The 56,162-nt window shown below is 66.8% G+C and carries 50 protein-coding genes (2 of these 50 cut by a window edge); 20 read left to right on the forward strand and 30 right to left on the reverse strand.

Going from position 1 to position 56,162, the window contains the following annotated elements:
• On the forward strand, positions 1-1,596 hold the 3' portion of the coding sequence (recG, locus tag ACFPU0_RS02515) for an ATP-dependent DNA helicase RecG (protein WP_377691205.1). Its footprint begins 480 nt before the window's first position; 1,596 of the gene's 2,076 nt are visible here — the last part of the coding sequence; its start codon lies beyond the left edge, outside the window; it ends in the stop codon at positions 1,594-1,596.
• A 90-nt stretch (positions 1,597-1,686) separates the two neighbouring features.
• Entirely contained in the window at positions 1,687-3,093 is a 1,407-nt protein-coding gene (locus ACFPU0_RS02520; protein WP_377691206.1) for an HDOD domain-containing protein, read from the forward strand.
• 189 nt (positions 3,094-3,282) lie between these two features.
• Here the strand turns inward: ACFPU0_RS02520 and ACFPU0_RS02525 are convergent, their stop codons facing one another.
• The 5 genes from ACFPU0_RS02525 to ACFPU0_RS02545 form a co-directional block, all read right to left on the reverse strand.
• Positions 3,283-3,675: a helicase gene (locus ACFPU0_RS02525; RefSeq protein WP_377691207.1), complete on the reverse strand. Its 393-nt coding sequence runs from the start codon at positions 3,673-3,675 to the stop codon at positions 3,283-3,285.
• Between the two features lie 134 nt (positions 3,676-3,809).
• Positions 3,810-4,082, reverse strand: coding sequence for an HU family DNA-binding protein (locus ACFPU0_RS02530; protein ID WP_016495401.1), 273 nt, complete (start codon positions 4,080-4,082; stop codon positions 3,810-3,812).
• Positions 4,083-4,270: 188 nt separating this feature from the next.
• Positions 4,271-5,419, reverse strand: a complete 1,149-nt coding sequence (locus ACFPU0_RS02535; RefSeq protein WP_377691208.1) for an NAD(P)/FAD-dependent oxidoreductase — start codon at positions 5,417-5,419, stop codon at positions 4,271-4,273.
• A gap of 73 nt (positions 5,420-5,492) precedes the next feature.
• Entirely contained in the window at positions 5,493-5,660 is a 168-nt protein-coding gene (locus ACFPU0_RS02540) for a rubredoxin (RefSeq protein WP_028626916.1), read from the reverse strand.
• Positions 5,661-5,802: 142 nt separating this feature from the next.
• Positions 5,803-5,970, reverse strand: a complete 168-nt coding sequence (locus tag ACFPU0_RS02545; RefSeq protein WP_028626917.1) for a rubredoxin — start codon at positions 5,968-5,970, stop codon at positions 5,803-5,805.
• Positions 5,971-6,143: 173 nt separating this feature from the next.
• Here ACFPU0_RS02545 and ACFPU0_RS02550 point away from each other — a divergent pair, with 173 nt between their 5' ends.
• On the forward strand, positions 6,144-6,698 hold the full coding sequence (locus ACFPU0_RS02550) for a chorismate--pyruvate lyase family protein (RefSeq protein ID WP_377691209.1): 555 nt from the start codon (positions 6,144-6,146) through the stop codon (positions 6,696-6,698).
• Positions 6,699-6,723: 25 nt separating this feature from the next.
• Complete coding sequence (gene ubiA / locus ACFPU0_RS02555) at positions 6,724-7,614, forward strand: 4-hydroxybenzoate octaprenyltransferase (protein WP_377691210.1); 891 nt, start codon at positions 6,724-6,726, stop codon at positions 7,612-7,614.
• A 62-nt stretch (positions 7,615-7,676) separates the two neighbouring features.
• On the opposite strand, the gene ACFPU0_RS02560 is transcribed toward ubiA, so the two are convergent.
• Positions 7,677-8,063, reverse strand: coding sequence for a hypothetical protein (locus ACFPU0_RS02560; RefSeq protein WP_377691211.1), 387 nt, complete (start codon positions 8,061-8,063; stop codon positions 7,677-7,679).
• A 329-nt stretch (positions 8,064-8,392) separates the two neighbouring features.
• Here ACFPU0_RS02560 and phoB point away from each other — a divergent pair, with 329 nt between their 5' ends.
• From phoB to ACFPU0_RS02575, 3 genes are all read left to right on the forward strand, one after another.
• Positions 8,393-9,082 (forward strand): phosphate regulon transcriptional regulator PhoB, encoded by a 690-nt coding sequence (phoB, locus tag ACFPU0_RS02565; RefSeq protein ID WP_377691212.1) that lies wholly within the window; start codon positions 8,393-8,395, stop codon positions 9,080-9,082.
• A gap of 36 nt (positions 9,083-9,118) precedes the next feature.
• Positions 9,119-10,423, forward strand: a complete 1,305-nt coding sequence (gene phoR, locus ACFPU0_RS02570) for a phosphate regulon sensor histidine kinase PhoR (RefSeq protein ID WP_377691213.1) — start codon at positions 9,119-9,121, stop codon at positions 10,421-10,423.
• A gap of 76 nt (positions 10,424-10,499) precedes the next feature.
• Positions 10,500-11,840, forward strand: a complete 1,341-nt coding sequence (locus ACFPU0_RS02575) for a hemolysin family protein (protein WP_377691214.1) — start codon at positions 10,500-10,502, stop codon at positions 11,838-11,840.
• A 115-nt stretch (positions 11,841-11,955) separates the two neighbouring features.
• Here the strand turns inward: ACFPU0_RS02575 and ACFPU0_RS02580 are convergent, their stop codons facing one another.
• The 7 genes from ACFPU0_RS02580 to ACFPU0_RS02610 all read right to left on the reverse strand — a co-directional run bounded on the left by ACFPU0_RS02580 (position 11,956) and on the right by ACFPU0_RS02610 (position 21,188).
• Positions 11,956-12,852, reverse strand: a complete 897-nt coding sequence (locus ACFPU0_RS02580; protein WP_377691215.1) for a peptidoglycan DD-metalloendopeptidase family protein — start codon at positions 12,850-12,852, stop codon at positions 11,956-11,958.
• Between the two features lie 104 nt (positions 12,853-12,956).
• Positions 12,957-13,865, reverse strand: a complete 909-nt coding sequence (locus ACFPU0_RS02585) for a response regulator (protein WP_377691216.1) — start codon at positions 13,863-13,865, stop codon at positions 12,957-12,959.
• Between the two features lie 200 nt (positions 13,866-14,065).
• Positions 14,066-14,806, reverse strand: a complete 741-nt coding sequence (phoU, locus tag ACFPU0_RS02590; RefSeq protein WP_377691217.1) for a phosphate signaling complex protein PhoU — start codon at positions 14,804-14,806, stop codon at positions 14,066-14,068.
• A 120-nt stretch (positions 14,807-14,926) separates the two neighbouring features.
• Positions 14,927-15,760, reverse strand: a complete 834-nt coding sequence (gene pstB / locus ACFPU0_RS02595; protein ID WP_377691218.1) for a phosphate ABC transporter ATP-binding protein PstB — start codon at positions 15,758-15,760, stop codon at positions 14,927-14,929.
• A gap of 85 nt (positions 15,761-15,845) precedes the next feature.
• Complete coding sequence (gene pstA, locus ACFPU0_RS02600; protein WP_377691219.1) at positions 15,846-17,516, reverse strand: phosphate ABC transporter permease PstA; 1,671 nt, start codon at positions 17,514-17,516, stop codon at positions 15,846-15,848.
• 197 nt (positions 17,517-17,713) lie between these two features.
• A complete protein-coding gene (locus tag ACFPU0_RS02605; protein ID WP_377691342.1) occupies positions 17,714-19,699 on the reverse strand; it encodes an ABC transporter permease subunit in 1,986 nt (661 codons plus the stop codon).
• A 517-nt stretch (positions 19,700-20,216) separates the two neighbouring features.
• A complete protein-coding gene (locus tag ACFPU0_RS02610; protein WP_377691220.1) occupies positions 20,217-21,188 on the reverse strand; it encodes a phosphate ABC transporter substrate-binding protein PstS family protein in 972 nt (323 codons plus the stop codon).
• Positions 21,189-21,347: 159 nt separating this feature from the next.
• Between ACFPU0_RS02610 and ACFPU0_RS02615 the strand changes: the two genes are divergently transcribed.
• Positions 21,348-22,652 (forward strand): PQQ-dependent sugar dehydrogenase, encoded by a 1,305-nt coding sequence (locus ACFPU0_RS02615; RefSeq protein ID WP_377691221.1) that lies wholly within the window; start codon positions 21,348-21,350, stop codon positions 22,650-22,652.
• 169 nt (positions 22,653-22,821) lie between these two features.
• Here ACFPU0_RS02615 and ACFPU0_RS02620 read toward each other — a convergent pair whose 3' ends face one another.
• Entirely contained in the window at positions 22,822-24,111 is a 1,290-nt protein-coding gene (locus tag ACFPU0_RS02620) for an MFS transporter (protein WP_377691222.1), read from the reverse strand.
• 273 nt (positions 24,112-24,384) lie between these two features.
• Between ACFPU0_RS02620 and ACFPU0_RS02625 the strand changes: the two genes are divergently transcribed.
• Positions 24,385-24,792, forward strand: coding sequence for an acyl-CoA thioesterase (locus tag ACFPU0_RS02625; protein ID WP_003457836.1), 408 nt, complete (start codon positions 24,385-24,387; stop codon positions 24,790-24,792).
• Positions 24,793-25,000: 208 nt separating this feature from the next.
• Here the strand turns inward: ACFPU0_RS02625 and ACFPU0_RS02630 are convergent, their stop codons facing one another.
• Genes ACFPU0_RS02630 through ACFPU0_RS02645 form a run of 4 tightly spaced genes read right to left on the reverse strand, consistent with a single transcriptional unit; the run spans position 25,001 to position 29,242 of the window.
• Positions 25,001-26,194 (reverse strand): ABC transporter permease, encoded by a 1,194-nt coding sequence (locus ACFPU0_RS02630; protein WP_377691223.1) that lies wholly within the window; start codon positions 26,192-26,194, stop codon positions 25,001-25,003.
• A complete protein-coding gene (locus ACFPU0_RS02635) occupies positions 26,194-27,405 on the reverse strand; it encodes an ABC transporter permease (protein WP_377691224.1) in 1,212 nt (403 codons plus the stop codon). Before ACFPU0_RS02635 ends, ACFPU0_RS02630 begins: the two co-directional genes overlap by 1 nt.
• Positions 27,405-28,082 carry an ABC transporter ATP-binding protein gene (locus ACFPU0_RS02640; protein ID WP_377691343.1) on the reverse strand — a complete coding sequence of 226 codons (678 nt, stop codon included), beginning with the start codon at positions 28,080-28,082 and terminating at the stop codon, positions 27,405-27,407. Before ACFPU0_RS02640 ends, ACFPU0_RS02635 begins: the two co-directional genes overlap by 1 nt.
• A gap of 5 nt (positions 28,083-28,087) precedes the next feature.
• A complete protein-coding gene (locus tag ACFPU0_RS02645) occupies positions 28,088-29,242 on the reverse strand; it encodes an efflux RND transporter periplasmic adaptor subunit (protein WP_377691225.1) in 1,155 nt (384 codons plus the stop codon).
• A 359-nt stretch (positions 29,243-29,601) separates the two neighbouring features.
• Here ACFPU0_RS02645 and ACFPU0_RS02650 point away from each other — a divergent pair, with 359 nt between their 5' ends.
• Complete coding sequence (locus ACFPU0_RS02650; protein ID WP_377691226.1) at positions 29,602-30,510, forward strand: D-hexose-6-phosphate mutarotase; 909 nt, start codon at positions 29,602-29,604, stop codon at positions 30,508-30,510.
• Positions 30,511-30,631: 121 nt separating this feature from the next.
• Here the strand turns inward: ACFPU0_RS02650 and ACFPU0_RS02655 are convergent, their stop codons facing one another.
• From ACFPU0_RS02655 to purE, 4 genes are all read right to left on the reverse strand, one after another.
• Positions 30,632-31,165: a DUF3299 domain-containing protein gene (locus tag ACFPU0_RS02655; protein WP_377691227.1), complete on the reverse strand. Its 534-nt coding sequence runs from the start codon at positions 31,163-31,165 to the stop codon at positions 30,632-30,634.
• A 90-nt stretch (positions 31,166-31,255) separates the two neighbouring features.
• A complete protein-coding gene (locus tag ACFPU0_RS02660; RefSeq protein WP_377691228.1) occupies positions 31,256-31,501 on the reverse strand; it encodes a GlsB/YeaQ/YmgE family stress response membrane protein in 246 nt (81 codons plus the stop codon).
• A 96-nt stretch (positions 31,502-31,597) separates the two neighbouring features.
• Positions 31,598-32,683, reverse strand: a complete 1,086-nt coding sequence (locus ACFPU0_RS02665; RefSeq protein WP_377691229.1) for a 5-(carboxyamino)imidazole ribonucleotide synthase — start codon at positions 32,681-32,683, stop codon at positions 31,598-31,600.
• Between the two features lie 3 nt (positions 32,684-32,686).
• Positions 32,687-33,178, reverse strand: a complete 492-nt coding sequence (gene purE, locus ACFPU0_RS02670) for a 5-(carboxyamino)imidazole ribonucleotide mutase (RefSeq protein WP_377691230.1) — start codon at positions 33,176-33,178, stop codon at positions 32,687-32,689.
• Positions 33,179-33,440: 262 nt separating this feature from the next.
• Here purE and adhP point away from each other — a divergent pair, with 262 nt between their 5' ends.
• On the forward strand, positions 33,441-34,463 hold the full coding sequence (adhP, locus tag ACFPU0_RS02675) for an alcohol dehydrogenase AdhP (RefSeq protein WP_377691231.1): 1,023 nt from the start codon (positions 33,441-33,443) through the stop codon (positions 34,461-34,463).
• Between the two features lie 79 nt (positions 34,464-34,542).
• Here adhP and ACFPU0_RS02680 read toward each other — a convergent pair whose 3' ends face one another.
• Entirely contained in the window at positions 34,543-35,451 is a 909-nt protein-coding gene (locus ACFPU0_RS02680; protein WP_377691232.1) for a LysR substrate-binding domain-containing protein, read from the reverse strand.
• 179 nt (positions 35,452-35,630) lie between these two features.
• Between ACFPU0_RS02680 and ACFPU0_RS02685 the strand changes: the two genes are divergently transcribed.
• A complete protein-coding gene (locus ACFPU0_RS02685) occupies positions 35,631-37,055 on the forward strand; it encodes an aspartate ammonia-lyase (RefSeq protein ID WP_377691233.1) in 1,425 nt (474 codons plus the stop codon).
• Between the two features lie 351 nt (positions 37,056-37,406).
• Here the strand turns inward: ACFPU0_RS02685 and ACFPU0_RS02690 are convergent, their stop codons facing one another.
• Positions 37,407-38,873, reverse strand: a complete 1,467-nt coding sequence (locus ACFPU0_RS02690) for a PLP-dependent aminotransferase family protein (protein WP_377691234.1) — start codon at positions 38,871-38,873, stop codon at positions 37,407-37,409.
• Between the two features lie 100 nt (positions 38,874-38,973).
• Between ACFPU0_RS02690 and ACFPU0_RS02695 the strand changes: the two genes are divergently transcribed.
• The 3 genes from ACFPU0_RS02695 to ACFPU0_RS02705 are packed head-to-tail and all read left to right on the forward strand — an operon-like array spanning position 38,974 to position 40,766.
• Entirely contained in the window at positions 38,974-39,606 is a 633-nt protein-coding gene (locus tag ACFPU0_RS02695; protein WP_377691235.1) for an FMN-binding negative transcriptional regulator, read from the forward strand.
• A 20-nt stretch (positions 39,607-39,626) separates the two neighbouring features.
• The gene (locus ACFPU0_RS02700; protein WP_377691236.1) at positions 39,627-40,079 is read left to right on the forward strand and encodes a GNAT family N-acetyltransferase; all 453 of its coding nucleotides are present in this window, start codon (positions 39,627-39,629) and stop codon (positions 40,077-40,079) included.
• A gap of 12 nt (positions 40,080-40,091) precedes the next feature.
• On the forward strand, positions 40,092-40,766 hold the full coding sequence (locus ACFPU0_RS02705; protein ID WP_377691237.1) for a GNAT family N-acetyltransferase: 675 nt from the start codon (positions 40,092-40,094) through the stop codon (positions 40,764-40,766).
• 111 nt (positions 40,767-40,877) lie between these two features.
• Here the strand turns inward: ACFPU0_RS02705 and ACFPU0_RS02710 are convergent, their stop codons facing one another.
• Complete coding sequence (locus tag ACFPU0_RS02710; RefSeq protein WP_377691238.1) at positions 40,878-41,693, reverse strand: helix-turn-helix domain-containing protein; 816 nt, start codon at positions 41,691-41,693, stop codon at positions 40,878-40,880.
• A 176-nt stretch (positions 41,694-41,869) separates the two neighbouring features.
• On the opposite strand from ACFPU0_RS02710, the gene ACFPU0_RS02715 reads away from it, so the two are divergent.
• A complete protein-coding gene (locus ACFPU0_RS02715) occupies positions 41,870-43,318 on the forward strand; it encodes an alanine/glycine:cation symporter family protein (RefSeq protein ID WP_377691239.1) in 1,449 nt (482 codons plus the stop codon).
• Positions 43,319-43,413: 95 nt separating this feature from the next.
• On the forward strand, positions 43,414-44,397 hold the full coding sequence (locus tag ACFPU0_RS02720; RefSeq protein ID WP_377691240.1) for an asparaginase: 984 nt from the start codon (positions 43,414-43,416) through the stop codon (positions 44,395-44,397).
• 203 nt (positions 44,398-44,600) lie between these two features.
• Here the strand turns inward: ACFPU0_RS02720 and oadA are convergent, their stop codons facing one another.
• Positions 44,601-46,406, reverse strand: a complete 1,806-nt coding sequence (gene oadA, locus ACFPU0_RS02725) for a sodium-extruding oxaloacetate decarboxylase subunit alpha (RefSeq protein ID WP_377691241.1) — start codon at positions 46,404-46,406, stop codon at positions 44,601-44,603.
• Between the two features lie 16 nt (positions 46,407-46,422).
• Positions 46,423-47,838, reverse strand: coding sequence for an acetyl-CoA carboxylase biotin carboxylase subunit (locus tag ACFPU0_RS02730; protein ID WP_377691242.1), 1,416 nt, complete (start codon positions 47,836-47,838; stop codon positions 46,423-46,425).
• A 201-nt stretch (positions 47,839-48,039) separates the two neighbouring features.
• Between ACFPU0_RS02730 and ACFPU0_RS02735 the strand changes: the two genes are divergently transcribed.
• On the forward strand, positions 48,040-48,987 hold the full coding sequence (locus tag ACFPU0_RS02735) for a LysR family transcriptional regulator (RefSeq protein WP_377691344.1): 948 nt from the start codon (positions 48,040-48,042) through the stop codon (positions 48,985-48,987).
• Here the strand turns inward: ACFPU0_RS02735 and ACFPU0_RS02740 are convergent.
• On the reverse strand, positions 48,929-49,150 hold the full coding sequence (locus ACFPU0_RS02740) for a PA3496 family putative envelope integrity protein (RefSeq protein ID WP_377691243.1): 222 nt from the start codon (positions 49,148-49,150) through the stop codon (positions 48,929-48,931). The genes ACFPU0_RS02735 and ACFPU0_RS02740 overlap by 59 nt on opposite strands.
• A 164-nt stretch (positions 49,151-49,314) precedes the next feature.
• Complete coding sequence (gene hexR / locus ACFPU0_RS02745; protein ID WP_377691244.1) at positions 49,315-50,181, reverse strand: transcriptional regulator HexR; 867 nt, start codon at positions 50,179-50,181, stop codon at positions 49,315-49,317.
• A 197-nt stretch (positions 50,182-50,378) separates the two neighbouring features.
• Here hexR and zwf point away from each other — a divergent pair, with 197 nt between their 5' ends.
• On the forward strand, positions 50,379-51,803 hold the full coding sequence (gene zwf, locus ACFPU0_RS02750; protein WP_377691345.1) for a glucose-6-phosphate dehydrogenase: 1,425 nt from the start codon (positions 50,379-50,381) through the stop codon (positions 51,801-51,803).
• Between the two features lie 158 nt (positions 51,804-51,961).
• Positions 51,962-53,311, forward strand: coding sequence for a tRNA 5-hydroxyuridine modification protein YegQ (yegQ, locus tag ACFPU0_RS02755; RefSeq protein WP_377691346.1), 1,350 nt, complete (start codon positions 51,962-51,964; stop codon positions 53,309-53,311).
• A 151-nt stretch (positions 53,312-53,462) separates the two neighbouring features.
• On the opposite strand, the gene ACFPU0_RS02760 is transcribed toward yegQ, so the two are convergent.
• On the reverse strand, positions 53,463-56,162 hold the 3' portion of the coding sequence (locus tag ACFPU0_RS02760; protein WP_377691245.1) for an EAL domain-containing protein. The gene runs 186 nt beyond the window's last position; the window shows 2,700 of its 2,886 coding nt (coding positions 187-2,886); its start codon lies beyond the right edge, outside the window — the gene reads right to left on this strand; the stop codon is at positions 53,463-53,465.

Below are 56,162 nucleotides of genomic sequence, written 5' to 3' on the forward strand. Positions count from 1 at the left end.
CTGCGCAGTCTCAGCCAGCTCGCCCTGGCGCGCCTCGGCCCCCACAGCCTGCCGGACTGGCTACCGAAGGAGCTGGCCCGCGACTACCACCTGGGCTCCCTCGACGAAGCCATCCGCTACCTGCACCGCCCCCCGCCGGACGCCGACCTGGAAGAGCTCGCCGAGGGCCAGCACTGGGCCCAGCAACGCCTGGCCTTCGAGGAGCTGCTGACCCACCAGCTGTCGCTGCAGCGCCTGCGCGAGCAGGTACGCGCCCAGCAGGCGCCGCCGCTGCCACCGGCACGCAAGCTGCCGGCGCAATACCTGGCCAACCTCGGCTTCAAGCCCACCGGCGCCCAGCAGCGGGTTGGCGCCGAGATCGCCTACGACCTGGCCCAGCAGGAACCCATGCTGCGCCTGGTACAGGGCGATGTCGGCGCCGGCAAGACGGTGGTCGCCGCCCTCGCTGCGCTCCAGGCCCTGGAGGCCGGCTATCAGGTGGCGTTGATGGCGCCCACGGAAATCCTCGCCGAGCAGCACCACCTCAACTTCAGCAAGTGGCTGCAACCGCTCGGCATCGAAGTCGCCTGGCTGGCCGGCAAGCTCAAAGGCAAGGCCCGCGCCGCCGCCCTGGAGCAGATCGCCGCCGGCGTGCCCATGGTGGTCGGCACCCATGCGCTGTTCCAGGACGAGGTGCGCTTCAGGCGACTGGCCCTGGTGATCATCGACGAGCAGCACCGCTTCGGCGTCCAGCAGCGCCTGGCCCTGCGCCAGAAGGGCGTGGACGGCCGGCTCTGCCCGCACCAGCTGATCATGACCGCCACGCCCATCCCGCGGACCCTGGCCATGAGCGCCTATGCCGACCTGGACACCTCCATCCTCGACGAGCTGCCCCCCGGCCGGACCCCGGTGAACACCGTGCTGGTGGCCGACAGCCGCCGCATCGAAGTGATAGAGCGGGTCCGCGCCGCCTGCCGTGAAGGCCGCCAGGCCTACTGGGTCTGCACCCTGATCGAGGAATCCGAAGAACTGACCTGCCAGGCCGCGGAAACCACCTTCGAGGAACTCTCCTCGGCCCTCGGCGAGCTGCGCGTGGGCCTGATCCACGGGCGCATGAAGCCCGCCGAGAAAGCCGCGGTGATGGCCGAATTCAAGCAAGGCGCCCTGCAACTGCTGGTGGCCACCACTGTGATCGAAGTCGGTGTGGACGTGCCCAATGCCAGCCTGATGATCATCGAGAACCCAGAACGCCTGGGCCTGGCCCAGCTGCACCAGCTGCGCGGCCGCGTCGGCCGGGGCAGCGCCGCCAGCCACTGTGTCCTGCTCTACCACGCCCCCCTGTCGCAACTCGGCCGCGAGCGCCTGGCCATCATGCGCGAAACCTGCGACGGCTTCGTCATCGCGGAGAAGGACCTGGAATTGCGCGGCCCCGGCGAAATGCTCGGCACCCGCCAGACCGGCCTGCTGCAGTTCAAGGTGGCCGACCTGATGCGCGACGCCGACCTGCTGCCTGCCGTCCGCGATGCCGCCCAGGCCCTGCTGGCCCACTGGCCGCAGCACGTCAGCCCGCTGCTGGAGCGCTGGTTGCGCCACGGCCAGCAGTACGGCCAAGTGTGATGGGTTTCACGCTCAACCGTCGCCTCGCACCAATCCCCTTCGACCTGCTCGTTATACTCCGGGCAGAAAAATACAAAGCTGGAAGCTGCCATGACCGATGTCGCCCTCGCCCCGGATTCCTCGCCACAACCGCCTGAAGTGATAGTGCAGCTGCTCGAGAAGCTCGGCCTGGCCTTCCAGGTTCGCCTGGAGCATCCCGGCCTGCCTGCTGCGCAGCGGATCCAGGCCGTGCTGCTGGAGGACGCCGTCGGCGCCCTGCTGGTGCTTTACCCGCGCAGCCAGCTGCTGGACCTGAACCGCCTCGCCGAACTCACCGGCCGCAAACTGGTGGCGGTCAAGCCGGAACGCCTGGAACGCATGCTCGGCAAGCACCAGCTGGGTGCCCTGCCCGGCCTGCCGCCGCTGACCAGCTCGCCCTGCCTGTATGACGAGCGCCTGCTGCAGGAGCCCCGCCTGCTGGTGGAATCCGGCCAGCCCGGCGTGCTGCTGGAACTGGCCAGCGAGGACTACCGCGGCCTGCTCGGCAAGGCCAGCGCGGCACGCTTCGGCGAGCCGCTGTCGACCATCCGCCCCAACCTCGACCGCCCGGCCGACGACCGCGCCGAAATCACCCAGGCCGTGCAGGCCTTCACCGCGCGGCGCATCCAGCAGCGTCTGGAAGAGACCATCGAGATCCCGCCGCTGGCCGAGTCGGCGCAGAAGATCATCAAGCTGCGGGTCGACCCCAACGCCACGGTGGAAGACATCACCGGCGTGGTGGAAACCGACCCGGCCCTGGCCGCCCAGGTGGTGAGCTGGGCCGCTTCGCCCTACTACGCCGCGCCCGGCAAGATCCGCTCGGTGGAGGACGCCATCGTCCGCGTGCTGGGCTTCGACCTGGTGATCAACCTCGCCCTGGGCCTGGCCCTGGGCAAATCCCTGAGCCTGCCCAAGGACCAGCCACAGCAGGCCACGCCCTACTGGCAGCAGGCGATCTACACCGCCGCGGTGATCGAGGGCCTGACCCGCGCCATGCCGCGCGCCCAGCGCCCGGAAACCGGACTGACCTACCTCGCCGGGCTGCTGCACAATTTCGGCTACCTGGTGCTGGCCCACGTCTTCCCGCCGCATTTCTCGCTGATCTGCCGGCACCTGGAGGTCAATCCGCACCTGTCCCACAGCTATATCGAGCAACACCTGCTGGGCATCACCCGCGAACAGATCGGCAGCTGGCTGATGCGTTTCTGGGACATGCCGGAGGAGCTCTACACGGCCCTGCGCTTCCAGCACGACCCCGACTACCAGGGCGACAACGCCGCCTACCCCAACCTGGTGTGCCTGGCGGTCAGCCTGCTGCGCAACCGCGGCATCGGCTCCGGCCCGGAAGTGGCGATTCCGGACGATCTGTTCGAGGCCCTGGGGCTCACTCGGGAAAAGGCCGAGGATGCGGTGAACAAGGTGCTCCAGGCGGAAGCGGCGCTGCGCGAGCTGGCCTTGCAGTTCAATGCGCCGCACTGATCGGCAAGCATGAAAAAGGGGCGCCAGCGGCGCCCCTTTTCATTGGCTCTGTAGGGTGGATGACGCTTCTCCATCCACCAACGGCGCGATGCCGGCCCTCGAATGGTGGACCGGTAAAGCGTGGTCCACCCTATGGCTGAAACCAGCTCCTGTGGAGCGTTCATTCGCGATTGAAATCGCTCGCGACCCTCAGGCCGCCTTCTTCTCGACGGCCTTCTTCTTCGGCACCAGGTGCTTGGTCAGGCCCTGGAACCAGATCACCAGCCCGGGGTTGCCCTGGATCTGGATGTCCTTGTTCTGGATGCCCTGCATGAAGGCCAGCTGCTTGTTCTTCGCGCTCATGGTGGCGAAGCCGTAGGCGCCGTCCTTGAAGCCGATGGCGAAGGCCGGCGCGCTGGCGGTACCACGCTTGCTGACCACGCGCAGGTCTCGGACGATGAAGTGACGGGCGATCTTGCCGTCCAGGGTGTGCAGCTGAAACACCAGCTCCTTGCCCGCCAGCTGCTGCTGGAACTCGGCGTTGTCACGGCTGGCCTTGGCCATCAGGCGACCCAGCATCCAGAGAAGAAAGCGGAATTTCATGCGCGCACGGCCTCGAAGGGATGAGAAAGCGGCGCATTGTAGCGGTTTGCCGGCCGGACTACAGCCAGCCAAAGGTGGGGGCGGCGATGCGGAGTGAACTGCCCGGAACCTCCCCGGTTCCGGGCAGAAGAAGCTCAGTTCACGGCTTCTTTCAGGGATTTGCCCGGTTTGAAGGCAACGGTGTTGCTGGCCTTGATCTTTACCGGCTGGCCGGTTTGCGGGTTCTTGCCGGTGCGGGCACCACGATGACGTTGCAGGAAGGTGCCGAAGCCCACCAGGGTCACGCTGTCCTTGCGGTTCAGCGCATTGGTGATTTCTTCGAGCACCGCATTGAGTACGCGATTGGCCTGATCCTTGGTGAGATCGGCTTTCTCGGCGATGGCGGCGGCGAGTTCCGGTTTACGCATAGATGCCTCTTTGACGGTTTGTTGTTTTTGTGTCCGTGCTGTTCGTCCAGAACAGCGCCCAAGGCGCCGCAACGGCTCTGCGCTGCGGCAGACCAGAGGGAGGATGGCACGCCAATGGGCACTACGCCAGCGTCGTCGGAAGTATTTCCGAAGGAACCGAAGGATTAATCCGACAGAAGGGCCGACATTTACGCCAGAAGTGGAGGCAGTTCACGGTTCAGCGCCAGTTTCTCCTGCACGGCGGCCCCCGTCAGGGCATAGCCGAGCAGGCGGCCGGCCGCATCGCGGCACAGCGCCTTGATGTCACTGCCGGCGCCCTCCACCGTCCAGCTGCCGTCCAGGCCACGGGGCGGCGGCGACACCACCAGCGGGCAGACCGGGGTCTTCACCGTGACCGGCATGGCGCCGTAGGCCACCGCAGTGGGCTTGCCCGCCAGGGTCTGCGCCAGGGCGCGGGCACAAGCCATCAGCGGCATCACGTAGAGCAGGTTGAGGCCATCCACCTCGGCGCAGTCGCCCAGGGCGTAGATGTTGGCATGGGAGGTACGCAGCTGGCGGTCCACCGCGACGCCGCGATTCACCGCCAGGCCGGCGGCTGCGGCCAGTTCGGTACGCGGGCGCAGGCCCACGGCGGACACCACCAGATCGCAGTGGATGCGTGTGCCGTCGGAGAGGTGCGCCAGCAGGCCGTCTTCCCCATGGTCCAGGCGCGCCAGCACCGGGCCCAGGTGGAAGCGCGCGCCCAGGCTCTCCAGCCCGGCCTGCACGGCGGCGGCCGGGGCCGCGTGCAGCAGGCCCGGCATCACCTGCTCGCAAGGCGCCACCAGTTCTACCTGGAGCCCGCCCAGGCTGAGATCGTTGGCGAACTCGCAGCCGATCAGGCCGGCGCCGAGGATCAGTACACGACGCTTGCCGGCGGCGGCGGCGCGGAAGCGGGCGTAGTCCTCCAGATCGTTGATCGGGAAGATCGCCTCCTGGGCGTCGCCTTCCACCGGCACGCGGATGGTGTCCGCGCCCCAGGCCAGCACCAGGTCGCGGTAGGGCACGCTTTCCTCACCGATCCACAGGCGCTTGTGCCCCGGGTCGATGCCGGTGATGCGGGTGTGGGTGCGGATTTCCGCCTTGAGTTGCTCGGCCATGGCGCCGGCTTCGGCCATGGTCAGGCCGTCGGCGTCCTTGTTCTTGCCGAAACCGGTGGACAGCATGGGCTTGGAGTAGGAGCGGCCATCGTCGGCGCTGATCAGCAGCAGCGGGGTTTCGCCGTCCAGCTTGCGAAACTCCTTGGCCAGGTTGTAACCGGCCAGGCCGGTGCCGACTATCACCACGGGTGCACTCATTCTTCACTCCTGCTCGCGAAACGACGCGACGGCCCATGGGCCGTCGCTTGAATGGGGTTGGATGGCAGCCGGATCAGGCGATCTCGATCATCTCGAAATCGATCTTGCCGACTCCGCAGTCGGGGCATACCCAATCCGGCGGAATGTCTTCCCAACGCGTGCCGGGCGCTATGCCCTCCTCGGGCAGCCCTTCGGCCTCGTCGTAGATGAAACCGCAGACGATGCATTGCCACTTGCGCATGACCACCTCCGCCAGAGCGGAAATCCGTATTGAACCTACTCCAATCGACTGGCGGCCGCCAAGGGCCCCCGCGCCAGTCCAGACAGAGGATAGGCCCATACGAAAAAGCCGGCGCGGGGCCGGCTCTATCGATGGGGCGGGATCAGTTGATCTCGATCATCTCGAAATCCAGCTTGCCCACGCCGCAGTCGGGGCAGATCCAGTCCGCCGGGACATCTTCCCAGCGGGTGCCGGCGGCGATGCCGTCATCCGGCCAGCCCTGGGACTCGTCATAGACCAGGCCACACACCACGCATTGCCACTTCTTCATCACTCAGCTCTCCACGATAGGGCACTCTCGACCTGTTGCCTCGCTCGGGCGCTTGCGGTCGGTTCAGGGACTCAGGGCCGCTTTGTACTGGTTCACCCGTCGGCGGGCAAGAGGCAGCCGACAGGCATCGGCCGTGCTAATCTGCGCCGTCTTCCTCCGCCCAAGCCCTGCCCGTGCCCCACGCCGCCCTTGCCCATCCACCCCGCTGGCTGACCGCCACCCAGCTGCATCCCGCTCCCGCCGCCGGCGTCCGCGACTGGCTCTTCGACCAGGGCTCCCTGACCCGCCGGCTCACCGCGCTTTCGGACAACGCCTTCAGCGTCACCCCGCTGGAAGAAGGCTGGCAGACCCTGCGTGCCGACGAGTGCGCGGCCCTCGGCATCCCCGCCGGCAGCCAGGGCTGGGTGCGCGAGGTTTACCTGCGCGGCCACGGCGAGATCTGGGTATTCGCCCGCAGCGTCGCCGCACGCTCTGCCCTGGAAGGCTCGGGGCTGGACCTGCACCAGCTCGGCAGCCGTTCCCTCGGCGAGCTGCTGTTCAGCGACCGCGCCTTCGACCGCGGTGCCATCGAGGTGACCCGCTATCCCGCGCCCCTGCTGCCGGCAGCGGTGCGCGAGGAACGCCTCTGGGGCCGCCGTTCCTGTTTCTCCCGGGGGGAGCTGGGTGTGCTGGTGGCGGAGATCTTCCTGCCCGCGCTGTGGCGCGAGGCCGACGTCGAGGCCGTATAATCCGCTCTCCCAAGGAGAGCTGCCGATGTACCTCACGCTGCTGCAATCGCTGAATCGCCTGCATCCCCGCGCCATGGACTTCATCCAGCTGACCCGGCTGGACAAGCCCATCGGCATCTACCTGCTGCTCTGGCCCACGCTCTGGGCCCTGTGGATAGCCGGTGAAGGCAGCCCCAGCCTGGCCAACCTGGTGATCTTCGTTCTCGGGGTGAACCTGATGCGCGCCGCCGGTTGCGTGATCAACGACTACGCCGACCGCAACTTCGACGGCCACGTCAGCCGTACCCGCACCCGCCCCCTGGCCAGCGGGCGAATCACACCGCGCGAGGCGCTGGTGTTCTTCGCCATTCTGGTGGCCATCAGCTTCGTCCTGGTGCTCTTCACCAACGCCACCACCATCTGGCTGTCCTTCGGCGGCCTGGCGCTGGCGGCCTGCTACCCCTTCATGAAGCGCTACACCTACTACCCGCAGGTGGTGCTGGGGGCGGCCTTCTCCTGGGGCATGCCCATGGCCTTCACCGCCGAGACCGGCGAACTGCCGGCGGCGGCCTGGCTGCTGTACATCGCCAACCTGCTGTGGACGGTGGCCTACGACACCTACTACGCGATGACCGACCGCGAGGACGACCTGAAGATAGGGGTGAAGTCCACCGCCATCCTCTTCGGCGACGCCGACCGCCTGATCATCGCCGTCCTCCAGGGCTCGGCGCTGTTCTGCCTGCTGCTGGCGGGAAACCGTTTCGAACTGGGGCTGTATTTCCACCTGGGCCTGCTGGCGGCGGCGGCCTGCTTCGCCTGGGAGTTCCATAGCACCCGCACCCGCGACCCCCAGGCCTGCTTCAAGGCCTTCCTGCACAACCACTGGGCAGGCCTGGCGATCCTCGCCGGCATAGTCGCCGACTACGCGCTGCGCTGAGGCACAGCGCGCAACCAGCCACGGCCGTCTTCAACGCAGTATCGGCAACGCAGGTAGCTTTCCTAGTAGGCTTCGGGTTTGGCGACGTGCCAGACCCCCATCTTGCCGTCGCCGGTGACATCACCGGCCTTCTTGTCCATGACGAAGGTGTACAAGGGCTTGCCGTCGTAGGCCCACTGCATGGAGCCGTCGTCGCGCTTGACCACGCTCCATTCGCCTTCGGCCTTGGCGTTCGCGTCGGCCATCAGCGGCGGCCAGTTCTGCGCGCACTGGCCGTTGCAGGCGGACTTGCCGTCGGAATCCTTGTCATAGGTGTAGAGCGTCATGCCGTTGGCATCCACCAGCATGCCGTTCTTCTCCATCGCCGGCTCGGCCGCCAAGCCCAGCAGGGGCCAGCTCAGCAAGGCACCGGCAAGCAGCGGAACGAATCGGGGGGAAATTCTTCTCATTTTTCTAGCCTCTCCTCGGATTGGACAGCGACAGCCTGGCGGCAGCTGGATCACGGCTTGAGGTCGCAGCGGTACAGGACCGAAGGAGCCACGAACGCCCATCGGTACCGATAGGGTCCTGTGCCAGGCTCCAGGCCGCCCCGGGTTGGCGGCGGCCTCATAGAGGATAGACGAGGCCTGTTCCTTCGAGTTCCCTGGCCGATGACGCAGCAACGCGGCGCGCGACGAAACCTCGGCGGCGCCAACATCCGCGTGTCACATGCCTGCAATAATTCCGTTATCTAATGCGGCGCAATCAGACAAACACGCGACCTATTTGAGGCTTGAACATGGTTGGCAAGAACATCCTGATAGTCGACGACGAAGCGCCGATCCGCGAGATGATCGCCGTCGCCCTCGAGATGGCCGGCTACGACTGCCTGGAAGCAGAGAACACCCAGCAGGCCCATGCCATCATCGTCGACCGCAAACCCGATCTGATCCTCCTCGACTGGATGCTGCCCGGCACCTCGGGCATCGAGCTGGCCCGCCGCCTGAAGCGCGACGACCTGACCAGCGATATCCCGATCATCATGCTCACCGCCAAGGGCGAAGAGGACAACAAGATCCAGGGCCTGGAAGTGGGCGCCGACGACTACATCACCAAGCCCTTCTCGCCGCGCGAGCTGGTTGCCCGCTTGAAGGCCGTGCTGCGCCGCGCCGGCCCGAGCGACAACGAAGCGCCCATCGCCATCGGCGGCCTGCTGCTGGACCCCATCAGCCACCGCGTGACCATCGACGGCAAACCGGCCGAGATGGGCCCTACCGAATACCGCCTGCTGCAGTTCTTCATGACCCACCAGGAGCGCGCCTACACCCGCGGCCAGCTGCTGGACCAGGTCTGGGGCGGCAACGTCTACGTCGAGGAACGCACCGTGGATGTGCATATCCGCCGCCTGCGCAAGGCCCTCGGCGAGGTATACGAAAATCTGGTTCAGACCGTGCGCGGCACCGGCTATCGTTTCTCCACCAAAAGCTGAACCGGGCCCAGAGGGCCGAGCACAAGGACGCGATAGGTGAATCAAGACTGGCGCGGCGTAGTCATCCGCCGCCTGCTGCTGCTGATCGGTGCCTGCCTGCTGGTAGGCCTGGCCACCGGCCAATATGCCTGGGCCCTGGTAATCGGCCTGGGCGCCTACCTGGGCTGGACCCTGGCGCAACTGCTGCGCCTGTACAAATGGCTCAAGGAACACCAGCCCGACGAGCCGCCGCCCGACGGCTACGGTCTCTGGGGCGAGGTGTTCGACAGCATCTACCACCTGCAGCGCCGCGACCAGCGCGTGCGCGGCCGCCTGCAGGCGGTGATCGACCGGGTGCAGGAATCCACCGCCGCCCTGAAGGATGCCGTGGTGATGCTCGACAGCGACGGCAACCTGGACTGGTGGAACCGCGCCGCGGAAACCCTGCTGGGCCTGAAGACGCCCCAGGACAGCGGCCAGCCGGTAACCAACCTGATCCGTCACCCGCGCTTCAAGGAATACTTCGAGCAGGGCAACTACCAGGAACCGCTGGACTTGCCCTCGCCGGTCAATGACCGCCTGCGCCTGCAGTTCCATATCACCCAGTACGGCAACAGAGAACACCTGATGCTGGTGCGCGACGTCACCCGTCTCCATCAGCTGGAGCAGATGCGCAAGGACTTCGTCGCCAACGTCTCCCACGAGCTGCGCACCCCGCTGACGGTGATCGCCGGCTACCTGGAGACCCTGCTGGACAATGTCGAAGACGTGAACCCGCGCTGGACCCGCGCGCTGCAGCAGATGAGCCAGCAGGGCAGGCGCATGCAGAACCTGCTCAACGACCTGCTGCTGCTGGCCAAGCTCGAAGCCACCGACTACCCCTCGGACAACCAGCCGGTGGCGGTGGACCTCATGCTGTTGCAGATCAAGGCCGACGCCATCGCCCTGTCCGGCAACCGCCACCACCGCATCAGCCTGGAAGCCGACCACAACTACAAGCTGCGCGGCAGCGAGGCGGAACTGCGCAGCGCCTTCTCCAACCTGGTGTTCAACGCCGTGAAGTACACCCCGGACGAAGGCGAGATCCGCATCCGCTGGTGGGGCGATGACAACGGCGCGCACCTCGCGGTGCAGGACAGCGGCATCGGCATCGAGACCAAGCACCTGCCGCGCCTGACCGAGCGCTTCTACCGGGTCGACTCCAGCCGCAACAGCAGCACCGGCGGCACGGGCCTGGGCCTGGCCATCGTCAAGCACGTGCTGATCCGCCATCGCGGACGCCTCGACATCAGCTCGGTGCTCAACCACGGCAGCACCTTCACCTGCCATTTCCCGGCCAACCAGGTGGCCCGGCGCAACTGATAGCTGGCGCACCCCGACTTGCAAACTCGAGGTGCAGCCTTCACCCTTAGCCGGTCATTTCTCAGCAAAAACCTCCATGGACCCTTCCCCCAGTTCCAGCTTCCTCACCTATTTCGCCGATTTCGGCCTGATTCTCTTCGCCCTCTTCCTCGTGCTGCTCAACGGCTTCTTCGTGGCCGCCGAGTTCGCCATGGTCAAGCTGCGCTCGACCCGCGTCGAAGCCATCGCCGACAAGCACGGCTGGCGCGGGCGCATCCTGCGCACGGTGCACAACCAGCTGGACGCCTATCTTTCGGCCTGCCAGCTGGGCATCACCCTGGCCTCCCTGGGCCTGGGCTGGGTCGGCGAGCCGGCCTTCGCCCACCTGCTGCAACCCGTGCTGGAATACATCGGCATCGATTCGGAGAAGCTGGTCCACGGCATCGCCTTCTTCACCGCCTTCTTCATCATTTCCTACCTGCACATCGTGGTCGGCGAGCTGGCGCCCAAGTCCTGGGCCATCCGCAAGCCGGAACTGCTGTCCCTGTGGACCGCCGTGCCGCTCTACCTCTTCTACTGGCTGATGTACCCGGCCATCTGGCTGCTCAACGCCAGCGCCAACACCATCCTGCGCATCGCCGGGCAAGGCGAGCCCGGCCCGCACCACGAGCACCACTACAGCCGCGATGAGCTGAAACTGATCCTCCACTCCAGCCGCGCCCGCGACCCCAGCGACCAGGGCATGCGCGTGCTGGCCTCGGCGGTGGAAATGGGCGAACTGGAAGTGGTGGACTGGGCCAACTCACGGGAAGACCTGATCTTCCTCGAGCATGACGCGCCGCTGGCCGACATCCTCAGCGTGATCCGCCGCCACAAGTACAGCCGCTACCCGGTGCATGACGACCAGAAGGGCGAGTTCATCGGCGTGCTGCACATCAAGGACCTGCTGCTGGCCCTCTCGGCCCTGGACAGCCTGCCGGAGACCTTCGACCTGGCCGAGCTCACCCATCCGCTGGAACGGGTCACCAAGCACATGCCGCTCTCGCGCCTACTGGAACAGTTCCGCCAGGGCGGCGCGCACTTCGCCGTGGTCGAGGAGGCCGACGGCAAGGTGGTGGGCTTCCTGACCATGGAGGACGTGCTGGAAGTGCTGGTGGGCGATATCCAGGACGAGCACCGCAAGACCGAACGCGGCGTCCTCGCCTACCAGCCGGGCAAACTGCTGGTGCGCGGCGATACCCCCCTGTTCAAGGTGGAACGCCTGCTCGGCATCGACCTCGACCATGTGGAAGCCGACACCCTCGCCGGCCTGATCTACGAAACCCTCAACCGCGTGCCGGAAGAAGAGGAAGTGCTGGAAACCGACGGCCTGCGCATCATCGTGAAGAAGATGAAGGGCCCGAAGATCGTCCTGGCCAAGGTGCTCAAGCTGGACTAGCTGGCTAGAAGCTAGAAGCTAGAAGCTAGAAGCTAGAAGCTAGAAGCTAGAAGCTAGAAGCGGGGCAGGATGCACTTTTCACTTCCAGCTTCACGCTTCCAGCTTCCAGCTTTTTTCATTCCCCTCCCACCGCGAAGTTCGGCAGGCTGTCCACCGGCTGGGCGAAGTCGAAGGGGATGGACTCCAGCGCCAGGCCGACGTTGCGCTGGATGACGAAGTGCAGATGCGGGCCGGTGCTGTTGCCGGTGTTGCCGGAGCGGGCGATGCGTTCGCCGATGGCCACCTGCTGGCCCTCGCGCACCTGCACCGAGCCGCGCATCAGGTGCAGGTAGACACCCATGGTGCCGTCGTCGTGGAGGATGCGCACGAAGTTGCCGGAGGGGTTGTTGCCGCGGCCGCTCTGCCCGTTCTCGATCTTCACCACCACCCCGGCCCGCGCCGCCACTATGGGCGTGCCTTCGGGCATGGCGATATCCAGGGCGTAGCGGCCCTTGGGGGTGAAATGGCTGTAGCGGCCGTTGGCGCCCTGGGTCAGGCGGAAGGGACCGCCCTGCCAGGGCAAGGGGTAGCGGTAGAGCATCGGCTGCTGACGCGGGTCGCCCATGGCGTAGCGCAGCTTGGGCTTGTAACGCATGGGCCGGCTACTGTCGGCCGGCGCCAGGGTGGCCATGCGCATGCTGCTGCGCGGCGCCAGCACCCAGCGGATCGGTCGGTCCGGCGCCCCGGAAACGTTCTCCGCCTGGTCGATGCGCAACTCCACTTCCACCGGCGCGAACAATTCATTGCGCAGCAGCAGGGTTTCCCCGGCCGCATGCTTCCTGGTTTCCAGCTTCACCGACAGGTCCAGGCGCTCCACCATGCGGTCGCGGAACACGAACACCTTGGCGCCGGCCACGGCCTGGTCGGTATAGGTCACCACACCGTTGGCGTCGGTGTACTTGTAGATGGTCAGTGCCGCCGCCGGCAGGCTCGCGCCGAGCAGCAGCAACAGAGAAAGGAATCGCCCCAGCATGTACAACCCGTTGTTCTTCTGTGCTCCGTGGTGCGAAGACTAGCAGCGTGCCGGGCCGCGGGCGAGGCATCGCCCGTCGGGCTGTGACGGGGTTGGCTGGCCGCTCAGGCGCCGGGGACGAAATGCTTTTGCGCCGTACCGCGGGCGATCAGTCGCGACAGGTAGTCGAGCTTCTGCGGGTCGCGGTCGACGAAGCGGAAGGTCAGCTGCAGCCACTCGCTGTCGGGCCTGGGTTCCAGGGCGGCGATCCCGTGCAGGTAGCCGTTGAGCCGCGCCACTTCGCCACCCTCGCCCTGCTCCAGATCGAGCACCGCGCTTTCCAGCACCTGCGGCAGTGGCTCGCCGCGGCGCACCACCAGCTGCGCGTCCTTCAGGCTCAGGGCCTTGATCACACAGCTCAGCATGCCGGCCGGCAGGCGCAGCTGGGCCTGGCCCCGGCCACCCGGGGCCTGGGCGGCTGATCTGGCCGACAGTGCGGGGTTGGCGGGCCTGGCCACGGGCTCCGCCGGGGCCGGCGCGGCGCCGGCCGGACGCACCGCCTCGGCCCTGCCACCGGTGAGGGCCGCCAGGGAGTCATTGGCGAAGCCGCCGGACAGGCGTACCGGCGCGCTGGCCATCAGGGCTTCGAGCCGGCCCGTGCGGGCCAGGGCCTTCTTCACCTTGGTGACCAGCTGATCGTTGGAAAAGGGTTTGCCGATGTAGTCGGAAACGCCGGCCTGGATGGCCTGGATGACGTTCTCCTTGTCGCCGCGGCTGGTGACCATGATGAAGGGCGTGGCCTTCAGGCTGTCCTGCTCCCGGCACCAGGTGAGCAGCTCCAGTCCCGACATCTCGGGCATTTCCCAGTCGCAGAGGATCAGGTCGACGCCGGCGCGGGCGAGCAGCTGCTGGGCCTTGCGCCCATTGATCGCCTCTTCGATCTGGATACCGGGGAAATGGTCGCGCAGCCCCTTCTTCACCAGGTCGCGAATAAAGGATGCGTCGTCCACCACCAGCACATTGACCTTGCCCATCGGCTGCTCCTTCGGAAACGGGGCTAAGCATAGCCCCGGCCAATGGCCATTTGCCAAGCCTGTTTCGACTCGTCTTGCAAGATGGAGCCTGCGGCAAGGTCCGCTGCGCGGACTGGCTGGTGCGCATGGCGCACCCTACAGCGATCCCGGAAGCAGAACGCCCGGCACGGGGCCGGGCGTTCGGAGGGAAACGTCCGGGGTCAGCCTTGCGAGGCGTCCTTGCCGTTGCCCTTGACCTCTTCGGTCATGCGCGCCAGGCCCATGTGGCGGACGTCGGTGCCGCGCACCAGGTAGATCACCAGCTCGGAGATGTTGCGCGCGTGGTCGCCGATGCGCTCCAGGGAACGCAGGGCCCAGATGACGTTGAGCACGCGGCTGATGGCGCGCGGATCTTCCATCATGTAGGTGACCAGCTCGCGCAGGGCGGTCTTGTACTCGCGGTCGATGTTCTTGTCGTACTGGGCCACCGACAGGGCCAGGTCGGCGTCGAAGCGGGCGAAGGCGTCCAGGGCCTCCTGGACCATCTTGCGCACCTGGTCGCCGATGTGGCGCACCTCGACGTAGCCGCGTGGCGCCACGCCCTCCTCGCAGAGCTGGATGGCGCGGCGGGCGATCTTCGAGGCTTCGTCGCCGATGCGCTCCAGGTCGATCACCGACTTGGAAATGCTGATGATCAGGCGCAGGTCGGAAGCGGCGGGCTGGCGACGGGCCAGGATGCGCACGCACTCTTCGTCGATGTTGCGCTCCATCTGGTTGATCTGGTCATCGATCTCGCGCACCTGCTGGGCAAGGCCCGAGTCGGCGTCGATCAGCGCGGTGACCGCGTCGTTTACCTGCTTCTCGACCAGGCCGCCCATCGCCAGGAGGTGGCTGCGCACTTCCTCCAGTTCGGCGTTGAACTGCTGGGAGATGTGATGGGTGAGGCTGTCTTTGTCGATCATTCGTTTTCGCTCCGCGAAAGCTGGAAGCTTGAAGCCAGAAGCTTGAAGCCCGTTAGTCGATATCCCGTACCACTGCTACCAGCTTCAAGCCCTCCGCTTCAAGCTGGCGCGCTCGCGCGCTTAACCGTAGCGACCGGTGATGTAGTCCTCGGTCTGCTTCTTGGCCGGGTTGGTGAACAGGGTGTCGGTGTCGCCGAACTCGATCAGCTTGCCCATGTACATGAAGGCGGTGTAGTCGGACACCCGCGCCGCCTGCTGCATGTTGTGGGTCACGATGACGATGGTGTACTTGTTCTTGAGCTCGTAGATCAGCTCTTCCACCTTCAGGGTGGAGATCGGGTCCAGGGCCGAGCAGGGTTCGTCGAGCAGCAGCACTTCCGGCTCCACCGCGATGGTGCGGGCGATCACCAGACGCTGTTGCTGGCCGCCGGAGAGACCCAGGGCGGATTCGTGCAGGCGGTCCTTCACCTCGTCCCACAGCGCGGCGCCCTTCAGCGCCCACTCCACAGCCTCGTCCAGCACGCGCTTCTTGTTGATGCCCTGGATGCGCAGGCCGTAGACCACGTTCTCGTAGATGCTCTTGGGGAAGGGGTTCGGCTTCTGGAACACCATGCCCACGCGGCGGCGCAGTTCGGCCACGTCTTCGCCCTTGCGGTAGATGTTGTTGCCGTCCAGGCGGATCTCGCCGTCGACGCGGCAGCCGTCCACCAGGTCGTTCATGCGGTTGAAGCAGCGCAGCAGGGTGGACTTGCCGCAGCCGCTCGGGCCGATGAAGGCGGTCACGCGCTGCTTCGGGATGTTCATGCTGACGTTGTGCAGTGCCTGCTTCTCGCCATAGAACAGGGAGAGGCCAGGCACTTCGAGGGCAACGGTCTCCTCGGCCAGGCGCAGGTTCTGCTTGTCGCGGCCGAGGGCGGAAATGTTGACGCCGTGGCTGTGGGTTTCGTGTTGCATGCGGTTCACTCCGTTCAAGCTTGAAGCTTGAAGCTTGAAGCTCGAAGCGACTTCCAGCTTCCAGCTTCCAGCTTCCAGCTGAGAGTCAGTTGTCCAGCGCCTTGTATTTCTCGCGCAGGTGGTTACGGATGGCGACGGCCGAGAAGTTCAGCAGGGCGATCACCAGCACCAGCAGCAGCGCGGTGGCGTACACCAGCGGGCGCGCGGCCTCGACGTTCGGGCTCTGGAAACCGACGTCATAGATGTGGAAGCCCAGGTGCATGATCTTCTGGTCCAGGTGCAGGTAGGGGTAGTTGCCATCCACCGGCAGGCTCGGCGCCAGCTTCACCACGCCCACCAGCATCAGCGGCGCCACTTCGCCGGCGGCGCGGGCCACGGCGAGGATCAGGCCGGTCATCATCGCCGGGCTGGCCATGGGCAGGACCACCTTCCACAGGGTCTCGGCCTTGGTCGCGCCGAGGGCCAGGGAGCCTTCGCGCACCGCACGGGGAATCCGTGCCAGGCCTTCCTCGGTGGCGACGATCACCACCGGCACGGCGAGGATCGCCAGGGTCAGGGATGCCCAGAGCAGGCCCGGGGTGCCGAAGGTCGGCGCGGGGGCGGACTCGGGGAAGAACAGGCGATCCAGGGAACCGCCCAGCACGTAGACGAAGAAGCCCAGGCCGAACACGCCGTAGACGATGGCCGGCACACCCGCCAGGTTGTTCACCGCGATGCGGATCACCCGGGTCAGCGGGCCCTGTTTGGCATATTCGCGCAGGTAGATGGCGGCGATCACACCGAAGGGGGTGACGATCACGGCCATGATCAGGGTCATCATCACGGTGCCGAAGATGGCCGGGAAGATACCGCCTTCGGTGTTGGCCTCGCGCGGGTCGTCGGCGAGGAATTCCCAGAGCTTGGCGAAGTAGAAGCCGAGCTTGTCGAACAGGCCCATGGCGTTCGGCTGGTAGGCGTGGACCACCTTGCCGAGGCTGATTTCCTGCTCCTTGCCACCGGCCTCGCGGACCACCACGCTGTCGCGGTTGAACTCCTGGTGCAGGCCCATCAGGCGCTCTTCCAGGCCCTTGTAGCGCTGCTCCAGCTCGGCGCGCTCGGCGGCGATGTCGGCCTGGGCCTCGGCGCTCAGGGCGTCATTGAGCTCCAGCTTGCGGGTCTGCAGGCGCAGGCGCTCGAGGCCATGGTTGATGGCGCCGATGTCCTTCTTCTCCAGCTGGTAGAGCTGGTCGTAGAGGGCGTTGACGCGCTCCAGGCGTTTCTGCAGCTCGGCCATGGCGGCCTCGCCTTCGGCCACCACCTGGCCGTTTTCCTTGACCGAGACCAGGCGGCCGTAGAAGTTGCCCCACTCGCGGCGCTCCAGCGCCACCAGTTCGACCGGGTACTTCTGCTCCTGCAGCCAGTCGCCCACCACCCAGGTGAAGTCGCTGCCGTAGACGTCACGGTTGCCCACCTTGAGCAATTCGCGGGTCATGAACTCCGGACCCTCTTCCGGCACCGGCAGACCGGCGCCCTTCAGGCGCGCACGGGACACTTCCTCGATCTGCACCGCCTCGCCGACCACCGGCTTGGCGGCCTGGCCGGGCACCACGTACTGCGCCTCCACCAGGTCCGCCGGCCAGAAGTGGGCCAGGCCGCGCACGGCGATCACCGAGAGCAGGCCTATGGTCATGATGACCGCGATGGACACCGCGCCGCCGCTTATCCAGACGCCCGGTGCGCCGCTCTTGAACCAGTTTTTCAGGGAAACCTTTTTCACGGATTTCTCCACCGCTTGAGTCTTCCAGTTCCTCCCGCATCACTGCCGGAGGTTTCGTGTTGTTCACCCCTCTCCGATCAGGGAGGGGCTGGGGAAAGAGCGTCGGCGCGTGGCCAGACATCCCTCTCCCGGTCCTGCGGACCACCCTCTCCCTGAAGGGAGAGGGTCATCGGATGCGCCTCTGTCGAGGCGCGCTTTTAAAGAGAGGCGTACTTCTTGCGCAGGCGCTGACGGATCAGCTCGGCCAGGGTGTTCATGATGAAGGTGAAGGTCAGCAGCACCAGGGCCGAGAGGAACAGCACCCGGTAGTGGCTGCCGCCGACTTCCGATTCCGGCATTTCCACCGCCACGTTGGCGGCCAGGGTACGCATGCCTTCGAAGATGTTCACTTCCATCACCGGGGTGTTGCCGGTGGCCATCAGCACGATCATGGTCTCGCCCACGGCGCGGCCGAGGCCGATCATCAGCGCCGAGAAGATGCCCGGGCTGGCGGTCAGCAGGACCACGCGGGTCATGGTCTGCCAGGGCGTGGCGCCCAGGGCCAGGGAACCGTAGGTCAGGCTGCGGGGCACGCTGAACACGGCGTCTTCGGCGATGGAGAAGATGTTCGGGATCACCGCGAAGCCCATGGCCAGGCCGACGATCAGGGCGTTGCGCTGGTCGTAGGTGATGCCCAGGTCGTTGCTGATCCACAGGCGCATGTCGCCGCCGAAGAACCAGCTTTCCAGCAGCGGGCTCATGCCCAGCGCGAACCAGGCGGTGAAGCCCACCACCGGGATCAGGATGGCCGCTTCCCAGCCGTCCGGCACGCGCAGGCGGATGGACTCCGGCAGGCGGCTCCAGATGAAGCCGGCCAGCAGGATACCGATGGGCGTAAGCAGCAACAGACTGAAGATGCCGGGCAGGTGGCCTTCCACATAGGGCGCCAGGAACAGGCCGGCGAAGAAGCCCAGGATCACGGTGGGCAGGGCTTCCATCAGCTCGATGACCGGCTTGACCTTGCGGCGCATGGCCGGCGCCATGAAATAGGCGGTGTAGATGGCCGCGGCAATGGCCAGCGGAGCGGCCAGCAGCATGGCGTAGAAGGCCGCCTTGAGGGTGCCGAAGGTCAGCGGCGCCAGGCTCAGCTTGGGCTCGAAGTCGGTGTTGGCGGCCGTGGACTGCCAGACGTACTTGGGCTCGTCATAGCTCTCGTACCAGACCTTGCCCCACAACGCGCTCCAGGAGACCTCCGGGTGCGGGTTGCTCAGGCGGAAGGGCATCAGCTGACCGCCCTCTTCGACCAGGACACGATTGGCACGCGGCGACAGGGCCAGCAGGCCGGATGCGTCGGTCACCGGTTCCACCAGCAGGGTGCGGTTGGCGGTGCTGTGGAACACGCCGAGGTGGCCGGTGGCGTCCAGGGCGACGAAGCCCTTGCGGCGCTCTTCCGGGGTGATCTGCACCACCGGGGCGCTGCCCAGCTGGAAGTCGCGGATGTGCTTGAGGCGCGAGGAACCATCCGGATCGCGAGCCATGAACCACTGGCTGATGCCGCCCTTGGAGTCGCCCACCATCAGGGAGATGCCACCGAGCAGCATGGTGCTGGCGGTGATCTCGCGCTCGCCATCTTCCAGCAGCTTGTAGCGGCCGTTCAGGGCGTTTTCGCGCAGGCTGAAGACGTCGGCCTGGGCACGGCCGTTGAGGACGTAGAGCCACTGGTGGCGCGGGTCGATGTAGATGGCCTTGATCGGTTCGACCATCTGCGGCAGCTCGACGCGGGACTGCTCCTGGGTGGTCTCGCCGGTCAGCATGTTCTCTTCGCTGACCACCTGCTGCACGTGCAGCTGGTTGCCGGTGGAACCGGCCAGCATCAGGGTCTCGTCATTGATGCTGAGGGCGACATGCTCCAGGGCGCGACCCTGGGCGTCCAGCACCATGGGCGTCTCGCCATAGGGGAAGCTGACCTGGGGCTCGATGGTCTTCTTGTTGTCCGGGTAGGTGACCTTGTAGCTGTGCTTGAAGATCAGCGCCTGGCCGTTGGACAGGCCCAGCACCACCAGCGGGCTGCCGGGCTGGTCCTGGCCGATGGAAACCACACTGGCGCCCGCCGGCAGTGGCAGTTGCTGGCGTTGCAGCAGGTTGCCGTCCTTCACCGCGAAGAACTGCACCTCGCCCTTGTCGGCGACGCGCAGGCCCACCATGTTCTGTTCTTCCAGGGCCAGCAGCAGCGGCTTGCCGGCGTCCTGTTGCAGCCAGGCCGGGCTCTGCACCTTTTTCGCGGTCAGTTCGGCGCCCTGGAACAGCGGCAGGACCACATAGGCCAGGTAGAAGAAGATCAGGGTGATGGCGCCGAGAACGGCAAGGCCGCCCACCAGCACGTACCAGCGGGTCAGGCGGTCCTTCAGGGCGCGCATCTTGCGCTTGCGCACCAGCGCAGGCGTATTGAAGTCGATGCGGGCGGGTGGGTTCTTCGGTGTTGTCAGGGAGTTGGCCAGGTCAGTCATGGATTCGGGCTCTTGCCACAGTCGGCGCGCACAGGCTTTTACGATGGGGGCACAGCCTACGGTCTTCGTGTGACAGAAAAATTACAGCGAGTTGACGTGGCGAAGCCCACCCGGAGGAGGCCTCGGGTGGGCTTCTGCGGCGGGGGTCTCCCGTCGCCCTTGCGTCCTTGCGGGGCGGCGTGCACAAGGCCGCCGCCCCCTTATCCGGCCTGGATTACAGGCCCAGTTCCTTCAGGGTCTTCTCAGCAACTTTAGCCGGAACCGGGATGTAGCCGTCCTTGACGACCACTTCCTGACCCTGCTTGGACAGCACCATCTTCACGAACTCGGCTTCCAGGGGAGCCAGCGGCTTGTTCGGCGCCTTGTTCACGTAGACGTAGAGGAAGCGGGACAGCGGGTAGCTGCCGTTCAGGGCGTTCTGCTCGTTGTCTTCAACGAACTCGCCGCCTTCCTTCTTGGCCAGGGGCACGGTCTTCACGCTGGAAGTCTTGTAGCCGATGCCGGAGTAGCCGATGCCGTTGACGGACTGGCTGATGGACTGAACGACGGAAGCGGAACCCGGCTGCTCGTTCACGTTGGCCTTGAAGTCGCCTTTGCACAGGGCTTCTTCCTTGAAGTAGCCGTAGGTGCCGGATACCGAGTTACGACCGAACAGCTGGATCGGCTTGGAAGCCAGGTCGCCGGCCACGCCCAGGTCGCCCCAGGTCTTGACGTCGCTCTTGCCACCGCACAGGCGGTTGGCGGAGAAGATCGCGTCGACCTGCTGCATGGTCAGGCCTTTGATGGGGTTGTCCTTGTGCACGAAGATCGCCAGGGCGTCGACGGCCACCGGTACGGCGGTCGGCTTGTAGCCATACTTCTCTTCGAAGGCCTGCAGCTCGACATCCTTCATCTTGCGGCTCATCGGGCCCAGGTTGGCGGTGCCTTCGGTCAGAGCCGGCGGCGCGGTGGAAGAACCGGCGGCCTGGATCTGGATGTTCACGTTCGGGTATTCGCGCTTGTACGCCTCGGCCCACAGGGTCATCAGGTTGGCCAGGGTGTCGGAACCTACGCTGGAGAGGTTGCCGGAAACACCAGTGGTCTTCTGGTAGGCCGGGATGGCCGGGTCGACGGCGGCAACCGCACTGGCGGTGGCGACACCGGCGGCGACGAAGGTCAGGGCCGCCATCAAACGCTTCAGTTTCATGCCTTGCTCCTAAGCAGGACGAGGGGGTTGAATGCAACGGGGGCCAGTATCGAGAGGCCGTATGACCACTCTATGAATTGATTGTGACAATTGGATGAATGGCCACTATCGCTTGTCCAATCGCGGTCAAAGCACGGATAACCACCCGGAGAGCGCCCCATGAAGCGTCACCCCCTGCTGCCCCTCGCCCTGCTCGCCCTGTGCACGGCGTGCGGTGAAATGGCCACCTTGAAGGTCGAGGACGGCATCGGCCCCAACCCCCAGTTGCCGCCGCCGAAACGCACCCTGATCCCCACCGTCAACATCGCGCCGGCAGTCGGCTGGGCGCCGGGCGCCAAGCCTGTGGCTGCCGAGGGCACCCGTGTCGAGGCTTTCGCCGAAGGCCTGCAGCATCCGCGCTGGCTCCACGTGCTGCCCAACGGCGACGTGCTGGTGGCGGAAAGCGCCGCACCGGGGACCGACAGGCCGGCAGGGGTGAAGAGCTGGGCTGCCGGCCTGTTCATGAAACGCGCCGGTGCCCAGGTGCAGAGTGCCAACCGCATCTCCCTGTTGCGCGACATCAATGGCGATGGCGTGGCCGACCTGCGCAGCACCTTCATCAAGGGACTCAACTCGCCCTTCGGCATGGTCCTGGTGGGCAAGGACCTCTACGTCGCCAACGCCGACGCACTGATGCGCTTCCCCTACGTCAAGGGCGCCACCGAGATCGTCGAGCCGGGCACCAAGGTCACCGACCTGCCCGCCGGCCTCAACCACCACTGGACCAAGAACGTCATCGCCAGCCGCGACGGCCGCAAGCTCTATATAACGGTGGGCTCCAACAGCAATGTCGGCGAGAACGGCATGGAGGCCGAAGAAGGCCGCGCCGCCATCTGGGAACTGGACCGCGCCAGCGGCAACAAGCGCCTTTACGCCACCGGCCTGCGCAACCCCAACGGGCTGGCCTGGGAACCGCAGACCGGCAAGCTGTGGACGGCGGTGAACGAGCGCGACGAACTCGGCAGCGACCTGGTACCGGACTACATCACCTCGGTGAAGGACGGCGGCTTCTATGGCTGGCCCTACAGCTATTTCGGCCAGCATGTGGACGAGCGGGTCCAGCCGCAGCGGCCGGACCTGGTGGCCAAGGCCATAGTCCCCGATTACGCCCTGGGCCCGCACACCGCATCCCTGGGCATCGCCTTCGCCAAGGGCAGCAAATTGCCGAAGTTCCAGAACGGCCTGTTCGTCGGCCAGCACGGCTCCTGGAACCGCAACCCCCACAGTGGCTACAAGGTGATCTACGTACCCTTCAAGGGCGGCAAGCCCAGCGGCCAGCCGGTGGACCTGCTGACCGGCTTCCTCGACGAGCAGGGCAACGCCCAGGGCCGCCCGGTGGACGTGAAGCTCGACGGCAAGGGCGCCCTGCTGGTGACCGACGATGTGGGCAACAAGGTCTGGCGGGTGAGTGCGGCGAAGAAGTGAGGCCCGAGAGGATGCCGGCTTCCCTCACCCCAACCCTCTCCCAGTCCATGCAGGATGGGTAGAGCGAAACCCATCACCGTCGAGGGGTTTCGCAGTTCGGGTGGATGGCGCTTTTCCATCCACCATCCCGGTGGAAATCCAACACGCGGATTTCCACCGGGCAACACGGTCAGCGCTTCTTCGCGATCAGGAACAACCCGATCAGCACCGCCACGCCGCAGAGCGTCCCCACATAGTAGGCCGGCCCCAGGCTGTCCCACTTCATCAGCAGCGACACCACCATCGGGGTCAGGCCGCCGAAGATGGCGTAGGCCAGGTTGTAGGAGAAGGACAGGCCGGAGAAACGCACCACCGCCGGGAAGGCCTTGACCATCACATAGGGCACCGCACCGATGGTGCCGACGAACAGGCCGGTCAGCGCGTAGAGCGGGAACAGCCAGTCCGGATGGGCCTTGAGGCTGGTGTAGAAGGTCCAGGAGCTGATCGCCAGCAGCAGGCCGCCCACCAGGAAGGTGCGCCCGGCGCCGAAGCGGTCGGCCAGGACACCGGCCACGACGCAGCCGATGGACAGCAGGACGATGGCCAGGCTGTTGGCCTTCAGCGCGGTGGCGGCTTCGAAGCCGTAGACAGTCTGCAGCAGGGTCGGGGTCATCAGGATGACCACGACTATGGCGGCGGACAGCACCCAGGTCAGCAGCATGGACAGCACGATGGCGCCACGATGCTCGCGCAACACGGTCTTCAGCGGCACCTCGTCGGCCAGCGCCTTGCGCTGCTGCATCTCGGCGAACACCGGGGTTTCGTGCAGCCATTGCCGCAGGTAGACGGCGAACAGGCCGAACACGCCGCCCACCAGGAACGGCAGGCGCCAGGCCCAGTCCAGCACCTCGGCCGGGGAATAGAGGCTGTTGATCAGGGTCGCCATCAGCGAACCCAGCAGGATGCCGGCGGTCAGCCCCGAGGTCAGGGTGCCGCAGGCGTAACCGATATACCGCGACGGCACGTGCTCGGCGACGAAGACCCAGGCCCCCGGCACTTCGCCGCCGATGGCCGCGCCCTGGATCACCCGCATCAGGAGCAGCGCCAGCGGCGCCCAGATGCCGATCTGTTCATAGGTGGGCAACAGGCCCATGGTCAGGGTGGGCACCGCCATCAGGAAGATGCTCAGGGTGAACATGCGCTTGCGCCCCAGCAGATCGCCGAAGTGCGCCATGACGATACCGCCCAGGGGCCGCGCCAGGTAGCCGGCGGCGAAGATGCCGAAGGTCTGCAGCTGGCGCAGCCAGTCGGGCATCTCGGCGGGGAAGAACAGCTTGCCCACCACCGCGGCGAAGAACACGAAGATGATGAAGTCGTAGAACTCCAGGGCGCCGCCGAGGGCGGAGAGCGACAGGGTCTTGTAGTCGCTGCGGGTCAGCGGGCGCGAGGCGGGCGCCTCGGAGGCAAGCACGGAAGACATTGTTGGGATTCTCGTCTGGGGGTGCAGGGCGTTTCCCGCTACTTGGGCGGAAAAATCGCCTGGCAACATATCAAAAAGCGTCAAATGTACACAGTCTCAGCCACAAAACCGCTGCCAGCGCGCTACAGCGGTCGTCTGGCGGTGCCCCATGGCGATATACTGCCCGCTGTTCAGCGCAGGTCGGCATGCAGTGGGTCGGCGGCGCACAGGGAAGGAAGGGCAGCGCCCCTCTCCAGGCATTGGCGCCACACACACGAAACAGGCAGTCCCGGCATGATCGAAATCGAAGAAGAAGAGAACCTCACCCCGCAAGGCGACCTCGCCCTGCAGATCACCGCGCTCCCGCGGGAAACCAACGGCTTCGGCGATATCTACGGCGGCTGGCTGGTTTCCCAGATGGACCTGGCCGGCACCGCCATGGCCAGCAAGGTGGCCGCGGGCCGCGTGGCCACGGTGGCCATCGACCGCATGGCGTTCCTGGTGCCGGTGGCCGTGGGCGCCCAGCTCTCCTTCTACACCCAGACCCTGGAGATCGGCCGCAGCTCCATCCAGATGCTGGTGGAAGTCTGGAGCGACGACCCTCTGTCCAGCGAGTGGCGCAAGGTCACCGAGGCCGTGTTCGTCTTCGTTGCCATCGACGGCAGCGGCCGCACCCGCCCGGTCCCGCCGCGCCGGGGCTGAGCCGCAACGCAGAACCTGTAGGGGCGATTTCAATCGCCAAGGGCGGCGCAGCTGCCCCCATCAGCCGTGTAGGGTGGAGAGCGCCTTTCTATCCACCAGCGAGGCCAATCAAGGACACCGATGGTGGAAATCCCCAAAGGGATTTCCACCCTACGCCTCGATTGATACGGAATCTCCCACGGACCAGCCCAACGCCGCCCGACCCGACCTAGAGGCGAAGCGCGTCCACCGGATGCAGCTTCGCCGCACGCCGGGCCGGCGCCAGCCCGGCGCTCATGCCCACCAGGGCCGAGAGCAGCAACGCCAGCAGCACCAGGGACAGGTCCAGGCGCAGGGGCAGCTCCGGCACCAGCAGGCGCAGGCCGCCCACCAGGACGAAGACCATTACCAGCCCGAGCAGCCCGCCCAGCACCGACAGCAGCGTCGCCTCGGTCAGGAACAGCAGCAGCACCTGGCGCGGTGCGGCGCCCACCGCGCGGAGCAGGCCGATCTCGGCGGTGCGCTCGCCCACTGTGGTGGTCATGATGGTGAGGATGCCCACCGCCCCCACCAGCAGGGAGATTCCTCCCAGGGCGGCGATGCCCAGGGTGATGGCGGCGAGGATGCGGTCGAGGCTGCCCAGCAGGTCGCCCTGGGAGGTCATGCGGAAGTCCTCGCGGCCGTGACGCTCCACCAGCAGCCGCCGCACGGTCGCGGCGAAGTCCTCGGCCGCTACGCTGTCGTCGAACAGCACATGGATCTTCACCAGGCCTTCGCGGTTGAACAGGTGCCCCGCCCAGTCCACCGGTATGTAGGCGATATCGTCCAGGTCGAAACCCAGCAGGTTGCCCTTGCTCGCCATCACCCCGATCACCCGGAAGCTCATGCCCCCCACCCGCACCCGCTGGCCGACCGGATTGGCGCCGCCGAACAGCTCCACGCCCAACTTCGCCCCCAGCACCACATAGGGTGGCGTACGGCCATCCCGCGACGGCGGCAGGAACTGCCCCTGGGCCATTTGCACGCGCCAGGCGGCCGCCAGCTGGGAGCCGCTGCCGAGGATATCCACCCGCCGCTGGCGCCCAGCGGCCTGGATATCGCCATTACCCTGGATGATCGGCACCACCGCCTCCGCATGGGACAGGCGCCCCAGGGCGTCTGCGTCGGCGATGGTCAACGGCCGCGCGCTGGCGAGAATCCCGCCGATACCACCCGTCGGCAGAGTGCCGGGACGCACCGTGACCACCCGGGTGCCGAACTGGGCGAAGCTGTCCAGCACCCGGGTACGCAGCCCTTCGCCCATGGCGGTGAGCAGCGCCACGGCGGCGATGCCGATGGCCACCCCGAGCAAGGTCAGCAGACTGCGCATGGGCTGGCTGGAAAGGGCCGAGCCACACAGGCCGAGACCATCGCGCCAGCGCATCACTGGCTGCCCTGCGGACGCAGTGCCTGGACCGGCGCCTGGGCGGCGGCATGGCTGGCCGGCAGCCAGGCGAACAACAGCGCGGCGCCGAGGGCCAGGGCCGGCGCGCCGAGCCGCGCCCACCAGGGCGCCTGCAACGGCAGGTCGCTGGCCAGCCGGCCGATCCAGAGCAGCAGCTCGCCGAGGGCCAGCCCGGAACCGGCGCCGAGCAGCGCCAGCAGGGCCGCCTCACCGAGAAACAGCAGGCGCACCTGGTTCGAGCTGGCCCCCACGGCCTTGAGCAGGCCGATCTCGGCGGTGCGCTGCAGCACGGAGATCCAGGTCACGTTCATGATCAGGATGCCCGCCACCAGCAGGCTGATGGCCGCGATGCCGGCCAGCGCCAGGGTCAGGCCGCCAAGGATGTCGTCGAAGGCGGCGAGCATGGAGTCCTGGCTGAGCAGGGTGACATCCTCCTCGCCCTGGTGGCGCTCCTTGAGGACCGCCAGCACCTGGCGCCCGGCACTGTCCAGGTAGCTGCGGCCACGGGCCTCGACGAAGATCCGGAACAGCCCTTCGCGATCGAACAACGCCTCGGCACTGGCCACCGGGACGATCAGCGCCTCGGAAAAGTCCATCCCCAGGGATTCGCCACGCTCGTCCAGCACCCCGATCACCCGGAAGCGCCGGTCACCGGCGCGTAGCCACTGACCCAGGGCCGGGGCGCTGCCGAACAGCTCGCGGCGCAGGCGGCTTCCGATCACGCAGACCTGCTCCGCCTCTCCCGGCTCCAGTTCCGGCAGCGCCTGGCCCTGGGCAAGACGCAACTGGCGGATGGCGAAAAAGGCCCGGGTGGTACCCAGGGTCAGGGCCTCGCGATTACGGTTGTCGCGGCTGACCTCCAGCTGCCCGGCATGCAACGGCGCCACCCGCTGCACCGCCGGCAGGCGGCCGAGCGCCGTGGCGTCGGCCTGGGTCAGCGGGCGCGGCGCCATGCCGGTGATGGGCGGCATGCCGCCGGTGGTTTCATTGCGCCCGGGCAGGACGATGAGGATATCCCGCCCGAGCAGGGAGAATTCCCCCAGCACATAGGCCCGGGCGCCCTCCCCCAGGCCGCCCAGCAGGGTCACGAAGAACACGCCCACCGCCATCGCCAGGAGCAGCATGAGACTGCGCGAACGGTGCCCGCTCAGGGAGCCGAGCCAGAATCGGCAGGCATCCAGCAGGTCCATCAGGCGACCACGCCCTGGCGGCGATCGCTGAGTATGCGTCCGTCGCGCATCTGCACCTGTCGAAGGGCCCGGGCGGCGTGCTGGGCGTCGTGGGTCACCAGGATCAGCGTCAGGCCCTCGGCATTCAGCTCCTCCAACAGGGCGACCACCTCGGTGCCGGACTGGCTGTCGAGGTTGCCGGTGGGCTCATCGGCCAGCAGCAGGCGGGGCCGCATCACCATGGCGCGGGCGATGGCCACGCGCTGGCGCTGGCCGCCGGACAGCTCGGCCGGGTGATGTCGCAGCCGCTCGCCCAGGCCCAGGCGTTCGGCCAGCAGCAGGCCGCGGCGATGGCGTTCGGCGGGGTCGACACCGGCCAGCAGCATGGGCAACTCGATATTTTCCAGGGCGGTGAGGCGCGGGATCAGGTGGAAGGACTGGAAGACGAAGCCGATCAGACGGCTGCGCAGGGCGGCACGACGCTCTTCGCCGAGAGCCGCGGTGGGCTCCTCGTCCAGCCAGAATTCGCCGCTGTCGGGAGCGTCCAGGAGCCCGAGGATGTTCAACAGGGTGGACTTGCCGGAACCGGAGGCCCCGGTGATGGCCAGGTACTCGCCGTCCGCCACTTCCAGGTCGAGGTGGTCGAGGCCGCGCACCTGCTGCTCGCCCAGCAGGAAGCTGCGGCTGACCTGGTGCATGAGGATCACCGCCCGTGCTCCTGCACCTCGCCGCTGGGGCTGACCACGCTACCGTCGGCCAGGCCCTCCTGCTGCAGGCTGGGCAGGATACGGTCGCCGGCCGCCAGCCCGTCCTTCACTTCGCTCCAGCGCCAGTTGGCCAGGCCGATTTCCACCTTCTGCTCGCGCAGGTGGCCGTTGCTGGGGTCGTAGCGCAACACCCTGCCGCCTTCCAGCAGGCTTTCGGTGGGCACTCGCAGGGCCTGTTCACGCTGGGCAAGAAGAATTTCCACGTCGGCGCTGTAGCCGCTGAGCAGCATCAGGTCCGTTGGCACACGCTCGAACTTCACTTCGACGTCGACGGTGCGCGCCTGCTTCTCCAGCTCGCGGACGAAGGGCGCGATGCGGCTGACCCGGCCTGCGAAGCTGCGCCCACCGAAGGCGTCGAGGGTGATGCGCACCGGCATGCCGGGGCGCACCAGCGCGGCGTCCACTTCGTCTATGGGGGCTTCGACGTAGAGGCACTGGTCGTCGATCAGATCCACCGCCGGCGGCGTTGGAATGCCCGGCGGCGAGGGCGTGACCACTTCGCCCAGCTCGCCGTTGATCTCGGCGACTATGCCGGCGAAGGGTGCACGCAGGGTGGCCTGGTCCAGTTGTGCCAGGTGCAACTCAAGGCTGGCTTCGGCCTCGCGAATCTTCGCCTCGCCGCCGCTGCACAAGAGCTGCGACAGGCGCGCGCGAGTGGCGCTCTGGTCCAGCTGGTCCTGGGGGGCCAGCTTGCGTTCGGCGAGGCGGTCCAGACGCTGCAGGTCGCGCTGGTCCTGGCTGGCCTGGCTGCAGCTCTGCTCGCGCAGGTTGCGCTGGGCGTCCAGCCGCGCGCGGGCTTCGTCCACCCGCGCCTGCAGGTCGTCCTGGCGCAGGCGCATGAGCACATCGCCGGCTTGCACCCTCTGCCCCGCATGGATCAGCAGCTCACTCACCTGACCGCCGGTCTTGAACGACAGATGGGCACGCCGGCAGGCTTTCACGGTACCCGCGCGGGTGTTGGCCACCAGGGTTTCCACCTCGCCCTTGGCCACCTCCACCAGTTGCACCGGCACCGGCTCGGGGCGCGCCCAGAAGCCCGCCAGCGCCGCCAGGGTGAGCAAAATAGGAATAATTATCAGTAGCTTGCGCATGGCATCGACTCCACTTGCGAGCGATCAAGAAAAGTCTAGGTCCGTCGGTGGGGGCCCTTTCGGCACCAACGTCCCGCACGCGGCCGGCCTTCTGCCAAGGAGCGTCGAGAAATCACGGCCTTAGCGGTGCCAACCGCAAGTCGGGTCCGGCGGCTCCTCTGACCATCCATGTCAAAACGCCGACAAGTGGACCCGCACTTGCGATGAGCAAATGCGAACGCGTCAAAATCAAGTCATTCGCAACCCATTCAGCGAACTCTTGGTCGAATCCCGAGAAAGCCCTTGCCGCCTCTGCCATGCTGATTCGAAATAGCAGATGGCGCCCCGGCGGCCCGACAGCACAGCAAGCGGAGATTGCGATGTACGACGAAACCCTGCCCACCGTGGAACAACTCGAGGTGGATGAACTGGCGTGCTGGCGGGTGCATACCCGTCACGCGGAACTGCTGGTGGCCCAGCAAGGTGCACAGGTGCTGAGCTATCAGCCCCATGGCGAGGAGCCGGTGATCTGGCTGAGCGGCCAGGCGGCGTACCAGAAGGGCAAGGCCGTGCGCGGCGGCGTACCGGTGTGCTGGCCCTGGTTCGGCGACCTGCGGCGCAATCCGGCGCAGGTCCAGGGCATGCACGAGGGCGGGCCGATCTGCCCGGCCCATGGCCTGGTACGCGAACTCGACTGGGAGCTGCTGAACATCGACACCGACGGCCCTGCCGTCCACCTGGCCTTCACCCTCGACAGCCGCAGCCCGCTGCTGCCCGGCTGGCCCCATGCCGCGAAGCTGCGCCTGGACATCCGCCTGGACGAGCAACTGCAGCTGACGCTCTCCAGCCACAACGTCGGCGACGCGCCCCTGGCCATCAGCCAGGCGCTGCACAGCTATTTCGCCGTCGGCGACATCCACGAGGTGGAAGTCGAGGGCCTGGACGGCTGCCGCTATATCGAGACCCTGGAAGAATGGCAGCAGTGCAAACAGCGGGGGAATATCGCCTTCAACGGCGAAACCGACCGCATCTACCTGGAAACGCCCACGCGCATGGCCATCCTCGACCGCTCATGGAAGCGTCGCATCGAACTGGAGGTCAGCGGCTCGTCGTCGGCTGTGGTGTGGAATCCCTGGATCGACAAGGCCAAGCGCCTCAGCCAATTCGGCGAGGACGCCTGGCAGGGCATGCTCTGCATCGAAACCGCGCGGGTAATGGACGACTTCCTGGTGCTCAAGCCCGGCGAAGAGCAGCGCATGGCGCTCAAGGTCGGCAGCAAACCGCTCTGATCACTGTAGGGGCGAATTCATTCGCCAAGCAGGCCGCAGGCCTGCCCCCTCACCCCAACCCCTCTCCCAGAGGGAGAGGGGCTAAAAGAGCCCTCTCCCGCCAACGGCAGGGGGCAGAGGATCAGAGATCGCCCTCTTCCACCAGCCGCACGCTACCGGCGTCCAGGGCATAGGCGGCGTCGGCCAGGTCGTTGCTGACCTTTTCCACCTTCAGCGTGCCGTCCACCCAGATGGGCGCATAAATGTCGTCCAACTGGATGCCCCTGGGATAGCGCACCAGGACGATCTGGTTCGGCGGTGGCGGCGGCACGTGGATGCAGGCGCCCGGATAGGGCACCAGGAAGAACAGGGTGCTGCGACCCTTGGCGTCGCTTTCCAGGGGCACCGGATAGCCGCCGATATGGATCGCCTTGCCGTCCAGCGCGGCCACCGTCCTGGCCGAATACATCACTGCCGGCAGGTCCTTCTGCTGCTTGAGGCCGCCCTTCTGGCCGAAGGTGCCATCGGCCTCGGGGCTGTCGTGGCTGATTTCCGGCATTTCTTCGAGGGCCTTGCGGTCCTCGGGCGGCATCAGGTCCAACCAGTCGGTTTCGGGGAGTTCGGCACGGGCGAAGGTGCAGCAGAACAGCAGCAGGAGGCAGGCGAAACGGCGCATGGAAGGACTCGCAAGCGTGGGGCGGGAACGTCAGGCGCCAAGACTACCCCCGCACCGCGGCGGTTCCCAGCCCCACCAAGGAGCGGTCAGCTAACTCTTCTTCATGAAGCCGTAGACCACCAGCAGCACCACCGCGCCTACCACCGCGCCGATGAAGCCCGCTGCCTGCCCGGCCTGGTAGATGCCCAGGGCCTGGCCGCCATAGGTGGCCAACAGCGAACCGCCGATGCCGAGCAGGATCGTCATGATCCAGCCCATGCTGTCGTCGCCGGGTTTGATGAAGCGTGCGATCAGGCCAACGATCAGCCCGATGATGATGGTGCCGATGATGCCCATGTCATGCCCTCCGAAGGTAGTTGAGGCATGCCTGAGCCTAGTTGGCTGCGGGAAGGCTCGCCATCGACCGCCCCCTGCGGGGCGGCCGGTGGTTCGTCAGCCCTTGGCGATCAGCGCTTCGACTTCGGCGATCTGCCGATCGAGGGTGGCGCGATCGGCGCTGCGGATGGTGGCGTGGCCCACCTTGCGGCCGGCCTTGAAGGCCTTGCCGTAGTGGTGCAGGTGGCAGTCGGCGATGGCGACGACCTTGTCCACAGCCGGCACTTCGCCGATGAAGTTGAGCATGGCGCTCTCCCCGAGCTTGGCGGTGGGGCCCAGGGGCAGGCCGGCGACGGCGCGCAGATGGTTCTCGAACTGGCTGCACTCGGCGCCTTCGATGGTCCAGTGGCCGGAGTTGTGCACCCGCGGGGCGATCTCGTTGGCCTTCAGGCCGCCGTCCACCTCGAAGAACTCGAAGGCCAGCACGCCGACGTAGTCGAGCTTCTCCAGCACCCGGCCGACATAGTCCTCGGCCAGGGCCTGCAGCGGGTGGTCGGTGCTGGCGACGGACAGGCGCAGGATGCCGTTCTCGTGGGTGTTGTGCACCAGCGGGTAGAAGCGCGTCCCGCCGTCACGGGCACGCACCGCAACCAGGGACACTTCGCCGGTGAAGGGCACGAAGCCTTCGAGGATGCAGGGCACGCTGCCCAGCTCGGCGAAGGCGCCGGCTACATCGTCAGCCTTGCGCAGGACCTTCTGGCCCTTGCCGTCATAGCCCAGGGTACGGGTCTTGAGCACCGCCGGCAGGCCGATGCGGGCGGCCGCGCCGTCGAGGTCGGCCTGGGACTGGATATCGGCGAACTCCGGCGTGGGAATGCCGAGGTCCTTGAACAGGGACTTCTCGAACCAGCGGTCGCGGGCGATGCGCAGGGACTCGGCGCTCGGGTAGACCGGCACGAACTGCGAGAGGAAGGCCACCGTCTCGGCCGGCACGCTCTCGAATTCGAAGGTCACCAGGTCCACCTCGTCGGCCAGTTGGCGCAGGTGGTCCTGGTCGCCGTAGTCGGCGCGGATATGCTCGCCCAGGGCGGCGGCGCAGGCGTCCGGCGCAGGGTCGAGGAAGGCGAAGCTCATGCCCAGCGGAGTGCCCGCCAGGGCCAGCATGCGGCCCAGCTGGCCGCCACCGATAACGCCGATCTTCATGGGTCAGGCCTCACGCGGGTCCGAGTTGTCCAGGACCATGTCGGTCTGCTCGCGGCGGAAGTCCTTCAGCGCAACGTGGTACTTCGGGTACTTGCCGCCGAGGATGCTGGCGGCCATCAGGGCGGCGTTGATCGCACCGGCCTTGCCGATGGCCAGGGTGCCGACCGGGATGCCGGCGGGCATTTGCACGATGGACAGCAGCGAGTCGACGCCCGAGAGCATGGACGACTGCACCGGCACGCCGAGCACCGGCAGGTGGGTCTTGGCGGCGCACATGCCCGGCAGGTGGGCGGCACCGCCGGCGCCGGCGATGATCACCTCGATGCCACGGGCCTCGGCCTCTTCGGCGTACTGGAACAACAGGTCCGGGGTGCGGTGGGCGGACACCACCTTCACCTCATGGGGGATGCCCAGCTTGTCCAGCATCTCGGCGGTGTGGCTGAGGGTGCTCCAGTCGGACTTGGAGCCCATGATCACGCCTACCAGTGCGCTCATCGTCGTGCCTCGTCAATGGTCGAAAAACCAACAAGCCACGCAATGGCGTGGCTTGTTATGCGATGGGGGCCGGTATTGCGGGGCGCGCTGCCGGCCGAAGGCCGCGCAGTATAACGCAATGCCGCGCCGGGCGTGCATTTGCCGTTGCCACTCGTCCAGTTCCCCGCCGCAGCCGGGATAGACCACGAAAATATTGCCGCAGCTCAAGGTCCGCGCGGGCCGGCGGCACAGAATCGAAACCTCTACCAAGGAGGTGCACGCCATGAACCAGACGATGAAAGCCGCGGTGGTCCACGCCTTCGGCGAACCCTTGCGCATCGAGGAAGTGAAGGTCCCCCTGCCCGGCCCCGGGCAGATCCTGGTGAAGATCGAGGCCTCGGGCGTCTGCCACACCGACCTGCACGCAGCCGAGGGCGACTGGCCGGTGAAGCCGAGCCTGCCCTTCATCCCCGGCCACGAGGGCGTGGGCCATGTGGCGGCGGTGGGCGCCGGGGTCACCCGGGTCAAGGAAGGCGACCGCGTCGGCGTGCCCTGGCTCTACACCGCCTGCGGCTGCTGCGAACACTGCCTGACCGGCTGGGAAACCCTCTGCGAGAGCCAGCAGAACACCGGTTACTCGGTGAACGGCGGCTATGCCGAGTATGTGTTGGCCGATCCGAATTTCGTCGGACTGCTGCCGAAAAACGTCGAATTCGCCGAGATCGCGCCGATCCTCTGCGCCGGCGTCACCGTCTACAAGGGCCTCAAGGTCACTAGGGCGCGACCCGGCCAATGGGTGGCGATTTCCGGCATCGGCGGCCTCGGCCATGTGGCCGTGCAGTACGCCCGCGCCATGGGCCTGCACGTGGCCGCCATCGACGTCGACGACGCCAAGCTGGAACTGGCGCGCAAGCTGGGGGCCAGCCTGACCATCAATGCGAAGCACGAAAAACCCGCCGAGGCGATCCAGCGCGACATCGGCGGCGCCCACGGCGTGCTGGTCACGGCGGTCTCCAACAGCGCCTTCGGCCAGGCCATAGGCATGGCCCGGCGCGGCGGCACCGTGGCCCTGGTGGGCCTGCCGCCGGGGGACTTCCCCACGCCGATCTTCGACGTGGTACTCAAGGCCATCAGCATCACCGGCTCCATAGTCGGCACCCGCGCCGACCTGCAGGAAGCCCTGGACTTCGCCGGCGAAGGCCTGGTCAAGGCCACCATCCACCGCGACAGGCTGGAGAACATCAACGGCATCTTCGAGCAGATGCGCGCTGGGAAGATCGAAGGCCGCATCGTCGTGGAGATGTAGTCAGCCCGCGTTTTTTGTAGGAGCGAGCTTGCTCGCGAAGGGGACCGCGCATTCGCCAGCAAGCTGGCTCCTACAGCGATCAGCCCTCGCCGCCCATGCCACCTTCCAGCTTGCGCCAGAGCAGGCGCACGGCGGCCTTGCGCACCAGGGCGCAGCGATACAGGCGGATTTCCAGCGGCACATGCCACTGGCTGCCGCCACAGACCACCAGGTCACCGCGGGCCAGTTCAGCCTGGGCGCTGAAGCGCGGCACCCAGGCCACCCCCAGCCCCTGCAGGGCCATGCTCTTCAGGCTGTCGGCCATGGCGGTCTCGTAGACAGTGGTCGAACGCAAGGCGCGCTGGCGCAGCAGGATGTTCACCGAACGACCGAGGAAGGCACCGGCGCTGTAGGCCAGCAGCGGCACGCTCTGCCCGCTGTCGAGTTCGTAGAGCGGCTTGCCGTCCTCGCCCACCGCGCAGACCGGGAGCATCTCGGTACGCCCCAGATGCATCGACGGAAAGATTTCCGGGTCCATCTGCAGGGCCGCATCCGGGTCGTAGAAGGCCAGGATCAGGTCGCAACCGCCCTCGCGCAGCGAGTGCACCGCCTCGCCCACGTTGGTGGCGATCAGGCGGCTGGCGATGTTCAGCCCTTCGCCGCGCAGCCGCGCGATCCACTGCGGGAAGAAGCCCAGGGCCAGGGAGTGGGCGGCGGCGAACTGCAGCACCTCGCCCTGCTGGCCCTCCAGGTGGTGCAGGTGGCGTACCACCTCGCCCAGTTGCTCCACCATGCTGCGCGCGGTGACCAGGAACAGCTGGCCCGACTCGGTCAGCTCCACCGGCGTGCGCGAGCGGTTCACCAGGGTCAGCCCCAGCGCCGCTTCCAGGCTGCGAATGCGCCGGCTGAAGGCCGGCTGGGTGACGAAACGCCGCTCGGCGGCCTGGGAGAAGCTGCGGGTGTTGGCCAGGGCGACGAAGTCTTCCAGCCACTTGGTTTCCAGGTTCATCTGAGGTTTCCAGGATGCTCGATTTTGGTGCACACGCTCGCGGTCAAATCCGCGTCACTCGGACATTATGCCGATTGTGCATGACGTAGCGAATAACAGCATTGGCCGACAAATGGCTACAGGCCTAGATTATTGGGCATCGCGGCACTGGCCGTGTTCCCCCAGAGATGAATGACATCATGTCCTCCGCTGCATCCTTCCGCATCGAAAAAGACCTGCTCGGCACCCTCGAAGTTTCCTCCGAGGCCTACTACGGCATCCAGACCCTGCGCGCGGTTCACAACTTCCGCCTGTCCGGTGTGCCGCTGTCGCACTATCCGAAGCTGGTCATCGCCCTGGCCATGGTCAAGCAGGCCGCCGCCGATGCGAACAAGCAGCTCGGCCACCTCAGCGCCGAAAAACACGCCGCCATCAGCGAAGCCTGCGCACGCCTGATCCGCGGTGACTTCCACGACCAGTTCGTGGTGGACATGATCCAGGGTGGTGCCGGCACCTCCACCAACATGAACGCCAACGAGGTGATCGCCAACATCGCCCTCGAGGCCATGGGCAAGCAGAAGGGTGAGTACAAGTACCTGCACCCGAACAACGACGTGAACATGGCGCAGTCGACCAACGATGCCTATCCCACCGCCATCCGCCTCGGCCTGCTGCTGGGCCACGACGCCCTGCTGGCCAGCCTCGACAGCCTGATCCAGGCCATCGCCGCCAAGGGCGAGGAGTTCGCCGGCGTGCTGAAGATGGGCCGTACCCAGCTGCAGGACGCGGTGCCCATGACCCTCGGCCAGGAATTCCACGCCTTCGCCACCACCCTGGGCGAAGACCTCGACCGCCTGCGCCGCCTGGCACCCGAGCTGCTCACCGAAGTGAACCTGGGTGGCACCGCCATCGGCACCGGCATCAACGCCGACCCCGGCTACCAGCGCCTGGCCGTCGAACGCCTCGCCGCCATCAGCGGTCAGCCGCTGAAGCCGGCCGCCGACCTGATCGAAGCCACCTCCGACATGGGCGCCTTCGTGCTGTTCTCCGGCATGCTCAAGCGCACCGCGGTCAAGCTGTCGAAGATCTGCAACGACCTGCGCCTGCTCTCCAGCGGTCCGCGTACCGGCATCAACGAGATCAACCTGCCGGCGCGCCAGCCGGGCAGTTCGATCATGCCGGGCAAGGTCAACCCGGTGATCCCGGAAGCGGTCAACCAGGTGGCCTTCGAAGTGATCGGCAACGACCTGGCCCTGACCCTGGCGGCCGAAGGCGGCCAGCTGCAGCTGAACGTGATGGAGCCGCTGATCGCCTACAAGATCTTCGACTCGATCCGCCTGCTGCAACGCGCCATGGACATGCTGCGCGAGCACTGCATCAATGGCATCACCGCCAACGAGGAGCACTGCCGCCGCCTGATGGAGAACTCCATCGGCCTGATCACCGCGCTGAACCCCTACATCGGTTACGAGAACGCCACCCGCATCGCCAAGCAGGCCCTGGAAAGCGGCCGCGGCGTGCTGGAACTGGTGCGCGAGGAGAAGCTGCTGGACGAATCCATGCTGGCCGACATCCTCCGCCCGGAAAACATGATCGCCCCGCGCCTCGTGCCGCTGAAGGGCTGATCAGGCAACGAACTCACCAGGAGGGGCGCAGCCCCTCATTCCAAAGGATGGTCGCCTGACCATCCTTTTTTTTTTTGCCTGAAAAATGGCCAGTCCCGACGCGAAAGCCGATTCAGCCGTAGGGGGATATCGCTTTTCATATCCACCAGCGGAGCCGGGCCGAACCCCGCTGGTGGACCGGTGAAGCGTGGTCCACCCTACAAACGCCACAGATTCATTCGCGAAGGCCCCGATCGCGATTGAAATCGCTTACTCCGGAGGTAAGCCGGGGACGTAGGGGGATAGCGCTCTTCTATCCACCAGCGGAGCCGGGCCGAACCCCGCTGGTGGACCGATGAAGCGTGGTCCACCCTACAAACGCCAGACCTTTCTCAGGGTGCGCAGCGCCTCGGCGATCTGCGCCTCGGGCACAGCAGCGAAGCCCAGCACCAGCCCCGCGCGGTTATCCACAGGCTCGGCGCTGTCTTCCAGCCAGTATTCGCTGAGGCCGTTCATTTCCACCCCCGCAGCGCGGGCGGCGGCCAGCAGTTCCCGCTCACGGGCCAGGCTCTCGACGCGTACGCAGAGGTGCAGCCCGGCTTCCACCGGCGGCATGGGTGCGCAACCGGGAATCGCCGCCGGCCAGTCCCGTAGCAGGGCATCACGACGCGCCCGCGCGGCCTGGCGCATGCGCCGCACATGGCGCTGGAAGTGGCCGGCGGCGATGAACTCGGCCATCACCGCCTGGGTGCCGATTTCCGAATGGCGCATATCCAGCGCGCGGCGCTGGGCGAAAGCCCGGGCCAGGGCCGGGGGCAGCACCAGGTAGCCCAGGCGCAGGGCGGGAAAGGCGATCTTGCAGAAGGTGCCGATATAGATCACCCGCCCCTGCCGGTCCAGCGCCGCCAGGGGCGCCAGCGGGGTGCCGCTGTAGCGGTACTCGCCGTCGTAGTCGTCCTCGACAATCCAGCCGCCCTGGCGTTCGGCCCACTCCAGCAATTCCAGGCGCCGCGCCAGGGACAGGGTCACGCCCGTGGGGTATTGGTGCGAGGGCGTGACATAGACCAGCCGGCAGTCCTCCAGCCGCGCCAGGGCGGCACTGTCCAGGCCATCGTTATCCACAGGCACGCCGCACAGCTCGGCGCCGGCCACGGCGAAGGCGTGGCCGGCGGCGCGATAGCCGGGGTTTTCCACAGCCACCCGGTCACCGGGCTGCACCAGCAGCTGGGCACACAGGCTGATAGCCTGCTGGGCGCCGCAAGTGATCACCACCTGCTCCGGGTCACAGGCCAGCCCGCGGCTGCTGCGCAGGTAGGCCGCGACCAGCTCGCGCAGGGTCCAGTCCCCGGCCGGGTCGCCGTAACCCAGTCGCGCGGGCGAGGGCTTGCGCCAGAAGCGGGCCGAGAGGCGCGCCCAGGTCTCGAAGGGAAACAGGTCGAAGGCCGGTACGCCAATGCGGAAGGCCCTCGGCGCGCCTGTCACCGGCGGCGGCAGATGATGGGTCTGCAGGCGCTCGAGTGCCGGCCCCGGCGCCGGGCCCGTCGGCAGCGGTCGTGGCACGGGCCGCGCTGTGGATAACTCGACCACGTAGGTGCCATCGCCCACCCGGCCTTCCACATAGCCTTCGGCGTAGAGCTGGTCCAGGGCGCGAGTCACGGTGTTGCGCGAGATCCCCAGTTGCGCCGCCAGGTCGCGGCTGGCGGGCAGGCGTGCGCGGCTGCCGAGGCGGCCATCGAGGATGCGCTCGCGCAGCGCCTGGTAGAGCTGGCGCGAGAGCCCTTGGGCGGGATCCAGGCGGATGCCGGAAAGGTCGACGGGAAGGGGTGGCGTGGCTGGCATCTTCGGCCCCTGATTGGCTCTATAGAACTGACGGGAAATGGCTCTTACAACAGACCAATATCCTGCCTAGCATGAAGCCATTCCGCCAGGAGAAGCCTTCATGTACGTCCCTTCCGCCTTCCGTCAGGACGATCTCGCCCAGCTGCACGCCCAGATCCGCGACACCGGCCTCGCAGTGCTCACCAGTGCCGGCGCCCAAGGCCTGCTGGCCAGCCACCTGCCGCTGTTGCTGGAGCCCGGCGAGGGCGAGTTCGGCACCCTCTACGGCCACTTCGCCCGCGCCAACCCGCACTGGCGCGACCTGGCCGAGGGCGCCGAAGCGCTGGTGGTGTTCTCCGGCCCGGACGCCTATGTCACCCCCAGCTGGTACCCGGCCAAGGCCGAGCACGGCAAGGTGGTGCCCACCTGGAACTACATCGCCGTGCACGCCTGGGGCCAGGCCGAGGTGTTCGACAAGCCGGAGCGCCTGCTGAGCCTGGTCGGCCGTCTCAGCGCCCAGCACGAGTCGGATCGCCCACGGCCCTGGTCGGTGGACGAGGCGCCGCGCGACTACCTCGACGCCATGCTTCGCGCCATCGTCGGCTTCGCCCTGCCGATCCGCCGCCTGGAGGGCAAGTGGAAGCTCGGCCAGAACCGCTCGGCCGCCGACCAGGCCGGAGTACGCGAAGGGCTGGCCGCATCGATCAATCCACGCGACCGCGAACTGGCCGCGCGCATCACCGTCACCGACTGAACCACACGAGGAAGGAACCCATGTCCACCACACCCCTCGAAATCCGCCCGGTCCGCGCCGCCGACCACGCCGCCTGGCTGCCGCTCTGGCAGGGCTACCAGCGCTTCTACAAGACCGAGATCGCCAGCGAAACCACCGAAGCGACCTGGCAGCGCTTCCTCGACCCGGCCGAGCCGATGCACGCCGCGCTGGCCTGGCACGACGGCAAGGCCGTGGGCCTGGTGCATTTCATCTTCCACCGCAGCTGCTGGACCATCGGCGACTACTGTTACCTGCAGGATCTCTACGTGGCTGAAGGCCTGCGCGGCGGCGGCATCGGCCGCCAGCTGATCGAGCATGTCTACGGGGAGGCGCGCGCCGCCGGCGCGTCGCGGGTGCACTGGCTGACCCATGAAACCAACACCGAGGCCATGCAGCTCTACGAGCGCATCGCCGATCGTTCCGGCTTCGTCCAGTACCGCAAGACCCTCTGACCGGAGAGCGCCATGACCACCCAGGACCTGAGCCAATGGCAGCCCCGCCCTGCCCCCGCCCACACTCCGCTGCCCGGTCGCTTCGTGCGCCTGGAAGCACTGGACGCCGCGCGCCACGGCGATGACCTCTGGCAGGCGTTGCAGGGCCCGGATCCGGCGCTCTGGGGCTACCTGGCCTACGGCCCCTTCGCCAGCCGCGAGTCCTTCGACGCCTGGCTGGCAGGCAATGCCGACAGCCGCGACCCGCTCTTCTATACGGCGATCGACCTGGCCAGCGGCCGTGCCCTCGGCCTGCTCAGCTACCTGCGCATCACGCCGAAGGATGGCGTCATCGAGATCGGCCATATCGCCTTCGGCAAGGCCATGCAGCGTACGCCGGGCTCCACCGAAGCGGTCTGGCTGCTGGCCCGGCATGCCTTCGACGACCTCGGCTACCGCCGCCTGGAATGGAAGTGCAACGCGCAGAACGCCCGCTCCATGCGCGCCGCCGAGCGGCTGGGTTTCAGCTACGAGGGGCTGTTCCGCCAGCACATGATCGTCAAGGGGCGGAACCGCGACACCGCCTGGTTCGCCATCATCGACACGCAATGGCCGAAATGCCGCGAGGCCTTCGAGCGCTGGCTGGCGGTGGATAACTTCGATGGCGAGGGGCGACAGAAGCGGCGGCTGGAGGAGTTCAGGGGTTGAATGGGGGGACCGCTGCGCGGTCCTTGGCGAATGAATTCGCCCCTACAACGGCAGGTGCAAATCCTGTAGGGGCGAATTCATTCGCCAAGCAGGCCGAAGGCCTGCCCGATCTCATTCGATCTCGAACAGCCCGTTCTTCAGCGGCGCCACATCCAGGCGCTGGCGCACGTCGTCATCGATGCGCGGATCGTCCGGGCGGTAGAGCCGCACCTGGCGGTACGCGGCCACGCGGTTGATCTCCGGGCCCAGATACTCCCAGACCACCCGGGTGCAAGCCGGGTTGCGCCGGTCGCCGCTGGAAACGCCGGTCTTCAGGCCATTGAGGCGGGTGATGCGGCTCTTGTAGCTGGGAATCAGGATGGTCTGGCTCATCTCGTTGAGGGTGAGCGACTCGTAGTCCACCAGGAACAAACGGTCCTGCAGCTGGAAGGCCACCCCCCGATAGCAGCAGCGCACCCAGTCCTCGGCCTCCATGTTGCTGCTGGAGCGTTCCTGGCGCTCCTGGCGCTCCAGGAAGAAGTTGCCGTCTTCCTCCCACAGGCGCACCAGGGACAGCAGGATGGTGCCGGGCACCGACATGCAGTTGGAGTACTCGAAATAGAAGCCGCAGTAGCGCGACAGGTTGCCGGAATGCTCGCGCAGGGGGTCGAGCAGTTCCAGCAAGGGGTCGCTGCGACCGCCGCCGCCCTGGTCCGGCGCTCGGGTCCCAAGGAGGCGGGCGAACTGCTCTGGCGGCATGCCGATCTCGTAGTCCTCGACACCGAAGAAGTCGCAGATGCGCTTGAGGTTGTAGGCGGTCGGCCGGCTCTGGCCGTTGAGGTATTTGTTGAACTGGGCGCGATTGATCGACAACTTGCGGCAGACCTCCGCAATCGAACGGTAATGGCTGCAAAGCAGCTTGAGATTGTTGCCGAGATACTCTGCCATGCCACCGACCTGCCTATTGCGAGTGGCGCGATTATAGCGCCAAGTAGCGCCACCTAGGTGCAACCCGCGAAATTGTTATCCGCATCGCATTCCCCCACCCTGCGCGCCACGGCCGAGCCCTGCCCGCTCGCAGCCGTTCGTCCATCACGCGAACAATAAGAATCGAGGTCTCACTCATGCTTGAAGTGATCAACGATTTCCTCTCGGGGAAAGTGCTCATCGTGCTCATCGTCGGGCTCGGCACCTATTTCACCCTCCGCTCCCGCTTCGTCCAGTTCCGCCATTTCGGCCACATGTTCGGCGTGTTCAAGGAATCCATCCGTGGCCAGGCCGGCCAGCTGAGCTCCTTCCAGGCCCTGATGCTGAGCCTCGCCGGCCGCGTCGGCGCCGGCAACATTGCCGGTGTGGGCATCGCCGTGACCCTGGGTGGCCCGGGTGCGGTGTTCTGGATGTGGGTGACCGCCCTGGTCGGCATGTCCAGCAGCTTCTTCGAGTGCACCCTGGCCCAGGTCTACAAGCGCGCCGACGGCGACGGCCTGTACCGCGGCGGCCCTGCCTACTACATCGAGCACGGCCTGAAGCTGCGCTGGATGGCCATGGTCTTCGCCACCCTGCTGCTGGTGACCTACGGCTTCGCCTTCAACGGCCTGCAGTCCTTCACCGTCACCCACTCGCTGGAAAACGCCTTCGGCCTGCCCGTGCAGTACACCGGCATCGGCCTGGCCGTGCTCCTGGGCCTGGTATTCATCGGCGGGATCAAGCGCATCGCCGCGGTGTCGGACCTGCTGGTACCGGTCAAGACCCTGGCCTACATCGGCGTGACCCTCTACGTGATCTTCACCCAGATCGAACTGGTGCCCGGCATGCTGGTGACCATAGTGAAGAGCGCGTTCGGCCTCGAGCCCGCCTTCGCCGGCCTGCTCGGCAGCGCCATCGTGATGGGCGTGAAGCGCGGCGTGTTCGCCAACGAAGCGGGCCTGGGCAGCGCGCCCAACGTGGCCGCCGTGGCCGCCGTCAAGCACCCGGCCGCCCAGGGCGTGGTCCAGGCCTTCAGCGTGTTCCTCGACACCTTCGTGATCTGCACCTGCACCGCGCTGCTGATCCTGCTCTCCGGCTTCTACACCCCAGGCTTCGAAGGTGACGGCATCGTCCTGACCCAGAACTCCCTGGCCGCCGTAGTGGGCGATTGGGGCCGGATCTTCGTCAGTGTGGCGTTGAGCCTGTTCGTCTTCACCTGCATCCTCTACAACTACTACCTCGGCGAGAACGCCCTGCAGTTCCTGGCCGGCCGCAGCCGCGCCGCCCTGCTGGGCTACCGTGGCCTGGTGCTGGCGCTGATCTGCTGGGGCTCGATGCAGAACCTGGGCACCGTGTTCGCCTTCGCCGACATCACCATGACCTGCCTGGCCTTCGTCAACCTGGTGGCCCTGGCCCTGCTGATCAAGGTCGGCCTGCGGGTGATGCGTGACTACGACGAGCAGCGCAGGGCGGGCATCGAGCAGCCGGTGTTCGATTCGGCCAAGTTCGCCGACCTGAACCTGGATCGCGATGCCTGGCCAGCCAACCCGGCAACCGATGCGCCCACCGTCACCGTCTCCCACGGCCTGGCGCAAAGCCACCGCTGATCGCGGGTCCCGGTAGTACCTGGTGCCGCTCCTCCGCTGACGCGGGGAGCGGCACCGTCGTTTCCGCACCCTGAATTTCTTATGTGATGCGCACCATGAATGCTGTGAAGAACCTCTTCGTGCTCTACACCGGCGGCACCATCGGCATGCTGCAGACCCCGGAAGGCCTGGCCCCGGCCAGCGGCTTCGAATCCCGCATGCACGAGCAGCTGGCGATCCAGGGAATGGCACTGGATTGGCACTTCCAGGAACTCCTGCCACTGATCGATAGTGCCAACATGCGCCAGGCCAACTGGCTGGCCATGCGCGACGCCATAGTCGAAGCGGTGCAACGCGGCCATGACGGCGTGCTGCTGCTGCACGGCACCGACACCCTGGCCTACAGCGCCGCGGCCCTCGCCTTCCTCCTGCTCGGCCTGCCGGTGCCGGTGCTGCTGACCGGCGCCATGCTGCCGGCCGGCAGTGACGGCAGCGATGCCTGGCCCAACCTGCTGGGCGCCATCCGCGCGCTGCAGGCGGGCATCGCGCCCGGCGTGCACCTGTTCTTCAACGGCGAACTGCTGCACGGGGCCCGTGCCAGCAAGCTGCGCTCGGAAGCCTTCGATGCCTTCGCCGAGCTGCCGCGCCCGCGCGAGGGCGAACGTGCCGCGGTCATTCCGCCCGGCCTCGACTACCGCTCCCCGCGCCAACCGGTGAACCTCGCCGTGCTACCGCTCTTCCCCGGTATCCAGACCAGCCATGTCGAAGCCCTGCTCGGCAGCGGCGTGCGCGGCCTGTTGCTGGAGTGCTACGGCAGCGGCACCGGCCCCTCGGACGACAAGGCCTTGCTGGACGTCCTGCGCGCCGCCCACCAGCGTGGCGTGGTGCTGGCCGCCAGCAGCCAGTGCCCGGCCGGCCATGTGCAAGCCGGTGTCTACGCCGCCGGCAGCCAACTGCTCGCCACCGGCCTGGTGCCGGCCGGCGGCATGACCCGCGAGGCAGCCCTGGGCAAGCTGTTCGCCCTGCTGGGCGCCGGACTCCGGCAGGAAGAGGTGGAGCAGTGGTTCGCGGTGGACCTGTGCGGGGAGTTGGTGGACTGACCCTGCTGCCACCAACCATCCGGCGGGCGCTTTTTCTGCAGGGGCGAATTCATTCGCCAAGGGTCGCGAAGCGGCCCCCTTGGGAACCCGAAAGGCAGGCCTTCGGCCTGCTTGGCGAATAAATTCGCCCCTACAGCTGCAAGTCGAGCCGACATAAAAAAGGGGAGCCTTGCGGCTCCCCCAGGGGACTATCGCCGGAGCAATCAGGCGATTTCGATCAGGACCTCGCCCGGGTTCACGCGGTCGCCCTTGGCCACATGGATGGCCTTGACGGTACCGGCGATGGGCGCCTGGACCTCGGTTTCCATCTTCATCGCCTCGGTGATCAGCACGGCCTGGCCGGCTTTCACCTGGTCGCCTTCCTTCACCAGTACGTCGACGATATTGCCCGGCATGGTGGTGCTGACATCGCCCGGAGCGCTGGCCTGCTTGCGCTTGCTGCCGCTGCCACCGATGAACTCGTTGAGCGGCTCGAACACCACTTCTTCCGGCATGCCGTCGATGGCCAGGTAGAAGTGGCGCTTGCCGTCGCTCTTCACGCCCACACCGGTGATGTCGATGCGGTAGCTCTCGCCGTGCACGTCCACCACGAACTCGGTGGGAACGCCTTCGCCGCCGACCGAGACCGCGCCATTGCCGGAGGGGATCGGCAGCAGCTCTTCCGGCTTCAGGGTACCGGCGGCGCGCTCTTCGAGGAACTTGCGCCCGATGTCCGGGAACATGGCGAAGGTCAGCACGTCTTCCTCGGACTTGGCCAGGCTGCCGATATCGGCGCGCAGCTTGTCCAGTTCCGGCTTGAGCAGGTCGGCCGGACGCACCTCGATGATGTCCTCGTTGCCGATGGCCTGGCGGCGCAGCTCTTCGTTGATCTGGCCGGCCGCCTTGCCATAACGACCCTGCAGGTAGAGCTTCACCTCGTTGGTGATGGTCTTGTAGCGCTCGCCGGCCAGCACGTTGAAGAAAGCCTGGGTACCGACGATCTGCGAGGTCGGGGTCACCAGGGGCGGGAAGCCAAGGTCGGCGCGCACGCGCGGGATCTCTTCGAGCACTTCGTTCATGCGGTTGAGCGCACCCTGCTCCTTGAGCTGGTTGGCCAGGTTGGAAATCATCCCGCCCGGTACCTGGTTGACCTGCACGCGGGTGTCGACGCCGGTGAATGCGCTCTCGAACTGGTGGTACTTCTGGCGCACGGCGTAGAAGTAGACGCCGATTTCCTGGATCAGCTCCAGGTCCAGGCCGGTGTCGTACTCGGTGCCGCGCAGGGCCGCGACCATCGACTCGGTACCCGGGTGGCTGGTACCCCAGGCCATGCTGGAGATGGCGGTGTCGATGTTGTCGGCGCCGTTCTCGATGGCCTTCAGCTGGCACATGCTGGCCACGCCGGCGGTGTCATGGGAGTGGATGAACACCGGCAGGCTCAGCTCGGCCTTCAGTGCCTTCACCAGTTCGCCGGTGGCGAAGGGGGTCAGCAGGCCGGCCATGTCCTTGATGGCGATGGAGTCCACGCCCATGGCGGCCATTTCCTTGGCCTGCGTCACGAAAGCGTCGATAGTGTGCACCGGGCTGGTGGTGTAGCAGATGGTGCCCTGGGCGTGCTTGCCGGCGGCCTTCACCGCTTCGATGGAGACGCGCAGGTTACGCACGTCGTTCATCGCGTCGAAGATGCGGAACACGTCGATGCCGTTGACCGCCGCCTTGGCGACGAAGGCGCGGACCACATCGTCGCTGTAGTGGCGATAGCCGAGCAGGTTCTGGCCGCGCAGGAGCATCTGCAGGCGGGTGTTGGGCAGCGCGGCCTTGAGTTTGCGCAGGCGCTCCCACGGGTCTTCCTTGAGGAAGCGCACGCAGGAGTCGAAAGTGGCGCCGCCCCAGACTTCCAGCGACCAGTAGCCGACCTTGTCGAGCTTGTCGCAGATCGGCAGCATGTCTTCGGTGCGCATGCGGGTGGCCAGCAGGGACTGGTGCGCGTCGCGCAGGATGGTATCGGTGACGGTGATCTTCTTGCTCATGTTCTGAATCCTTCCCCTACAGGCCGGCGTGGGCGGCGATGGCGGTGGCGATGGCGATGGCCAGGTGCGACGGGTTGCGCTTGATCGAGTACTGGGTCAGCTCCGGATGGGTCTCGACGAAACTGGTGTTGAACTCGGCGCTGCGGAACTCGGGATTGCGCAGGATTTCCTGGTAGTAGGGCGCGGTGGTCCGCACACCTTGCACACGCATGTCGTCGAGGGCGCGCAGGCCGCGGTCCAGGGCTTCTTCCCAGGTCAGTGCCCAGACGATCAGCTTCAGGCACATGGAGTCGTAGTACGGCGGGATGGTGTAGCCGGTGTAGATCGCGGTGTCGGTGCGCACGCCGGGACCGCCGGGGGCGTAGTAGCGGGTGATCTTGCCGAAGGACGGCAGGAAGTTGTTCTTCGGGTCCTCGGCGTTGATGCGGAACTGCAGGGCGAAGCCGCGGTGGATGATGTCGTCCTGCTTGACCGACAGTTCCAGGCCGGAGGCGATGCGGATCTGCTCGCGGACGATGTCGATCCCGGTGATTTCCTCGGTGATGGTGTGCTCCACCTGGACCCGGGTGTTCATCTCCATGAAGTACACCTCGCCCTCGGCGAGCAGGAACTCCACGGTACCGGCGTTCTCGTAGCCCACGGCCTTGGCCGCGCGCACGGCGAGGTCGCCGATGTAGGCGCGCTGCTCGGGGGTGAGCTGCGGGCTCGGGGCGATCTCGATGAGTTTCTGGTTGCGGCGCTGGATCGAGCAGTCGCGCTCGAACAGGTGCACGGTGTTGCCGAAGGAGTCGGCGAGGATCTGCGCTTCGATGTGTTTCGGGTTGACGATGCACTTCTCGAGGAAGACTTCCGCCGAGCCGAAGGCCTTGGTGGCCTCGGAGATCACCCGCGGGTAGGCCTGCTCCAGCTCCTCGTGGCTGTTGCAGCGGCGGATGCCGCGGCCGCCGCCGCCGGAGGTGGCCTTGAGCATCACCGGGTAACCGATGCGGTCGCCTTCGCGCAGGGCCTCTGCGAGATCGGCCACGTTGCCTTCGGTGCCGGGGGTGACCGGCACGCCGGCCTTGATCATGCTGCGGCGGGCTTCGGTCTTGTCGCCCATGCGGCGGATCACTTCGGCGGAGGGGCCGATGAACTTGATCCCGCGCTCGGCGCAGATTTCCGCCAGCTCGGCGTTTTCGGAGAGGAAACCGTAACCCGGATGCAGGGCGTCGCAGCCGGTCTCGACCGCCAGGTTCACCAGTTTGCGCGGGTTCAGGTAGCCCGCCAGGGGGTCGTCGCCGATGCTGTGGGCTTCGTCAGCGCGTTTGACGTGCAGGGCGTGCCGGTCGGCATCGGAGTAGATGGCCACCGAGCGGATACCCATCTCGGCGCAGGCGCGCACGATGCGGACGGCAATCTCACCACGGTTGGCGATCAGGATTTTCTTGATCACGAGTTTTCCCTCGGCCAAGTGAACAGGCGATCGGCTTAGCCGGTCGTTGAGTGACCGCAGATCGAGGTGCGGTCGCGTCATTACCCTACGCCCCGAGCGGGAATAACCCCAATCAATAATTATTGGGATATCCATTAGGATCGGCTTATAGTCAGCCACCTGCCCCGTCCCGTGAGGCCCCAATCGATGCGCAAGACCCTGCTGCGCATGACCCTGCGCCAGCTCCAGGTGTTCCGTGCGGTCTTCGAAAGCCGCTCCTACAGCCGCGCCGCCGAGGAAATGGCCCTGACCCAACCGGCTGTCAGCCTGCAGATCCGCCAGCTCGAGGAGCTGGTGGGCCAGCCGCTGTTCGAGTACGTCGGCAAGAAGCTCTACGTGACCGACGCCGCCGAGGCGCTGATGCGCGCCAGCAACGACATCTTCCAGCGCCTGGAAAGCCTCGACATGCAGCTGTCGGACCTGCAGGGCTCGCTGCAGGGCCAGCTCAACCTGGCGGTGGAATCCAGCGCCAAGTACTTCGTCCCGCACCTGTTCGCCGCCTTCCGCGAGCAGCACCCGGACGTCAGCCTGCACCTGGTGGTGACCAACCGCGCCCAGGTGATCAAGCGCCTCTCCGACAACCGCGACGACCTGGTGATCATGTCGCTGGTACCCCAGGACATGGCCCTGGAGTTCCTGCCCTTCCTGAACAACCCCATAGTCGCAGTGGCGCCACCCGGCCACCCCCTGTGCAATGCCGCCAAGCTGGTGCTGAAGGACCTGGAACCCTACACGCTACTGGTGCGCGAGGCCGGTTCCGGCACCCGCAAGGCCTGCGAGGAGTACTTCCAGCAGAAACGCGCGCACTTCGCCCAGACCATGGAAGTGGCCTCGCTGGACGCGCAGAAGGAATGCGTGGTGGCGGACCTCGGTATCGCCCTGATCCCCCGCCACGCGGTGAGCCTGGAGCTGGCCACGGGCCTGTTGCGCGAGCTGCCGGTGGAGGAATTGCCCCTGTATCGGAGCTGGTGCGCGGTGCACGCCAAGGGCAAGCGGCTGTCGCCGGTCGCCCAGGCGTTTCTAGGCTTTATCCGCGAAGAACGCGCACAGATCAGCGCACTTTCCCACCGCTTTTCCGGCGCACTGCCTTTGACGACAACAGGTAGTTGACCGCGATCAATTCGGGGTAGGGATAGTCCGAGCACTCCACTTGCAGGCGGCGTTGCTCGGCACGGTCTTCGATGGCGCGGCGGAACTGCATGCGCCGCTGGTCCTCCAGTTTGCGCCGGGTCTTGCTGTCCTGATGGGCGGATTCATCGTGAAAGCGTTGCATGGCATCTCTCCCTGGGTCGGGTCCGGTAGGCGGAGCATCGCCCAGGCCTGTGACGCTTTCGCGGCAACGCGGTGAATCTGTGGTGAAGGCGTGGGGTCAGGCTGTCGCGCCCACGGCGGACGCGGTGGGCACGAGGAGTTCCTGCAGAAGGGCGGCCGGCGGGTTCAGTCCTCGGCCGCTTTCACCGACTTCGGCGACAGCCGCAGGCTGCGCAGGCTGCGTTTCACGCTCTTGAGGTGGTTGACCAGGCTCGGGCCGCGGGCCATGGCCACGCCCATGGCCAGCACGTCGATCACCACCAGGTGGGCGATACGCGAGGTCAGTGGGGTGTAGATCTCGGTGTCTTCCTGCACGTCGATGGCGAGGTTCACCGTGGCGAGATCGGCCAGGGGCGTCTGGCTCGGGCACAGTGTGATCAGGGTGGCGCCGGCCTCGCGCACCAGGTTGGCGGTGATCAAGAGGTCCTTGGAGCGGCCCGACTGGGAAATGCAGATGGCCACGTCCGAGGGCTTGAGCGTCACCGCCGACATCGCCTGCATGTGCGGGTCGGAATAGGCCGCCGCAGTGAGCAGCAGGCGGAAGAACTTGTGCTGGGCGTCGGCCGCCACCGCGCCCGATGCACCGAAGCCGTAGAACTCCACGCGCTGGGCATGGGCGCAGGCGCCGATGGCGCGCTGCAGGGCATCCGGATCGAGCTTCTCGCGCACTTCCATCAGGGTGTGCAGGGTGGTGTCGAAGATCTTCAGGCTGAAGTCCGCCACCGAGTCGTCCTCGTGAATCGCGAACTGGCCGAAGCTGGCGCCCGCAGCCAGGCTCTGCGCCAGTTTCAGCTTGAGGTCCTGGAAGCCGCCGCAGCCGATGGCGCGGCAGAAGCGGACGATGGTGGGTTCGCTGACACCGACCCCCTGGGCCAGATCGGCCATGGAGCTGTGCATGACCGCGGCGGGATCGAGCAGAACATGGTCGGCGACCTTCAGTTCCGACTTGCGCAGCAGATGGCGCGACTGGGCGATATGTTGCAGCAGATTCACAGGGCAGGCTCTGTCTGGAAAGGGGGTTTGCGCCGGTTTCTTCCATCATGCAACCGCAGCTGAGTCGGTTATGATCGGGGAAACCAGGCTGTAGTGATCTTGTAGTTATACTACATGAGTCGCTTTTCCGCCCAGTTGAACCACCCTTTACCAGACTGCAAGGAAGGGAGAGCGAATCCTTGACCAGCTCCTGCGACATGCTCGTCTTCGGCGGTACCGGCGATCTCGCCCTGCACAAGCTGCTCCCGGCCCTCTACCACCTGCACCGCGAGGGGCGCCTGCATCCGAAGATGCGCATCCTCGCCCTGGCCCGCAACACCCTCGACCGTGACGGCTTCCTCGCCCTCGCCGAGCGCCGCTGCCGGGCCCAGGTAGCCCGCGCCGACTTCACCAGCGATGCCTGGCGCGGCTTCGCCGAACGCCTGGACTACTTCGCCATGGACGTATCCCAGAGCGCCGACTTCGGCCGCCTCGCCCGCCACCTCGGGCCGACGCCGGACTGCGGGCGGGTGCACTACCTGGCCACCGCCCCCGACCTGTTCGAAGACATCGCCGCGCACCTGGCCATCGCCGGCCTGGCCGGCCCGCATTCGCGCATCGTGCTGGAGAAGCCCATCGGCCATTCGCTGGTCTCGGCCCAGGCGATCAACGCCGCCATCGGCAAGGTGTTCGACGAATCCCAGGTGTTCCGCATCGACCACTACCTGGGCAAGGAAACCGTGCAGAACCTCATGGCCCTGCGCTTCGCCAACGGCCTGTTCGAGCCGATCTGGCGCGCCGGGCATGTCGACCACGTGCAGATCAGCGTCTGCGAGACCCTCGGCGTGGAGAACCGCGGCGCCTACTACGACCGCTCCGGCGCCATGCGCGACATGGTGCAGAACCACCTGCTGCAGCTGCTCTGCCTGGTGGCCATGGAGGCGCCGGTGCGCTTCGACGCCGAGGCGGTGCGCAACGAGAAGGTGAAGATCCTCGAGGCGCTGAAACCCATTTCCGGCCAGGACGTGCGCGACAAGACCGTGCGCGGCCAGTACAGCGCCGGCAAGATCGGCGGCCACGACGTGACCGCCTACTACTTCGAGAAGAACGTCGACAACGACAGCGACACCGAGACCTTCGTCGCCGTGCAGGCGGAGATCGACAACTGGCGCTGGGCCGGCGTGCCCTTCTACCTGCGCACCGGCAAGCGCCTGGCGCGCAAGTACTCGGAGATCGTCATCCAGTTCAAGCCGGTGCCCCACCGCCTGTTCGCCGACGGCGAGGCCAACCGCCTGCTGATCCGCCTGCAGCCGGAAGAGCGCATCAGCCTGCAGCTGATGGCCAAGAGTCCGGGCAAGGGCATGAACCTGGAGCCGGTGGAGCTCGACCTCAACCTGGCCAAGGCCTTCAGCCACCAGCGCCGCTGGGATGCCTACGAACGCCTGCTGCTGGACGTGATCGAAGGCGACTCCACCCTCTTCATGCGCCGCGACGAGGTGGAAGCCGCCTGGCGCTGGGTCGACCCGATCCTCGCCGGCTGGCACGAGCATTACCAGAGCCCGCGCCCCTACCCCGCCGGCTCCACGGGGCCGGAGCAGGCCCACAGCCTGCTGGAATTGCACGGACGGGAGTGGAACGACTGACCTGACTCGATGGTGGAAAGAAAAGCGCTTTCCACCCTACGGAGGTGCAGGCCTTGTGTAGGGTGGAAATCCGCTTGGCGGATTTCCACCGCAGCGGCGCATTCGCATTGCTCTGGAGCAATGAAGCCCCCTCACCCGCTCCCTAGAATCGCGCGTCCATCGCTCCCACCACGAGCCGCGCCATGCACAGCCCCGAACTGCTCTCCCCCGCCGGTACCCTCAAGGCCATGCGCTATGCCTTCGCTTACGGTGCCGACGCCGTCTACGCCGGCCAGCCGCGCTACAGCCTGCGGGTGCGCAACAACGAATTCGACCACGCCAACCTGGCCCTCGGCATCGAGGAGGCCCGGGCCGCCGGCAAGCGCTTCTACGTGGTGGTGAACATCGCGCCGCACAACGCCAAGCTGCGCACCTTCCTCAAGGACCTGGAGCCGGTGATCGCCATGGGGCCGGACGCACTGATCATGTCCGACCCCGGCCTGATCATGCTGGTGCGCGAGCACTTCCCGGCCATGCCCATCCACCTCTCGGTGCAGGCCAACGCGGTGAACTGGGCCAGCGTGAAGTTCTGGCAGCAGCAGGGCCTCAGCCGGGTGATCCTGTCCCGCGAGCTGTCCCTGGAGGAAATCGGCGAGATCCGCCGCGAGGTGCCGGGCATGGAGCTGGAGGTCTTCGTGCATGGAGCCCTGTGCATGGCCTATTCCGGGCGCTGCCTGCTGTCGGGTTACCTCAACCACCGCGATCCCAACCAGGGCACCTGCACCAATGCCTGCCGCTGGCAGTACGGCGCCACGCCCGCCCGCGAAGACGAACTGGGGCAACTGGTGCCCACCCTCGGCTGCGGCGCGCCGAGCGAGCGGCTGTTCCTGCTGGAGGAAGCCAATCGCCCCGGCGAGCTGATGTCCGCCTGGGAGGACGAGCACGGCACCTACATCATGAACTCCAAGGACCTGCGCGCCGTGCACCACGTGGAGCGGCTGCTGCGGATCGGCGTGCACTCGCTGAAGATCGAGGGCCGCACCAAGTCGCACTTCTACGTGGCGCGCACCGCCCAGGCCTACCGCAAGGCCATCGATGACGCCCGCGCCGGGCGGCCCTTCGACCGCAGCCTGATGGACGACCTCGAGTCCCTGGCCAATCGCGGCTACACCGAGGGCTTCCTGCGCCGCCATGTGCATGACGAGTACCAGAACTACGAACATGGCTACTCCATCGCCGAGCGCCAGCAGTTCGTCGGCGAGCTGACCGGGGTGGTCCGCCAGGGCCTGGCGGAGGTCAGGGTGAAGAACCACTTCGCGGTGGGCGATCGCCTGCAACTGATGACGCCGCAGGGCAACCTGGACTTCCGCCTGGAAGCGCTGGAGAACCGCTTCGGCGAGCGCAAGGTGGTGGCCCCCGGGGATGGCCACATCCTCTACCTGCCGCTGCCGACGGACCTGCCCCTGGACAACGCCCTGCTGCTGCGCTGGTTCAGCACGGGCAACAGCCGTACCGCCGGGACTGAGTAGTCCCGTAGGGTGGACCACGCTTCACCGGTCCACCATTCGGGGCTCGGCTGGGCACCGATGGTGGATGAAAAGAGCGTCATCCACCCTGCGACGGGATCGGCTCCTGCATGGATGCCCTACATCCTGCGGCCTGGCGGGCCGCTTCCCGGCCTCAGCGCCAGAGCGCCGAGGCCTGCTCCCTGAGCAGCCGGGCGAACTGCGGCGCCTCCACCGGCGGGCTGATCAGGTAGCCCTGGATCTCGTCGCAGCGCTGGCTGCGCAGGAAGTTCAGCTGCTCGTGGTTTTCCACGCCCTCGGCCACCACCTTCAGCTCCAGGCTGTGGGCCATGGCGATGATCGCGCGGGTGATGGCGGCGTCCTCGCTGCCGGCGGAGAGGTCGCGGATGAAGGTCTGGTCGATCTTCACGTAGTCCACCGGGAAGCGCTTGAGGTAGCTCAGGGACGAGTAGCCGGTGCCGAAGTCGTCGATGGCCAGCTTCACGCCGATCTGGCGCAGTTGGTGGAAGGTGGCGATGACGTTCTCGACGTTCTCCAGCAGGTGGCTTTCGGTCAGTTCGAGCTCCAGCAGGCGCGCTTGCAGGCCGGTCTCCTCCAGCACCTGGCGCACCAGGCTGACCAGGTTGCCCTGGCGCAACTGGTGCATCGACAGGTTCACCGAGACGCGGATGTCCGCCAGCCCCTGGCGCTGCCATTCGCGGGCCTGCAGGCAGGCCTGGCGCAGGACGAATTCGCCGATGGGGGCGATCAGCCCGGTTTCCTCGGCCAGGCCGATGAAATCCCCCGGCGGCACCAGCCCCTGCTGCGGATGGCGCCAGCGCACCAGCGCCTCGGCGGCGTTCAGGCTGTTGTCGGCCAGGCCCAGCTTGGGCTGGTAGAAGACCTCCAGCTGGCCTTCGTCGATGGCCTTGCGCAGCTGGTTCTCCAGCTGCAGACGCTCCAGGGTGCAGGCCTGGAGGTTGTCGGTGAAGAACTGGAAGGTATTGCCGCCCAGGTGCTTGGCGTGCTGCATGGCCATGTTCGCCTGGCTGATCAGGGCGGAAATGTCGCGGGCGTTCTCCGGCAGCAGGCTGATACCGAGGGAGCCACTGATCACCAGCTCGTGGCCGCCCACGGTCATGGGCATGCGCAGCTTGCCGAGCAGGCGGCTGGCCTGGCGCGCCAGGCTGGACAGGCTGCCGTAGGCATCGAGGATCACGGCGAACTCGTCCCCCGAGAGCCGCGCGATGGTGTCGGCTTCCGGCACCGCCTGGGTCAGGCGGCGGCTGACCTGGCGCAGCAGCTGGTCGGCCACCTCATGGCCGAGGCTGTCGTTGAGGACCTTGAAGCGGTCCAGGTCGATATGCAGCAGGGCCAGGCTGCGGCCGCTCTGGCGCGCACGCTGGCTGGCCTCGTGCAGGCGGTCCTTGAACAGGGTGCGGTTGGCCAGGCCGGTGAGTTCGTCATAGCTGGAGAGATAGCGCAGGCGCTCCTCGGCCTCGCGGCGGGCGGAAAGGTCGGCGAAGAATCCGACTATATGGCTGACGTTGCCCCGCGAGTCGCGCACCATATTGAGCTGCAGCCACTGGGGGTAGAGCTCGCCGCTCTTGCGGGTGTCCGTCAGTTCGCCCTGCCAGCTGCCGCTCTGCTCCAGCTCCTGGCGGATCAGGTGGTAGCGGCGGCGGGCCTCGCGACTGCCGATCAGGGTGGCGACGCTGCGGCCGATCACCTCGTCCTGGCGATAGCCGGTGACCTGGCTGAAGGCCGCATTGGCCTGGATCACCCGGTACTCCGGGTCGAGGATGACGATCCCCTCGCTGGCCGCTTCGAACACCGTGGCCGCCAGGCGCTGCTCCTCGTCCCGGACCTTGCGGGCGCTGATGTCGCGGCGGGTACCGAGCATGCGCAGCACCTTGCCGTTGTCGTCGCGCTCCACCACCCTGCCGCGATCCTCCACCCAGACCCAGTGGCCATCCTTGTGGCGCACCCGGTAGTCGATGGAATAACCGTCGGTGCGCCCCTTGAGGTGCTCCACCAGGGCCCGGCGCAGCAGCGGCAGGTCGTCCGGGTGCAGGCGCGGCTTGAGGTCGCTGAGCACCCGGGTCACATCCTCGGCCTCGATGCCGAAGATGGCCCTGAGCTGGGAGTGGTGGACCTCGTCGGTCTCCAGGTTCCAGTCCCACAGGCCCAGTTCGCTGGCCTCCAGGGCCAGGGCCAGGCGCGCCTCGCTCTTGGACAGGGCATGGCTGGCGTCGGCCAGCTCCAGGGTGCGCTGGGCCACGCGCATTTCCAGTTCGCCATGGGCCCGGCGCAGCTCGCGCTCGGCGCGGCGGCGCTGTTCCACCTCGCGGGCCAGTTCTCCGTTGAGGCCCTCGGCGCGGGCCTTGGCCGCTTCCAGGTGGCTGATCAGCGCCTGGTTCTGGAAGCGTTGCAGCAGGCTGCGTTGCACCAGCCGGTTGACCTGCCAGGCCACCACCATGAGCGAGGCGGCGAGTATCACCCCGAGCACGCCCCAGCCCCTGAGCAGCGGCGTATCGCCCAGCAGCAGCCAGGCGATGGACGGCACCAGGCAGGGCAAGGCGAAGGTGAGGAAAGCCGAAAGGCTGACGGCGTAGGCGACGCTGGCGGAGAGAATGGCCGCGGCGATCAGGCCGTAGACCAGCGCCTGCTGGAGGAAGGCATCCGGCGGCACCAGGGCCACGGCGGCGAAGGCCAGGGTCAGGCCGGAGGCCCCGGCGCCGAGGAGAAAGGCCCGGCGCCAGCGCGGCTCGGCCTGCTGCGACGGCAGCGCATGCTTGAACGCGGCCACCTGGGTCAGGCGCAGGATGGCCAGCAGCACCAGCCAGGCCAGCCAGCCGCCCAGCAGCAGGCCGTT

Origin of the sequence: Pseudomonas sp. GCM10022186 (assembly GCF_042656385.1) — a bacterium.
In the GTDB taxonomy this organism is placed as follows: domain Bacteria; phylum Pseudomonadota; class Gammaproteobacteria; order Pseudomonadales; family Pseudomonadaceae; genus Metapseudomonas.

What these genes read in the sequence shown, in the direction of transcription:
- ACFPU0_RS02525 (WP_377691207.1), bottom strand. Translation starts at nt 3,675, where the DNA reads ATGAAATTCCGCTTTCTTCTCTGGATGCTGGGTCGCCTGATGGCCAAG.
- ubiA (WP_377691210.1), top strand. Translation starts at nt 6,724, where the DNA reads ATGTACCTCACGCTGCTGCAATCGCTGAATCGCCTGCATCCCCGCGCC.
- phoU (WP_377691217.1), bottom strand. Translation starts at nt 14,806, where the DNA reads ATGATCGACAAAGACAGCCTCACCCATCACATCTCCCAGCAGTTCAAC.
- oadA (WP_377691241.1), bottom strand. Translation starts at nt 46,406, where the DNA reads ATGAGCAAGAAGATCACCGTCACCGATACCATCCTGCGCGACGCGCAC.
- ACFPU0_RS02650 (WP_377691226.1), top strand. Translation starts at nt 29,602, where the DNA reads ATGTACGACGAAACCCTGCCCACCGTGGAACAACTCGAGGTGGATGAA.
- ACFPU0_RS02640 (WP_377691343.1), bottom strand. Translation starts at nt 28,082, where the DNA reads ATGCACCAGGTCAGCCGCAGCTTCCTGCTGGGCGAGCAGCAGGTGCGC.
- ACFPU0_RS02660 (WP_377691228.1), bottom strand. Translation starts at nt 31,501, where the DNA reads ATGGGCATCATCGGCACCATCATCATCGGGCTGATCGTTGGCCTGATC.
- ACFPU0_RS02645 (WP_377691225.1), bottom strand. Translation starts at nt 29,242, where the DNA reads ATGCGCAAGCTACTGATAATTATTCCTATTTTGCTCACCCTGGCGGCG.
- ACFPU0_RS02605 (WP_377691342.1), bottom strand. Translation starts at nt 19,699, where the DNA reads ATGGTGGGCCTGCGCGTCGCCGACAAGGGCGAGGTGCAGTTCTTCGCG.
- ACFPU0_RS02540 (WP_028626916.1), bottom strand. Translation starts at nt 5,660, where the DNA reads ATGCGCAAGTGGCAATGCATCGTCTGCGGTTTCATCTACGACGAGGCC.
- ACFPU0_RS02575 (WP_377691214.1), top strand. Translation starts at nt 10,500, where the DNA reads ATGGACCCTTCCCCCAGTTCCAGCTTCCTCACCTATTTCGCCGATTTC.
- ACFPU0_RS02615 (WP_377691221.1), top strand. Translation starts at nt 21,348, where the DNA reads ATGAAGCGTCACCCCCTGCTGCCCCTCGCCCTGCTCGCCCTGTGCACG.
- phoB (WP_377691212.1), top strand. Translation starts at nt 8,393, where the DNA reads ATGGTTGGCAAGAACATCCTGATAGTCGACGACGAAGCGCCGATCCGC.
- purE (WP_377691230.1), bottom strand. Translation starts at nt 33,178, where the DNA reads ATGAGCGCACTGGTAGGCGTGATCATGGGCTCCAAGTCCGACTGGAGC.
- ACFPU0_RS02585 (WP_377691216.1), bottom strand. Translation starts at nt 13,865, where the DNA reads ATGGGCAAGGTCAATGTGCTGGTGGTGGACGACGCATCCTTTATTCGC.
- ACFPU0_RS02610 (WP_377691220.1), bottom strand. Translation starts at nt 21,188, where the DNA reads ATGAAACTGAAGCGTTTGATGGCGGCCCTGACCTTCGTCGCCGCCGGT.
- zwf (WP_377691345.1), top strand. Translation starts at nt 50,379, where the DNA reads ATGCTCGTCTTCGGCGGTACCGGCGATCTCGCCCTGCACAAGCTGCTC.
- ACFPU0_RS02720 (WP_377691240.1), top strand. Translation starts at nt 43,414, where the DNA reads ATGAATGCTGTGAAGAACCTCTTCGTGCTCTACACCGGCGGCACCATC.
- pstB (WP_377691218.1), bottom strand. Translation starts at nt 15,760, where the DNA reads ATGCAACACGAAACCCACAGCCACGGCGTCAACATTTCCGCCCTCGGC.
- ACFPU0_RS02665 (WP_377691229.1), bottom strand. Translation starts at nt 32,683, where the DNA reads ATGAAGATCGGCGTTATCGGTGGCGGCCAGCTGGGCCGCATGCTGGCC.
- ACFPU0_RS02740 (WP_377691243.1), bottom strand. Translation starts at nt 49,150, where the DNA reads ATGCAACGCTTTCACGATGAATCCGCCCATCAGGACAGCAAGACCCGG.
- ACFPU0_RS02700 (WP_377691236.1), top strand. Translation starts at nt 39,627, where the DNA reads ATGTCCACCACACCCCTCGAAATCCGCCCGGTCCGCGCCGCCGACCAC.
- ACFPU0_RS02655 (WP_377691227.1), bottom strand. Translation starts at nt 31,165, where the DNA reads ATGCGCCGTTTCGCCTGCCTCCTGCTGCTGTTCTGCTGCACCTTCGCC.
- ACFPU0_RS02625 (WP_003457836.1), top strand. Translation starts at nt 24,385, where the DNA reads ATGATCGAAATCGAAGAAGAAGAGAACCTCACCCCGCAAGGCGACCTC.
- ACFPU0_RS02630 (WP_377691223.1), bottom strand. Translation starts at nt 26,194, where the DNA reads ATGCGCTGGCGCGATGGTCTCGGCCTGTGTGGCTCGGCCCTTTCCAGC.
- ACFPU0_RS02685 (WP_377691233.1), top strand. Translation starts at nt 35,631, where the DNA reads ATGTCCTCCGCTGCATCCTTCCGCATCGAAAAAGACCTGCTCGGCACC.
- adhP (WP_377691231.1), top strand. Translation starts at nt 33,441, where the DNA reads ATGAACCAGACGATGAAAGCCGCGGTGGTCCACGCCTTCGGCGAACCC.
- ACFPU0_RS02535 (WP_377691208.1), bottom strand. Translation starts at nt 5,419, where the DNA reads ATGAGTGCACCCGTGGTGATAGTCGGCACCGGCCTGGCCGGTTACAAC.
- ACFPU0_RS02530 (WP_016495401.1), bottom strand. Translation starts at nt 4,082, where the DNA reads ATGCGTAAACCGGAACTCGCCGCCGCCATCGCCGAGAAAGCCGATCTC.
- ACFPU0_RS02710 (WP_377691238.1), bottom strand. Translation starts at nt 41,693, where the DNA reads ATGGCAGAGTATCTCGGCAACAATCTCAAGCTGCTTTGCAGCCATTAC.
- ACFPU0_RS02620 (WP_377691222.1), bottom strand. Translation starts at nt 24,111, where the DNA reads ATGTCTTCCGTGCTTGCCTCCGAGGCGCCCGCCTCGCGCCCGCTGACC.
- ACFPU0_RS02580 (WP_377691215.1), bottom strand. Translation starts at nt 12,852, where the DNA reads ATGCTGGGGCGATTCCTTTCTCTGTTGCTGCTGCTCGGCGCGAGCCTG.
- ACFPU0_RS02695 (WP_377691235.1), top strand. Translation starts at nt 38,974, where the DNA reads ATGTACGTCCCTTCCGCCTTCCGTCAGGACGATCTCGCCCAGCTGCAC.
- ACFPU0_RS02680 (WP_377691232.1), bottom strand. Translation starts at nt 35,451, where the DNA reads ATGAACCTGGAAACCAAGTGGCTGGAAGACTTCGTCGCCCTGGCCAAC.
- ACFPU0_RS02520 (WP_377691206.1), top strand. Translation starts at nt 1,687, where the DNA reads ATGACCGATGTCGCCCTCGCCCCGGATTCCTCGCCACAACCGCCTGAA.
- ACFPU0_RS02635 (WP_377691224.1), bottom strand. Translation starts at nt 27,405, where the DNA reads ATGGACCTGCTGGATGCCTGCCGATTCTGGCTCGGCTCCCTGAGCGGG.
- ACFPU0_RS02560 (WP_377691211.1), bottom strand. Translation starts at nt 8,063, where the DNA reads ATGAGAAGAATTTCCCCCCGATTCGTTCCGCTGCTTGCCGGTGCCTTG.
- ACFPU0_RS02545 (WP_028626917.1), bottom strand. Translation starts at nt 5,970, where the DNA reads ATGAAGAAGTGGCAATGCGTGGTGTGTGGCCTGGTCTATGACGAGTCC.
- ACFPU0_RS02705 (WP_377691237.1), top strand. Translation starts at nt 40,092, where the DNA reads ATGACCACCCAGGACCTGAGCCAATGGCAGCCCCGCCCTGCCCCCGCC.
- ACFPU0_RS02715 (WP_377691239.1), top strand. Translation starts at nt 41,870, where the DNA reads ATGCTTGAAGTGATCAACGATTTCCTCTCGGGGAAAGTGCTCATCGTG.
- ACFPU0_RS02690 (WP_377691234.1), bottom strand. Translation starts at nt 38,873, where the DNA reads ATGCCAGCCACGCCACCCCTTCCCGTCGACCTTTCCGGCATCCGCCTG.